The following is a 56829-nucleotide window of genomic DNA, read 5'->3' as shown; positions in this document are numbered from 1 at the left end:
ACTTCGCAGTCGCTGCACGACGCCGTCCTGGCCGCCCTGGCTACGGTCAACGATCCCGAGATCCACAAGCCGATCACCGAGCTCGGCATGGTCGAGTCCGTCGCGATCAGCGAGGACGCCGTCGCGCACGTCCGCGTCCTGCTGACCATCGCGGGCTGCCCCTTGTCGGGGACGATCGACGCGGACGTGCGCAAGGCCCTGGCGTCCGTCGACGGGCTGGCGGGGGCCGAGGTCGAGCTGGGCGTCATGAGCGACGAGCAGCGGACCGAGCTGAAGACCAAGCTGCGGGGCGGCATCGCGCAGCGGGAGATCCCCTTCGCGCGCGAGGACAACCTGACGCAGGTGCTGCTGATCTCGTCCGGCAAGGGTGGTGTCGGCAAGTCGTCCGTGACCGTCAACCTGGCGACGGCGCTGGCCGCGCAGGGACGCTCCGTCGGCATCCTGGACGCCGACATCTACGGCCACTCGATTCCGGCGATGTTGGGCCTCGCGGACGCGTCGCCCACCGGCGTCGCCGACATGATCATGCCGGTGCCCGCGATGGGCCTGAAGGTGATTTCGATGGGCATGCTCAAGTCGTCACGCGATCAGGTGATCGCCTGGCGCGGGCCGATCCTCGACAAGGCGCTGCACCAGTTGCTCTCGGACGTCTACTGGGGCGACCTCGACTTCCTGCTGCTGGACCTGCCGCCCGGCACCGGCGACGTGGCGATGTCGCTCGGCACGAAGCTGCCGAACGCCGAGGTGATCGTCGTGACGACGCCGCAGCAGGCGTCCGCGGAGGTTGCCGAGCGCGCCGGGACGATGGCCTCGATGATGGAGCAGAAGGTGCTCGGCGTCATCGAGAACATGGCCTACCTGGACACCGTCTGCCCGCACTGCGATCAGCCGCACCGGGTCGACGTGTTCGGGACCGGCGGCGGTCGAAACGTCTCGGACGCGCTGACCACGCGGCTCGGCTATGAGGTCCCGCTGCTGGCGGAGATCCCGTTGGAGCCGGCCGTCCGGGCGGCCAGCGACGACGGCGTCCCGCTGGTGGCCCTGGGCGAGGACACGCCCGCGACGAAGGTCTTCAACGACCTGGCTGCGCGGTTGGCGTCCCGGAAGCGTGGCCTGGCCGGGAAGAAGCTGAACCTCAACGTGCGGTGACTTCTTCGGACGCCGCGGGATCACTGCCGGGTCTGGGTCCCTCCTTGGGCGCAAACTCGACGGTGATCACCGGGGTGGTGGAACTCCGGTGGCCATCCGTCGCCGAGTTGGCCTTTCGGCGCGAACTGCTGGCCGACCCGGCGTCTATGTCGTACAACGCCGGGTGGAATCTGGATCACGCCGGCTACGACAACGACACCGGCTGCCTCCCGTTCCCCGAGGACGCCTGGCCCAACTTCCTGTTCGCCTGGTCGAAGACAGGACGCCGCGAGTACTTCCTCGTCTTCGCTGACGATCATCCCGTGGGGCACGCGCACTACTCCGTTGTCGAGGGCGCGGCGCACATCGGAGTCAACATCCTCGGACGCCTGCGTGGTCGCGGCTACGGAACCTCCGCCCTGGCCGCGCTGGTTGACTTGATCTGGTCAAACACCGACGTGCGCGAGATCGTCAATGAGTTTCCGGCCACGCGGGTCGACGCTGACCGTGTTCATGCCCGGCTGGGCTTCGAGCGTGGTGGGGATCGCCTGAAGCTGCGGCGTCCAACGCTGTGACCATGGACGGAGCCGACCTTGGTCCGCTTGGCCGACGTCCGAACGTAGGAAAACTGGGCGAACTTCGGCTCCGTGACCGCGCAGCCGTCGTCCGACCCGCACGAGGCACCGACAGACACCGGATGCCGCCCGCTCGCTAGGGTGGACGCATGAGCAGAACAGCCGTCCGCCGCACGGTGTTGGCCGTGCCGGGATCGTCCGACCGCTTCATCGCCAAGGCCCGCGGCCTGGCCGTCGACGCGATCTTCCTCGACCTCGAGGACGCCGTCGCGCCGGCAGTCAAGGCCGAGTCCCGCGCCCGGATCGTGGCCGCCCTCAACGACCCGGCCGGCTTCTCCGCTCCTACGATCACCGTCCGAGTCAATGACTGGACGACCCCCTGGACCTACGCCGACGTCATCGAGGTCGTCACCGGCGCCGGACGTCACCTCGACGCCCTCGTCCTGCCGAAGTGCGCGTCGGCGTCCCACGTTCAGGCACTCGACCTGCTGCTCACCCAGGTTGAGCACACCGCCGGACTGCCGATCGGACGCATCGGCCTCGAAGTCCAGATCGAGGACGCCGTCGGGCTGCTCCACGTCAACGAGATCGCCGCGGCGTCCCCTCGCCTGGAATCCCTCGTCTTCGGACCCGGCGACTTCATGGCGTCCCTCGGCATGAAGGGGCTCAGTGTCGGCGAGTCCCTGGACGCCTACCCGGGCGACCACTTCCACCACGTCCTGATGAGCATCCTGGTCGCGGCGCGCGCTCACGGCCTCCAGGCCATCGACGGCCCCTTCGTGGCGATCCGCGACGCCGACGGCTTCCGGAGGTCGGCGTCCAGTTCGGCCGCGCTGGGCTACGACGGCAAGTGGGTGCTGCATCCCGACCAGGTTGCCGCGGGGAATGAGATCTACAGCCCTCGCGTTGAGGACGTCGAACGCGCCCTCCGCATCGAGTTGGCCTACGCCAAGGCCACCGCCGAGGCCGGGGGAGCGGTCGGAGCCATCGTCGTCGACGACGAGATGGTCGACGAAGCCGGCGTGAAACTCGCCGCCGCCATCCTGGCGCGCGGACGGGCAGCCGGAATGGAAGGACCCACCAACATGTCGAGGAAGCCCCGATGACCAGCCCACTCGCCAGCAACCCGCTCGGCCTGGCCAACCCCTTGTTCAAGCTGGAGTACCCGCAGTCGATCGGCGTGTACACCAGCTACGGCGACGCCCAGAAGGCGGTCGATTCGCTGGCTGATCAGAACTTTCCGGTCGGCAACCTCGCCATCGTCGGCACCGACCTCAAGCTCATCGAGCGCGTGACCGGACGGAAGACGTGGGGAACCGTCCTGACCCAGGGCGTCTCCAGCGGCCTGTCGACCGCGCTGATGGTGGCGCTGATCATGTGGTTCATCAACCCGGAGCGCTCCGTTGTGTCGATCTTCGCGACGGCCCTTCTGGTCGGCATCGGCATCGGTGTGGCCTTCGCCGCGATCGGCCACCTGGCGAGCAAGGGCCAGCGCGACTTCACCTCGGTGAGCCAGACGATCCCGTCCAAGTTCGAGATCCTGTGCGAGCACAAGGTCGCCGCGGACGCCCGCGCCCTGCTGTCGAAGGGCCCGGACGCCCGCGCCGCGGCCTTCGATCCCAGCCGCTTCCCGGCGCAGCCGGCTCAGCCGTATGGCGCCCCCTACGGCGCGCCTGGCCAGCAGCCGCAGTACCCGGCCGGACCCTACGCCGGCCAGCCCTACGGCGGCAGCCCCTATGGCCAGCCGCAGGTTCCCGGCTACGGGACGCCGCAGGCGCCGGCCCAGCCCGCGGGCGCACCGGTGGTGCCGCCGCCCGCACAGGGTCAGTCGCCGTACGCGTACCCGCCTCAGCAGGCGCCGCAGCCCCAGTCGCCGCGGCAGCCGGTCGCCGACGCTCCGACCTCGGCAGCGCCGACGGCCGGACCTAACTTCGATGCTCCGCCCCAGGGCCCGCAGCACTAGGGAGAGTGCTGATCATGGGGCCGTTGGTGGCAGCCCCGTTGGCTGAGCTTGCGGTGGGCTGAGCTTGCCGTGGGCTGAGCTGGTCGAAGCCCCTGCGGAGGTGTCCAGCCAAGCTCACCAGCCATCCAAGGGTGCCGCCCGTGGCGATCACCCCCCGTGAACGCATGAAGGGCACGACCGGTCGGTCGTGCCCTTCATCGTCGCTGGGTGTCAGTCGTTGACCACGACGGTCTTCATGATCTTGTCGGCGATGGTCTGGCGCTTCGGATCCCAGAGGGGGAAGAGCCAGCCCACGAAACAGATCAGGCTGTCAATGGCGTGGCAGATATGGCGCAGGACCGCCATACCGAAGCCGATCGGACGTCCCGTCTCTTCGCTGATCAAGTGCGTCTTGGCCATCCGCTTCCCGATGCTCTTTCCGGTCGTGCCCTGCAGGTAGCCGGAGTTGTAGACCCAGAAGGCGATTCCGAGCAGGCTGACCAGGTTGTACATCAAGCCGCCGCCCACGACCTGCCCCGACGAGGTGACCTGTGGCGCGAAGGGCGAGCCGATGATACTGACCACCACCATAGGAATGATGAAGTCGAACAACGCGCCGTAGGCCCTGGTCGGCCACTGGGCGAGGCTGCCAGAGCCGGTCTGCGGGCCGACGGGATAGGGGGCCTGGCCGGGAACGGGGTAGCCCGCCGGGGGCATGCCGGGCTGACCGTAGTTGGCCTGGGCGTAGTTGGGCTGCGAGTAGGACGCCGAGCCCGGAGCGCCGTATTCCGGCTGCCCAGCGCTGGGCGATCCGGGCTCAGGGGCCCGATACTGGGGCGTGTTGTAGGGCGGAGGCTGGTTTGAGGCCGGCGGCGGGGTATACCCGGGCTGTGCCGGCTGGGCCGCGTTGGGGTTGTTCGGGTCGAACGGGTTGGTAGACATGAATGCGTCCTCGGATGGTGGAACTAGGGCAAGGTCGATCGTATTGAAGTCGGTCGGCCCTGGCGAGGGGGTCACCTCCCCGTGCCCGAGCGGGCCGGAGGCTCGCGTCGCCGCTCGTGAGCGCCTGAGAGGCTTGGCCGCATTCGGTGCCGCTGGGCTGGCTCTGTCCGCGGCGGGGGTGGCGGGTTACGGCTTGCCGTGCCCATGGCGCGTCCTGACCGGAACGCTCTGTCCCCTGTGCGGCGCGACGCACCTCGGTATGCGCCTGCTGGCCGCGGACGTCCCCGGCGCGTTCGCTGCGAACCCGTTCGTCTTTCTGATCCTGGCCGGGGTCACCGCGGTGACCGCCTGGACGCTCGCCGAACTTGCTGGCGCCTCGCCGCCTCTTCGCACTCCAGCACTCCTGCGCGGCGACCGCCTCTGGGCCGTTCTGGGCATCCTCGGCCTGCTGTTCGCCGTCGCCCGCAACCTGCCGGGGACGCCGCTCTAGGCGCCGCGCAAACGCTGACCGAGCTTGTCGGAGCCGCAAGCAGGGGCTTCGACAAGCTCAGCCAACGCACGACGACGCTGGCCGCGAGCGTCCAACCGAATGGGCCCCGGTCACCTCGCCCTAGGCGTCCAGCATGTCGCCGGCGGCGTACTCGGCGAAGGCGGGCAGATCCAGCTGGCCCGACCCGGAGACGCCGATCAGGATGACCGGGGACGTGCCGTCCTCGGCCGCCTGCTTCGCCTGCCGGACCGCTCCAGCGATCGCGTGCGACGACTCGGACGCCGGGACGATACCCTCGGCTCGCGCGAACAGCGTGCCCGCCTCGAACGCCTCGCGCTGCTTGACGGCGATCGCGCCGATCAGCCCCTCGTGGTAGCAGTGCGAGACCAGCGGCGCCATGCCGTGGTAGCGCAGGCCGCCCGCGTGCACCGGATCCGGAACGAACGCGTTGCCGAGCGTGTACATCTTCAGCAGCGGCGTCATGTTCGAGCTGTCGCCGAAGTCATAGCGGAACTCGCCCTGGGTCAGCGACGGCGCGGCCGCGGGCTCGCAGGCCACGATCTTCACGTTCGCGTGGCCCAGCAGGTTCTGCCGGACGAACGGGAACGAGATGCCGGCCAGGTTCGAGCCGCCGCCGGCGCACGCGAACAGGTAGTCGGGCACGTCCTCGCCGAAGACCGCGAGCTGCTTGAGCGCCTCCTGGCCGATGATCGTCTGGTGCAGGCACACGTGGTTCAACACGGAGCCGAGGGCGTACGAGGCGTCCGGGTCCTGGACGGCCAGCTCGATCGCCTCAGAGATGGCCATGCCCAGCGAGCCCGTCGTGCCGGGGAAGCGCTCGTTGAGGGCGCGTCCGGCAGCGGTCGTCATGGACGGCGACGGCGTCACGGACGCCCCGAAGACCTGCATCAGCAGGCGACGGTACGGCTTGCCCTCGTACGTGTTGCGCACCTGGAAGACGTCGCAGTCGAGGCCGAACACCTGGGTGGCGAACGCGAGCGCGGCGCCCCACTGGCCGGCGCCGGTCTCGGTCGTCAGCCGCTTCTTGCCTGCGACTTTGTTGTAGAAGGCCTGCGGCACGGCCGAGTTGGTCTTGTGCGAGCCGACCGGGCTCTCGCCCTCGTACTTGTAGTAGATGCGCGCGGTCGTGCCGAGCGCCTTCTCCAGCCGGCGGGCGCGGTGCAGCGGCGACGGACGCCAGAGGCGGTAGATCTCCTGGACTTCCGGCGGGATCTCGATCCAGCGCTCCGTCGCCGCCTCCTGCTCGATGAGGCCCATCGGGAAGAGGGCCGTCATGTCGTCCGGCGACAGCGGCTGCTGGGTGCCGGGGTGCAGATGCGGGGCGGGGGGAGTCGGGAGATCGGCGACGATGTTGTACCAGTGCGTCGGGATGTCGGACTCGTCGAGGAACACCTTTGTCTTCAGATCGCTCACGCCACCGAACCTTAGGACACCCACGCCTCGGAACCCACTCAGGTTGCCTAGTGGACGCCGACTCGCGCGTCGGCGTCCGGCTGGGTTCTCAGATCCAGCGGAAGCGGCGGAACAGCAGGTAGGTCACGAGCATGCCCATCAACATGACGCTCAAGACGACGAAGTAGCCGTACTCGGTGTGCAACTCGGGCATGTTGTCGAAGTTCATGCCGTAGACCGCGCCGATCGTGGTCGGGATGGCCAGGATGGCCACCGCCGCGGAGATCTTGCGCATGTCCTGGTTGTCGGCGAAGGACGCCTGTGCGAGCGCCGCCTGCAGGATCGTCGTGAGGATGTCGTCCATGCTGACGATGGCCTCGCGCGTGGACTGGAGGTGCTCGGCCAGTTCGCGGAAGTAGTTCTGCGCCTCGGCGTCCACGAGCGGCTCGAAGCGCCGCGACTGCAGCTGGCCGACCGGCTGCGCCAGCGGCAGGACGCACCGCTTGAACTCGATCAGCTCGCGCTTCAACTGGTACGGCAGGCGGACGGCGCGCTGGCCGTCCTTGGCGAAGACGGCGGACTCGACCTCCTCGACGTCGTTCTCCATCTCCAGAGCCGTCTGGTTGAAGTCGTCGATGATGATGTCGAGCACGCGATAGAGCACCCGCCAGGGGCCCATCGCGACCTCTTCGGGGTCGCTCTCGAAGGACGCGCGCAGCGACTTGATGAGGGCACGTCCCTTCTTGCGGGCCGTGATCACGTACCACGAGCCCATGAACACCATGACCTCGCCCGTCGACACGATCTCGCTCGACTCGTCGACCCGGTCGTGTTCGACGTAGTCAACGGTTGAAATCACCATGAACAGGTCGTCGTCGAACTGCTCGAGCTTGGATCGGCGGTGGCCCTCCAAGACGTCCTCGGTCGCCAGCTCGTGCAGGTCGAAGCGCCGGGTGAGATCGGCCATCGTGGCCTCGTCCGGATCGTGCAGGCCCACCCAGAGGTAGCCCACTCCGCCGCGCGCCTGCTCGATCGCCTCGTCGTAGGACGCGTCCTCGCGCGGGCGTCCGTCGACGTACCAGCGCCAGACCAGCCCTGGTCCGGGGGAGCGAGGCACACTCGTGCGCAGCGGTCGCGCCGGACCGCGGCCGCGCCAGCTCGGCACGCGGCGCACCGGGTCGATCGGGTACGAGGTGATCCAGTCGCCCATGGGGTCAGTCTCGGCCACCGTCGAGCAGGGACGCCATCCACGACTCGATGTCGTCGACGGTTCGCGGCAGCTTGTCGGACAGGATCCGGTAACCGTCGTCGGTGATGACGATGTCGTCCTCGATCCGGACGCCGATGCCGCGCAGGTCGGCGGGCACCAGTTCGTCCGTGGCCTTGAAGTACAGGCCCGGCTCAACCGTGAACACCATGCCCGGCTTGATGGTGCCCTGCCGGTAGTACTCGTTGCGGGCCTGGGCGCAGTCGTGCACGTCGAGGCCGAGATGATGCGACGTCCCGTGGACCATCCAGCGCCGGTGCTGCCCGCCGCGGTGGGGGTCGAGCGACTCCTCGACCGGCACCGGAAGCAGGCCCCACTCGTGCAGCCGCTCGGCGATGACCCGCACCGCCGCGTTGTGGACGTCGATGAAGGTCGCGCCCGGCTTGGCAGCCGCGAAGCCGGCGGCCTGGGCGTCCAGGACGGCCTCGTAGACCTTGCGCTGCGCCGGGGTGAAGCGTCCGGAGATCGGAAGCGTCCGGGTGACGTCCGCGGTGTAGAGGCTGTCGCGTTCGATGCCGGCGTCGAGCAGGATGAGGTCGTCGGGGCTCAGGTCGCCGTCGTTGCGGATCCAGTGCAGGGTGCACGCGTGGTCGCCGGAGGCCGCGATGGTGTCGTAGCCGACGGCGTTGCCGCGGTGCCGCGCGTGCAGGCCGAAGACGCCCTCGACCCAGCGCTCGCCGCGTCCGGCGTCCACGGCGTGGGGCAGATCGCGGACGACCGCCTCGAACGCGACGGCCGTGTCGTCGCAGGCGCGCTGCAGTTCCTCGATCTCGAAGGCGTCCTTCACCAGGCGTAGCTCGGACAGGCAGCGCTCCAGTTCGGCGTCCAGTTCTTCGATCTTGTGGACGCCGCGGGCCGCGCGTGCGGCGTCCACCAGGGTCTGGAGCCGTTCGTCCACGCCGCGGACGATCCGGACGACGGCGGCGTCTGCCGTGACGGCCGAGACCAGCTCGGACGCCGGCGCGCAGGTGAGTCCGGTGAGGGCTGACATCTCGTCCAGCGACTCGCGCTGACCCACCCACATCTCGCCGTAGCGGTGGTCGGCGTAGAACTCGGGGTCGGTGCGCGGCGCACGCGGACGGAAGTACAGGGTGTCGACGTGGCCGTCGGGCGTTGGCTCAATGACGAGCACGGCGTCCGGCTCGCGGTCGGCGCCGAGGCCGGTGAGGTGCGCGAAGGCGCTGTGCGGACGGAAGCCGTAGTCGGTGTCGTTGGAGCGGGTCCGCAGCCCGCCGGCGGGGATGACCAGGCGCTCGCCCGGGAAGGCCGCGGCGACGGCGTCCCGGCGAGGGGCCGTGTGCTCGGCGGCCGGGAGGCGGCCGGGGAGTTCGGCCGGGTAGGGAGCCCAGCCCTGCGGGATGAAGGCCACGAACGCGTCGCTGAACGGCTTGGGCGGCGTGCTGTCTGGCGCCTGCTCAGTGTTCTTCTCGGTCATGGTTCGTCCTTCCCTTAGCCTGAGGGCAACCCTACGACCGCCGCACCACCGCACGGTCGGACGGCGGATGGCGTTCGATTCACTCAGCTGTTCCAGCGCAGGACGGCCCAGGACTCCTTCTCGCGCCCCAGGACCGACACGGACGCCACTTCGACGGGGAAGCTCTGGCCAAAGATGATCGGGAAGTCCAGCCACGCCAGCGCCAGGACGCGGGACGCGTGCCCGTGGCCGAAGCAAATGGCCTTGTCAACGCCGGACGACCGGACGCGGTCGACCACGCGCGTGAGGCGGCGGCGGACCTCGAGCGCGTCCTCGCCGCCGGGGCAGCCGTTGAACCAGATGCGCCACCCGGGGTGGCGTTCGCGGATCTGTGCCGACGTGAGCCCCTCGTAGTCGCCGTAGTTCCATTCGGCGAGGTTGGGCTCGACCTCGAAGTCGCCGAAGCCGGCGAGGCGGGCGGTGTCCTGGGCCCGCTGGCGGGGGCTGCACAGCACGAGGCCGAAGTCGGCCCGGTTGAGACGTCCGGTGAGGGCGCGAGCCTGGTCCTCGCCGTTGGCCGTCAGGTCGAGGTCAGTGGTGGAGGTGTGCTGCCCGGACTTGCTCCAGGCCGTCTCGCCATGCCGGACGAGGTACAGGTCGGTCATGGCCCCATCCTGGCGGGTCAGGGCGCCCGACGCCGTCGGCGCCCCGCGATAAGGTGCGGCTGACGACGGATCCAGCCGGTGTGCGTCGCGAGGGAGAGGATGGCGACCAATGAAGGCAGCACCCGAGGCGCAACAGCGGTTGCTCGACCTGCAGGCCGTCGACACCACCGTCGCGCAGGTGCAGCACCGCCGCCGCCAGCTCCCCGAGCACGCTCAGATCGCCAGGGCCCAGGCCGAGCGCGGCACGATCGGCGAGCGCGTGACGGCGGTCAAGACCCGCATCTACGACCTGGAACAGGAGCAGGCCCGCTCCGAGGGCGATCTGGCGCCGGTGCGCGAGCGGCTCGCCCGCGACCGGAAGCGGGTCGACGACGGCAGCATCACCGATCCCAAGCAGCTGCAGGCGATGCTGGACGAGATCGCGTCCCTGGTCCGGCGCATCGGCGAGCTCGAGGACGTCGAACTCGACGTCATGGAGCGCCTCGAAACCTCCCAGAGCGAGCTCGCCGAGCTCGCCGCCCGCAAGAGCGGCGTCGAAGAAGAGCTCCGTGCGCTGATGGCCTCCCGTGACGCCCAGTTGGCCGTGCTGGACGCCGAGCTCGCCTCGCACGGCGCCGAGCGCGCGCAGCTCGCGTCCGGACTGCCCGCGGACCTCCTGGCCGCCTACGCGAAGACCGCCGAACGGTCCGGGGGTACGGGCGCAGCCCTCCTGGCGAACGGGCGCTGCAGCGGCTGTCAGCTGACGCTGACGGCGTCCGATCTCGCCCGGTTCATGGCGGCGCCAGCGGACGACGTTCTCCGCTGCGAGGAGTGCAACCGCATCCTCGTCCGCGCCGCCGACGCCCACTGATCCTCTCGGCCGACCGAAGGACGCGACCATGCCAGCCCTCCACTTCGCCGCCGCCGAGGACATCCCCGAGGCCCTGACCGAAGGCGTCGCGCGGCTGCGCGAGGCTCTCGGCGTCCCGTCGTCGTTCCCGGACGCGGTGCTGGCCGAGGCTGAGGCCGCGGCGTCCGCTGTGGTTCTCCCGGAAGCCGACCGCACCGACATCGAGTTCGTGACCATCGACCCGGAGGGGTCGAAGGATCTCGACCAGGCGCTGCACATCGAGCGGTCCGGGGACGGGTACGTCGTCCATTACGCGATCGCCGAGGTGGCGGCCTTCGTGCGTCCAGGTGGCGCGATCGACGCCGAGGCGCACGCCCGCGGCGAGACCCTCTACGCCCCTTCGTTGCGGACGCCGTTGCATCCGCCGGTCCTGTCCGAGGGCGCGGCCTCGCTGTTGCCCGGCGTCGTCCGGCCGGCGCTGCTGTGGGAGATCACGTTGGACGCCGCCGGCGCGATGACCTCGAAGAAGGTCTCGCGAGCGCGCGTCCAAAGCCGCGAACAGCTGACCTACGAGGGCGTCCAGGCGGCGCTGGACGGCGGGACGGCGTCCGAGTCGTTGCAGTTGCTGAAGGTGGTGGGACAGCTGCGGCAGGCGCAGGAGGTGGCCCGTGGCGGCGTCAGCCTGTCGGCTCCGGAACAAGTGGTGCTGACCCAGGGCGGCACGTGGGAGCTGGCCTTCCGGACGACCCTGCCGGTCGAGGACTGGAACGCCCAGATCTCCCTGCTGACCGGCATGGCGGCTGCCGAGCTGATGCTGGGGGCGAAGATCGGCATCCTGCGGACGCTCCCGCCGGCCCGGCAGGGCGACATTGACCGGCTGCGCCACGTGGCGAAGGGCCTGCGACTCACGTGGCCGGGTTCCATGCCGTACGCGGAATTCGTTCGGTCGCTGGACCCCGCGGTGCCCGGGCAGGCCGCGATGCTGAACGCCTGCACGCGGCTGTTCCGGGGGGCCGGCTACGCGGCCTTCGACGGGACGGTGCCAGAGCAGCGCTTCCATGCGGCACTGGCGGTGGAGTACGCGCACTGCACGGCCCCGCTGCGGCGCCTCGTCGACCGGTACGCGGGCGAGGTCTGCCTGTCGATCTGTTCGGGTCAGCCCGTGCCCGACTGGGTGCGGACGGCGCTGCCGGGGCTGCCGGCCACCATGGAGTCGGCCGACATCCGTGCCAAGAAGTACGAGCGCGGCATCGTCGACCTCGTCGAGGCGTTGGTGATGCAGGGCCACCTCGGCCAGACCTTCACCGGCGTCGTCATCGAGCTGGACCAGCGCGGCGATGGGGGAGTCGTCCAGGTGGCGTCCCCGGCCGTCGCGGCGCGTGTCAAGGGCAAGGTTGCGTTGGGCCACGAGGTCCAGGTGCGGCTGGAGGCGGTCGATCTCGTGCAAGGCACCGTGCTGTTCAGCGCCCTCTGAGGGGAACGCGCGGGAATCAGATCCCGCTGCGCATGGTTGTAGCGCGCAGAACGGTCCTGGAATTGTCAGCAGCCGTCTCTAGCCTGGCTTGACGGGACGCCCCTGGGGCGTCCAAACCCCAGCAGAAGGGCCGCGCGTGATCCGGTTCAGCGACGTCCGCAAGACGTACCCCGACGGAACCGTTGCGGTCGACGGCCTGACGCTGGAGGCGCCCACGGGCCAGATCACGGTGTTGGTCGGGCCCTCCGGCTGCGGCAAGACGACCTCGCTGCGGATGATCAACAAGATGATCGAGCCGACGTCGGGAAGCATCACCGTCGACGGCCGAGACATCTCCGGCATGAACGCCGACGAACTGCGACGTGGCATGGGCTACGTGATTCAGAGCGGCGGGCTTTTCCCGCACCGCACGGTGCTCGACAACATCGCCACCGTTCCGCTGCTGCTGGGGGTGCCCAAGACGCAGGCGCGGGCGTCCGCGATGGAGCTGCTCGAACGCATGGGGCTCTCGACGTCGCTGGCGAAGCGCTACCCGAACCAGCTCTCGGGTGGCCAACAGCAGCGGGTGGGCGTCGCTCGGGCGCTCGCTGCGGACCCTCCGATCATGCTGATGGACGAGCCGTTCAGCGCGGTCGATCCCCAGGTCCGCGAGCAGTTGCAGGACGAGTTCCTGCGGCTGCAGGGCGAGCTCGGCAAGACGATCGTGTTCGTGACCCACGACATCGACGAGGCGGTGAAGCTGGGCGACCAGGTGGCCGTGTTGCGGGTCGGGGGCACGCTGGCGCAGCTCGCGTCTCCCGAGCGGCTGCTCGCCGATCCTGCCGACGACTTCGTCGCCGACTTCCTGGGCCGCGACCGCGGCTACCGCGGATTGGCGTTCGCCCCCGGCGGCTCGGTGCCGATCGGCACGGAGCCCACGGTCGTCTTGGGTACCAGCTCGGACGCCGCGCGCTCGGTCGCCTCGGGCGCGGCTTGGCTGCTGATCGTCGACGAGGCAGGGGCACCCGTCGGCTGGGTCGAGCCGGCGCGGCTGGGGGCTCGCGTCGAGCGTTCGGACCTGCACCGCGGCGGAACCGTCGCGCGGGCGTCCGGTTCGCTTCGAGCCGCGCTGGACGCCGCCCTGTCGGCGCCCAGCCGCCGAGGCGTCCTGACCGACGATGCCGGGCGCCTCATCGGAACCGTCAGCGCGCACGACGTCCTGGCGGCGATCGAAGGCGCGGGAGGATCGGCGGACGGGACTCCCGCGAGTTCGAACGGCGACGGCGCGCCATGACGTGGTTCCTGGATCACCTCGCGCAGGTGGGCGGTCTGCTGGTGACGCATGCCTACTTGGCTGTGGTCCCGCTCGTCGTGGGCCTGGCCTTGGCCGTGCCGCTGGGGTGGCTGGCGACCCGGTTCCCGCGGCTGTACACGCCGCTCATCACCGCGTCCGGGCTGCTCTACACGATCCCGTCGCTGGCGCTGTTCGTTCTGATGCCGCTCGTGCTGGGGTTGGGAATCCTCAACCCGCTGAACGTCATCGTGGCGCTGACGCTGTACACGGTGGCGCTGTTGGTCCGGACGGTCGCCGACGGACTCTCGTCGGTGCCGGAGCAGGTGCGACAGGCGGCGACCGCGATGGGGATTGGTCCGGTGCGGCGCTTCGTCACGGTCGAACTGCCGTTGGCGGTGCCCGTGATCGCGGCGGGCCTGCGGGTCGCTGCGGTGAGTAACGTGTCGATCGTGTCGGTCGCGGCGCTCATCGGCATCGCCCAGTTGGGCTCGCTCTTCACCGACGGATTCGCGCGCGATTTCCTCGACCCGATCGTGGTCGGCATCGTGGCCTGCATCGTCTTGGCGTTGATTCTCGACCTGGCCATTGTGGCCCTGGCGAGGGCGGTCACGCCGTGGCTGCGCGGGGGGCGAGCGGGATGAACCTGATCCTCGCCTACCTGACCGATCCCGCGCACTGGCAGGGGTCGGGCGGGATTCCCGCCCGCGTGCTGGAGCACCTGATCTACACGCTGGTGACCTTGCTGGTGGCCGCGGCGATCGGCGTCCCGCTCGGCCTGTGGGTCGGCCACACCGGACGCGGTCGCTGGGCGGTGGTCAACCTCGTCAACGGCATGCGGTCGGTCCCGACGTTGGGGCTGCTGTTCGTGGCCGTCCTGGTGCTCGGGCCGCGGATTCGGGGTGACTTGGCGTTTGTCGTGCCGTCGATCCTGGTGCTGGTGGTGCTGGCCGTGCCGCCCATCCTCGCCGGGGCCTATGCGGGCGTGGACGCCGTCGACCCCCTGGCCCGGGACGCCGCGAAGGCGATGGGGATGTCGTCGCGCGAGGTGCTGTTCGGGGTCGAGCTGCCGTGCGCTTTGCCGCTGCTCTTCGGGGGGCTCCGATCGGCGGCCTTGCAAGTGGTGGCGACCGCCACGATTGCCGCGGCGGTCAGCGTGGGCGGGCTCGGGCGCCTGCTCATCGACGGGCAGGCCGTGCGAGACTACGGCCAGATGGCGGCCGGTGCTGTGCTGGTGGCGGCGCTGGCGCTGGCCGTCGACCTCGTGTTCGCGCTCGTCCAGCGCGTGGCCATCTCGCCGGGGCTGGTTCCTGCGAGGCGGCGTCCCATCGACCGTAAGAACCCAACCCCGGCCAACCCGGTCGCCTGAAGGAAGAGAACGAGATGAAGCTGATTCGGATCGCGGCCGCCGGTGTGCTGGCCGCCCTCGCCCTCGCGGGCTGTGCTGGTAACCCGATGGCGTCGTCCGGTGCGGGCGCGTCCGGCGAGTCGATCGTCGTCGGTTCGGCGAACTTCCCCGAAAGCGAGTTGCTCGCCGACATCTACGCGGAGGCGCTCAAGGCGAAGGGCGTGGCCGTCACGACGAAGCTCAACATCGCCTCGCGCGAGACCTACGTGCCGGCGCTGAAGAGCGGTGAGATCAACCTGATTCCGGAGTACACCGGCAACTTCGCCAAGTACCTGAACAAGGACGCCGACGTGGCCGACGAGGCCAAGGCGCTCGCCGCTCTGCGTGCGGCGCTGCCCGACACACTGGTCGCGCTCGAGCCGGCCAAGGCCCAGGACAAGGACGCGGTCGTGGTGACGGCCGCGACGGCGTCCAAGTACTCGCTGACGTCGATCGCCGATCTGGCGCCGGTCGCCGGCCAGCTCGTGCTGGGTGGCCCCCCGGAGTGGCCGACGCGCGCCAACGGCGTCCCCGGCTTAGCGTCGGTGTACGGCGTGACGTTCAAGGAGTTCAAGCCGCTGGACGTCGCCGGACCCCTGTCGGTGCAGGCGCTGAAGAACGACCAGGTGCAGGCGACGAACCTGTTCACCACGGATCCGTCGATCAAGGCCAACGGCTTCGTCGTGCTCGATGATCCGAAGAACCTGTTCGGGGCTCAGAACGTCATCCCGGTGATCACCAAGGCGAAGGCGTCCGACACCGTCAAAGGCGCGCTGAACGCGGTCTCCGCGAAGCTTGACACGGACACGTTGGCCGGGTTGGTGACCAAGGTGGTCGTCGACAAGAAGGACGCCTCCGCGGTCGCGTCCGAGTGGCTGAAGGCCCAGGGTCTCGCGTAGCCGACCTTGAACACGGCCCGTGGAGGGTCAGCCTGCACAGGGCCGAGGCTCGTCCGTTTCGCCGAGGGCTCGTCCGTTTCGCCGAGGTTCGGACGTCGGCAAACGGGACGAAGGTCGGCTCCGTGGTCAGCTGCCCCTGCTTGGACTCGATGCGGAGCCGCCCGCGGCGTCCGGGCTCTAGACTGTCCGGCGGATGAGTCGGCCGGGTGACCGCGGCGCGCGAGCGTCGAGGAAAGTCCGGACTCCACAGGGCAAGGTGGTGGGTAACGCCCACCCGGGGTGACCCGCGGGACAGTGCCACAGAAAACAGACCGCCCCTTCGGGGGTAAGGGTGAAACGGCGGTGTAAGAGACCACCAGCATCCCCGGTGACGGGGGTGGCTCGGTAAACCCCACCTGGAGCAAGACCAAGAAGGGCTTCGGCCCGCGGACGCCGTCCGAGCGCTGCCCGCGCGAGGCGTCCGGGTAGGTCGCACGGCATCACCGGCGCACGCGCCGGCGGACCGAAGGCGGCTGGCAACAGCCGTCGCAGATGGATGGTCACCCGTTCTTCGTGAACGACAGAATCCGGCTTACAGGCCGGCTCATCCCCTTGTCAGGACGCGGTCAGGATCTCCGCGCCGTGTTCGGTGACCACGATCGAGTGCTCCCATTGCGCGCACGGCGAGCCGTCGATGGTGACGACCGTCCAGCCGTCGTCCCAGACGTCGCTGCGGTAGTCGCCCAGGGTCAGCATCGGCTCGATCGTGAAGGTCATGCCGACCTCCATCACCGTGTCGAACGCCGGCTCGTCGTAGTGCGGGATCACCAGCCCCGAGTGGAACACCGAGTGAACGCCGTGCCCCGTGTAATCGCGCACGACTCCGTAGCCGAACCTCTTGGCGTACGACTCGATGACGCGTCCGATGACGTTGATCTCCCGCCCGGGACGCACCGCCTTGATGGCCCGGTTCAACGCCTCGTGCGTCCGGTCCGACAGGTCGCGCCACGCCTGCGGCACGTCGCCGCAGAAGAAGGTGCCGCAGTTGTCGCCGTGGACGCCGTTCTTGTACGCCGTCACGTCGATCTTGACCAGGTCGCCGTCCTCGAGGGGACGCGCGTCCGGGATGCCGTGGCAGATCACCTCGTTGACTGAGGTGCAGATCGCCTTCGGGAAGCCGCGGTAGCCCAGCGCCGACGGGTAGGCGCCGTGGTCGCACATGTACTCGTGCGCGACGGCGTCCAACTCGTCGGTCGTGACGCCCGGCGCGATCGCCTTGGCGGCCTCGAGCATCGCGTTGTGCGCGATGCGTCCGGACACGCGCATGTTCTCGATCGTCTCGGGCGTTTGCACGTGGCTGCCCGTGTAGCGCTCCGGCGCGGGACGATCGACATACGTCGGCCGGACGATCCCCGCCGGGACCGCCCGTCGAGCGCTGATCGCGTAAGGCTTGATTGCTGTCACGGCGGCGATCATAGTTCACTGTGTTGGACGCCTGCGCGCGAGGCGTCCGCCCAAGCCGGAGCCCGAATCACAGGAGACGAACGTGACCGAAGGACCGTGGTACTACTGCCTCAAGCACCACGCCGTAGAGCCCTACGACGGCTGCAAGAGCGAGGACCGACTCGGTCCCTACGAGACCTACGCCGAGGCGAGCGACGCGCTCGAGAAGGTGCGTGAGCGCAACGAGGCCTGGGACGCCCAGGAGGAGGATGTCGACGAGGCGGGCGACAAAGACGCCGACTGGAACCCCTTCAGCTGACCTATCCAGGACCCCGGTCAGGTCGTCACCGCGACGCACCCCAGCGCCAGCAGCAGGCTGGCGAAGCTGCCGATCAAGAAGTACTCGGTGACCTCGTCGATCCGCGGGCCGTTCTCCGACCGTGACGTCGCCGAGAGTTCGGGGAAGCGCACCAGCCCCTTCGCGGCGATCACCAGCGCGGCGGCAGCGAGGTTGCCGCCCGCCCCGAACCCCAGGATCAGCACGCGTTCCATCGGACCCAGCACCCGTCCGCCACGAAGGCGCGGCTGAGTCAGCACCGGAGGAGTGCCGGTCGGCCCCTGGGCAGCCGGTGACACGCCGGACGCCACCAGGACGTCGCGCACGATCGTGTTGCCCGCGGCCAGGTTCAGGATGAACGCGGCCCCGAGCGCGAGCACGTGCCCAGCGCTCTTGGTGCCTGCTGGCAGGAACGGCAGGTGCCGTAGCCAGCCCGAGATCAGGCCGGACGCCTCGGGCGCCACCCCCGACAGCGTCAGCACCATCGCGGTCGGGAAACCGATGAGGCCCAGCCCGATCAAGGCGTCGCGCGACGTGGTCGGGGGCGCGTGGTGCCACCACTCGTAGGCCACCACCAAGGCGGCGCAGACGATCACGACGATGACGCTCGGCCCGTCGAAATCCAGGGCCAACGCCGCCAGGACCAGCTGACAGGCGATCCCGACGCCAGCGGACGCGAGCCAGCGGCGTCCGCCCCAGGACTCGCGAACCAGGCACGCGACACCGATGCCCAGCCACAGGATGGCCAGCCAGGTCATCACACCTCCCACAACGTCGTCATCGCCTGACCCAGCAGGGCCAGTTGATGCGTGGTCACGTGGTGGCTGACGGCCTGGGGTGTGATGCCTAGCCGATCGGCGACGTCGCTGCGGCGTCCACCCGTGATCACCGTGAACAGGATCGTACGAGCCGTGTCCGACAGTTTCGCCAGCGCGCCATCGATCAGCAGCACCGCCGCGCGATCGCCGGGGCCGACCAGGGCGGGCAGCCCGGTCCTCAGCGCCGCGCCCCCCGGCCGCCGCGCGGCTCGTTCGACCTCGTTGATGGCGTCTCGGGCGGCCCACCAGGCGGGGCCGTCCTCGAGGCCCCGCTCCGCATCGAGCACCCGGACGCCTCCGAAGCCGAGCCCGAACCGGACGCCCGCCGTGCCGGTCAGAGCGAGCCTGACCAGATGCGTGGCGCGGAGGGCGTCGCCGAGGCGTCCGTACGCGCCCTGGAACTCGTCGCCGACCGTGACCTTGAGGGGAGTAATCGCCTCGACCGCCTCGTTGGTCGCTTTGAGCGCGGCCGTCAGCGCGGCATGCAGGGCGCCTCGGTCACCCGAGTCGCGAGACGCGATCAGGTCGCCGATGAGGGCCCACTGCGGCGACGGTTCCACGGTCATCGGTCAAGCATATGGCTTGCAGAGGATGAAGATCAAAGAAAAGGTTTGACTAGTCCGCGCCGCAAGAGAATCAGTTGACTCCGAACGCCGCGAGCGGGTGCCGGGCCTGGTAGATCAGGATCGGATCGGCCCCCGGCACCTCGACCGGCGCCGTCAGCCCCCAGCCCTCGTCGCGGATCTCCCGCGTGAACCGAGCCCCGCGTCCGGTCAACTCGGCCACGGTCGTCGTGATGTCATCGCAGACCAGAGCGATCTCGTGCTGCCGCGGCGAGGTGTGCACCACACCCTCGTGTTCGTTACTCGTGGGATGGACGCCCAGCTCGGACGGTCCCGTCGCGTAGATGGGCCACCCGCCACCGACGTTGATCGACGGCCAGCGCAGCACGTCTGTCAGGAACGCGCGCGTGGCGTCCGGCTCATCGGAGTAGATGAGCGTGTGAACCGCGGTGATCATCCGGCCACGCTAGCGGGTCGGCGGCGCGATCTGAACGGGCGCTGCCGGTCACTGTCTGCCCTTGTCCCCTGATCAGACGACATGCGTGGTGGCCGGCATGCACCTTAGGTTCTGCAAGGCGCCGATGAATTTCCTGGCGCGGACCATGAACTCGAAAGGATCACCAGATGGCCATCACTGGGGCCGCACGCTCGAATCTGCACACCGAACTCTTCGAGGGCTCCTCGGTGGTGTTCGACCTGGACGCCCATCTGGTGCACCGCCTGGAGGGCGACACCGCGCGTATCTTCGGCGCCGCGACCGGCGTCGATGTCGACGCGCTCGCCCGGCGGGCACACGGCCTTGGCGGAGTCAGGGGAGAGGCAGCGGACCCCGCGGCGTCCTTGCTCCGCCTCCTGGGCTGACGCGCCTCAGGACGCCGTCGAGCGGATCGCCTCGGCGACCGCCGCGACGGCCAGCATCCGCACGACGTCGGGGTGCGTCGCAACCTCGCCGGTGGCCGCCGCGACGAAGCCGTCCCCGTCGAAGCGTGTGTGCGGCGGCGTGACGGACCGGGCAAGCCCGTCGTGGGCGCCTTGGGCCACGATCCGGCAGGCCACCTTGTCGAGCCGCGCGTTGGTGACGACCACGCCGATGGTGGTGTTAGTCCGGTCGAAGTCGAACGCCGCGGAGAGGGCCGCGACGGCGTCCAGCGCATCGGCGCCGACGGCGTCCACGATGTCGCCGAAGGCGTTGACGGCCACGATGGCGGCGACGATGACGTCGCCGAGGCGACGTTCGCCGTAGCCCAGGCCGCCGCCTCGGCGTCCCTCACGGCGCCAGTTGGACGCCGACGCGCCCGTTCCGGCGCCGACGCGGCCCACCGCGAACTCGGACGCCGCCGCAGCCATCGCTGCGTAGCCCGCGTCCGCGTCCGGGCGGGCGTCCGACGACCCGGAGGCGAGATCGAACAGCCCCAGCGTCGGCACGATCGGGACGGGTCCCGCGGGCGTCCCGACGCCCCGGCCGCGCTCGGCCAGGTAGCGGACGACTCCGTCCGCGGCGGCGAGCCCGAACACCGACCCACCGGTCAACAGCACGGCGTCCACCGTCGTCACCGACTTGTCCGGCTCCAAGGGCAGCAACTCGCGACAGGCCGGCGCACCGCCCCGGACCTCGTACGAAGCGATCGAGCCAGCCGGCAGCTCGACGACGGTGCAGCCGGTCGCGCCCACGGCGTCCGTGGAGTGCCCGACGCGCACGCCGGGAACGGGCATCAGCATGCCCGGAACTGTAACTCGCGCGTAACACGGGCACGGGCAGACTGCTGCCATGGACAAGCAGACCGAATTCGTCCTCCGCACGATGGAAGAGCGGGACATCCGCTTCGTCCGACTCTGGTTCACCGACGTGCTCGGGTTCCTCAAGTCCGTGGCGATCGCCCCGGCCGAGCTGGAGGGCGCGTTCAGCGAGGGCATCGGCTTCGACGGCTCGGCGATCCAGGGCTTCGCGCGCGTCTACGAGGCCGACATGGTCGCCCATCCCGATCCGACGACGTTCGAGCTGCTGCCGTGGCGCGGCCCGACCCAGGGCACCGCCCGCATGTTCTGCGACATCCGCCTGCCGGACGGCTCGCCGTCGTTCTCCGACCCGCGGTACGTGCTGAAGCGGGCCATGAAGAAGGCCGCCGACATGGGCTTCACCTTTTACACGCACCCCGAGATCGAGTTCTACCTGTTCAACCAGCCCCTCGTGCCGGGCGAGGTGCCGACGCCCGTCGACAACTCGGGGTACTTCGACCACACCACGGCCAGCGCGGGCACCGACTTCCGCCGCAAGGCGATCACGATGCTCGAGCAGATGGGCATCTCGGTGGAGTTCAGCCACCACGAGGGTGGTCCGGGGCAGCAGGAGATCGATCTTCGCTACGCCGACGCCCTCACGATGGCCGACAACATCATGACCTTCCGGGTCGTCATCAAGGAGGTGGCGGTCATGCACGACCTGTTCGCCTCGTTCATGCCCAAGCCGCTCCAGGACGCCCCCGGCTCCGGCATGCACACCCACGTGTCCCTGTTCGAGGGCGACGACAACGCCTTCTACGACGCGTCCGCCGAGTTCGGGCTCTCCAAGACCGGACGCCACTTCATCGCCGGACTGCTGCACCACGCGGCCGAGATCAGCGCCGTGCTCAACCCGTCGGTCAACAGCTACAAGCGGCTGGCGTCCGGGGGAGAGGCGCCGTCCTACATCTGCTGGGGCCAGAACAACCGCTCGGCCATGGTGCGCGTTCCGATGTGGAAGCCCAACAAGCCCTCCTCGGCGCGCATCGAGCTGCGCTCGTTGGACACGTCCGCCAACCCGTACCTGGCGTTCGCGCTGATTCTGAACGCGGGGCTGTCGGGCATCGAGAACGCGATGGAGCTGCCGGATCCGGCCGAGGACGACGTCTGGTCGCTCACCGACCGCCAGCGCCAGGCCATGGGCATCAAGCCGCTGCCGTACAACCTCGAGTCCGCCGTCCGCGCCATGGAGAATTCTGAGCTGGCGGCCCAGACCCTGGGCGACCACGTGTTCGACTTCTTCCTGCGTAACAAGCGCGCCGAGTACGAGCAGTACATGCGCCAGGTCACGCCGTACGAGCTGAGGACGCTCCTGCCGACCCTGTGAGGCATCTCACCTGCAGGACGCCGCAGGGCCGGTCCGTCCGGGCTGCCATCGTGTGCCCACTGTGATGTATTTCGCCGAGTACACCCCCGATGACCACGGACGCCCCCTGCCCGGCGTCCAGGTTCGCCCCGCCGTGATGGAGGACCTGCCGGCCTGCGCGGTCCTGCTCGCGTCCAGGGACGGCGGGACGGCGTCCAGCTGGCTCAGTCGGCTCCGGATCTGGCTGGTGGCGGGGCAGTTGCTGTTCGTGGCGGTTCATCAGGGCAAAGTCGTGGGCTACGCCCGCCTGGCCTGGCAGACGCCGGGCGCCATCGGTGGACGCAACGTCCCCGACGGCTACTACCTGAGCGGCATCATCGTCGCGCCCGAGTTCCGGCGCCGCGGCATCGGACGGGCGCTGACCAAGGCCCGCTGTGCCTGGGCGCGGGACCGCGGCCGCCGCACCTACTTCGTCGTCAACGCCACGAACCACGCCTCCATGGACTTGCACCGCGAGATCGGGTTCCGCGAGCTGACCCGCGACTTCGACTTTCCCGGCGTCACGTTCACCGGCGGCGAGGGCGTCCTGTTCGGTGCGGACGCCTCAGGCGAGTGGCAGAACATCACCCAACTGGGCGTGGTTGCCGCTCGCTGAGACGCGGTGCTGCGCGACGGCGTCCGCCCACGTCAAGGAGCCGGCGGCGAGCGCCAGCCAGGTGAGCGCGTCGCACTCGACGACGTTCGGCGGCGTTCCGCGGCGGTGGACGGACGCGACGCCGGGGCGTCCGATCTGGACGGCCCCCCATGGCGGGACCCGCACCTCGACGAGGCGTCCGGGGTGGAGGGCGGCTAGGCGCGCCAGCGAGGTCCGGACCGCCGCGGCCTGCTGAGCTCTCTCGTCCGTCATGGCGGCATTCTGCCGCACGCGACCTACCTCGTCGGGGTGGCCGCGGGCGTTGGGGCGGCCGAACTGGCGGCGGTGGCCGTGGTCGAGCGGGCCGAGCCGGCGCGCTGGTTCGAGTTTGCCGGCACCGCGGCCGAGCGGTCCGCGAGGATCACCGTGTCGCCGGCGTTCACGCCCGACAGGATCTGGACGAGCCCCTGACCGGTCGCGCCCGTGGTCACGGTGACGGTGCGGGCCGCGGCGGAGCCGTCCGTGCCGGGGACCTGGACGGTGCCGGTGCCGGTGCCGGTCGGGGTGACGGCCGAGCCGGGCAGCACGGTCACGCCGTCCACCGAGCCAAGGGCGACGGAGACGGCCGCAATCCCGCCGCCGAAGAGCAGGTTCTGCGGGTCATCGACCGTGACGACTGCGCCGTAGGTGGGGCTGCCGGACGCGGATCCGGCGGTGGCGAGCAGGTTGACCTGGGTGACGGAGCCCACCAGGCTCGCGGTCGAACCCGGCACGCTGACGGTCGCTTTCAGCCCGGTGTTGATGAGCGGACGGACGCTCAACGGCACCGTGGTGCTGACGGTCGCCGCCCCCTCGCCGATGACGGTCACAGACTTCGTGCCGGCGGCCTGCCCGTTCACGAGCGAGATCGCGGCGACGCGGCCGGCGATGGGCGACGTCAGCGACGCGGACTCGACCGCTGCCTGCGCGGTCGCGAGGTTCTGCTGCGCCTGCAGCAGGGCGACCTTGTCGTTGGCCACCTTGACCTCGCTCGACTGGGCGCCGACGCCGGCCGCCGCCCCGGTCGCCTTCGTCGAGGACGAAGACGAGGACGCCGCCGCCGCGGTGCCGCTCGCGGCCGACGTGGTGGGACGCGTCGTCGAACCGGCCCCCGCGGGCGCACTGGCCGAGCCGGCAGTTGACGGCGACGACGCCCCGCCGGGCTGGGGCGCGGACGCCTCCGCCGCGGCGACGACCTTCTCGAGCAACGCCCGGCAGCCGGTGACCTGCGCCGCGGTGGGCCCGGACGGAGGCGTCGCCAAGGTGGTCGCCAACGGGGACGAGCTGGGCGTCGTCGACGGGCTGGGCGTCGCGGTTGCGCTCGGCGAGGGGGTGTCGGTCGGGGTTGCCGACGGGCTCGGCGAGGCCGTGTCGCTCGGGGTGGCCGATGGGGTCGGCGAGGCCGAGAGCGAGGGCGACGGGCTGGCGATCGGGGATGGCGTAGGGCTGGGCGGCGGAACGGGTCCAGGCCCGGGGGACACTCCGGCCGCGAACGTCGCAGTGCAGTCGGTGCTGGCCAGCGCGGCGACGAGGCCCGCGACGAGCTTCTGCTTGGCGAGCGTCGCGGCAGCCGCTGCGGCCTTGTCGGTCGCCGACGCGGCGTTGGCCGCGGCCAGCTTGGCGGAGAGGGTCTGCAGCTGGGCCTGGAGTCCGGCCAGCGCGGACGCCGTGCCCGAAGCAGCGGACGCCGCCGCGGACGTCGTGGTGCCCGACGCAGCCGCCTGGTCGGTGTCGAGCTGGGCCTGCGCCTGCTGGACGCCTGCCCTCGCGATCACGGCCGACAGCTCCAGCTGGGTGGGGTCGATCGTGGCCACGACGTCGCCGGCGGCGACGGCGTCCCCGATCTTGACCTTGATCTCGGAGACGACCCCCGACGAGCCGAACGTCAGGACGGCTTGGTTGGAGCGCGCGACCGTCCCGGTGCCGGACCAGGTCTGGGTGATGGACCCCGTCGTGGCCTTGGTCAGGCTGTAGTCGGCGGCCGGCTTGGGCAGCCCGCCGCCGAAGGCGAAGGCCGCACCGGCGCCGGCCAGCGCGAGGATCACGACGCCTGCCACCACGGCCCGGATCGCCGTCGCGTTGGAGTTCTTCATCACTCACTCACTCCTCAAAGCGTCGATGGGGGCCAGCCGCGCCGCGCGGGACGCCGGGTAGACGCCGGCCAGCACGCCGATCGCCAAGGAGACGGCCAGGGCAAGCGCGGTCGCCGGCCAGGAGATCTCGACGGGGATCTGCAGCACCGGCGTGAGGGCGAGCGCACCCAGCATGCCGAGCCCGACGCCGAGCAGCCCGCCGAGCAGGCCCAGGATCGCGGCCTCGACGAGGAACTGGCGCCGGATCACAGCGGGGGTCGCCCCCAGCGCCTTGCGCAGCCCGATCTCGCGCACCCGCTCCGAGACCGACACCAGCATGATGTTCATGACGCCGATCGCCCCCACCAGCAGCGAGATACCGGCGATGCCGCCCAGCAACGCGGTCAAGACGTTGGTGAGGGTCGTGGCCACCCCTACCAGCGACGCGTTCGTGCTCACGGTGAAGTCCTGATTGGCGGAGGTCACGCGATGCGCGTTCAGCAGGGCGTTCTGCACCTCCGAGTAGGCGGCCGACAAGGTCTTCGCACTGGACGCCTGCACGTAGACGGCGGTCAACGAGCCGGCTGTCGCGGACGGGGCCAGGCGTCCCTGATAGGTGGTGAGCGGCACGACGACCTGGTTGTCCTGGTCGATGAAGCTGCTGGTGCCCGTCGCCGCCAGGACGCCGATGACGGCGAAGTCCTCGGTGCCGATCCGGATGGTGCTGCCGATGGGGCTGGACGTCGAGAACAGCTGGGTCGCGACGGTCGAGCCGATCACGGCCACCGGGGCGTTGGTGTTCAGATCGGCGGCGCTGAAGAACCGTCCGGTCTCCAGCTTCTGCGCGCGAACGGACGCCCACTCGGGCGTCGTCCCCACCACGGTCGAGGTCCAGTTCGTGCTGAGGTGGACGAGCGTGGCAGACGTTGACGACACCGGGGCGACCGCGGACGCGTCCGGCACGATGCTCTTCTGGTTGAGCATCTCGACGTCTGCCAGGGTGAGCGTCGTCGCCGCGGTCCCGCCCCCGCGGATGCCCGACGAGGAGCTTTGGAAGCTGGGCGACACCACAATCAGGTTGGAGCCCAACGAGTTGATCTGGCCGGTGATGGCCGTCTGCGCGCCCTGGCCTAGCCCCACGGTCAGCATGACGGCCGTGATGCCGATCAGGATGCCGAGGACGGTCAACAGCGAACGCAGGCGGCGAGCGTTCAGCGCTCGCAGGGCGGTCCGGATCGTCTCGGAGAGCGGCATCAGAACCCACCCTCGCTGAGGCGTCCGTCCATGATCTTCGTGACGCGCGCCGCACGGGCGGCGACGTCATGCTCGTGCGTGATCAGGACGATCGTCCGGCCTTGGCCGTGCAGCTCGTCGAGCAGGTTCAAGACGTCCTTGGTCGAGACGGAGTCGAGGTTGCCGGTCGGCTCGTCGGCGAGCAGCAGGGCGGGGTTGGTGACCAGCGCCCGGGCGACCGAGACCCGCTGCTGTTGACCGCCGGACAGCTCACCCGGACGGTGCTTCACGCGGTCGGCGAGCCCGACCCGGTCGAGCGCCTCAAGAGCCCGCTGATGCCGCTCAGCCGGCCGGACCCCGGCGTACATGAGCGGCAGTTCGACATTCCGCAGCGCCGTCTCGGACGCCAGCAGGTTGAACTGTTGGAAGACGAAGCCGATCTCGGCGTTGCGGACGTGCGCCAGCTGCTTCTCGTTCATCGCGCTCACGTCGGTGCCGTTGAGCAGGTAGCGGCCCGAGGTGGGCACGTCCAGGCAGCCCAGGATGTGCATGAGGGTCGACTTGCCCGAGCCCGACGGCCCCATGATGGCGACGTAGTCGCCGCCGCCCACGGTGAGGTTCACCTCGCTCAAGGCGTCCACCTTGATCTCGCCCGCCTCGTACGTCTTGCAGACGTCCGTCATGGAGATCAACGGCGCGGACGCCGTCGCCGCGGCGTCCGTCGTGGTCAAGACGCTGGTCATCCGCCGCCCCCCGCCGGCGCCCCCGCCGGCGGTGCGCCGCCATTGTTCGGACGCTGGCCCTGGCCCTGGCCGCCCATGCCGGGGAAGTTGACACCGGAGCTGCCGCCGCCCGAAGGCCGCTGTCCCGCGGCGACTCGCACCGTGACCTGGACCAGATCGCCCTCCGCCACGCCGGAGGCCACCTGGGTCCGGTCGCCGTACACCTTGCCCAGCTGCACCTCGGTGGTGATCGGGGACCCGTTGACCATCTTCTGCACCGTCGGCGTCCCGCCCGTGTTGCTGATGGCCGCCGTCGGCACGCTCAACACGTCCGGATCGGTGCCGGTGGTGACGACGGCCGTCACGCCCACGCCGTCGTAGAGGCCGGCCGGATTGCCGTCCAGCAGGATCGTCACCGGGAAAGTGGTCGAGCCGCTCGATGTGGTCGCCACGATGCCGACGGTGTTGACCTTGCCGGTCGTCGTGACGGTCGTCCCGGTGACGGTGGCCGCCACCGGCTGCCCCGGCTTGAGGGAGGCGACGTCAGCCGGACCCACCGTGCCGTTCACCAGCCAGCTCGTGGGGGAGATGACCACGATCTGGGCGCTGGCGGCCGCCGAGCCCGACGAGCCCAACACCCCAGCCGCCGAGGCACCCCCGGACGACCCCGAGCCGACCTGCGAGCCGACGGTCAGGTTGACCGACGCCACCGTTCCGGCGATGGGCGTCGTCAGTCTGGCCTGACTCAACGAGGTCTTGGCGCTGGAGAGCTTGGCCACCGCGGAGTCGATCTGGGCCTGCGCGTTGGAGAGCTGCGCGCGGGTCACCCCGGAGGTCGACGCCACGGTGGAGTACGAGGTCCTGGCCGCCGTCACGTTCGCCTGGGCGAGCGTGACCGCGTTCCTCAGTTGGGTGTCGTCGATGGTCGCCAGCACCTGGCCGGCGCTCACCGTGCTGCCGACCACGGCCGACACCGAGGTCACCGTTCCCGCGGACGCGAAGGACAGGTTCGCCTGGTTCTGCGGAGCTAGCGTGCCGGTCAGGTTTACCGTGACCTGTTCGGTGGTCTTGGTGACGGGCAGGGTGAAGGTCCTGGTCGTGGCCACGGGTGTCTGCGGGCGCAGCAGCATGAACACCGCCCCCGCCAGCGCCAGCACGATCACCATCGCGCCAGCCACCCAGAGCCACTTGCGTCGCGGCCTCGTCGGCTTCTGCACCCGGCTGGGGGTTGTTGCCTGGTCCGCCATGAGTTGCCTCCGCACTGGCCCCACCATCGGGACGTTCGCCAGACAACTCTCCTTTCCTGTGAGGACCCTGTGAAGCCCCTGTAGGCGTCCTAGGTGCTCGGCCGGATCCGTCCGCCGTCCGGGACGGGGCCCGCCTGACGCCGTTGGTCCGTGCCATGGAGGTCCTAGGATCGCGCGCATGAGTCGCATCGCCACCCTGACCGGCAGCCTGGCTCGGGCCGGCTTCGGCGATCCGGCCGCGGCGGCCGCGTTCCTCCAGTCCTGGGAGCCGGTGCTCGGCGGGGACGCCGCCAGGGTCGAGCGCCTGGTGAAGGCCATGTCCGGCTCGGCCGACCCCGACCTGGCGCTCGCCGGGTTCGATCGCCTGGCCAGCTCGTTGCCGGACGCCTTCGCCGCGCTGGCGGACGACGAGACGTGGGGCGTCCGGACGGCTCGGGTGCTCGGGGCGTCCGCCGCCTTCGGACGCCACCTCAGCGCCCACCCGGGCGACGTCGAGGTCCTGCGCGACGACGTGTCCGAGCGCGACGAGGCGGCCCTCCGGGCCGAGCTCTTGGACGCCGTCGGCGCCGATCCCAGCGTCGTCGAGGCGGTGGCGTCCGGCACCCCGGACGACCTTCGACTGGCGTACCGCAGGGCGCTGCTGCGCACCGCCGCCCGGGACCTGACCGCGCCAGAGCCCGCGGACGCCGTCGAGGGCGTCGCGCGCGAGCTGTCGGCGCTGGCGGATGCCGTGGTCGAGGCGGGGCTGGCGCTGGCGCGGGCCGAGGTCCCCGGGTGGGAGACGGTCCGGCTGGCCGTCATCGCGCTCGGAAAGTGCGGCGCCCGCGAGCTCAACTACGTCTCAGACGTCGATGTCCTCTACATCGCCGAGCCGGCGCTGGGCGTGGCCGGCGAGCCCGTGGTGTCGGCATCCGAGGCCGTGGCGCTGGCGTCCAAGATCGTGGCCAGCCTGTCCCGGACGACCTCGGCCCACTCGGCCGCGGGCACCATCTGGCCCCTGGACGCGGCGCTGCGTCCCGAGGGCAAGGCGGGACCACTCGTCCGGACGCTGGCTTCGATGCGGGCCTACTACGAGCGCTGGGCCAAGGACTGGGAGTTCCAGGCGATGCTGAAGGCGCGTCCGATGGCGGGCGACCTCCACCTCGCGCAGGACTTCGTCGACATCGTGTGGCCCCTGGTGTGGCAGGTGGGCGGCCACGACGACTTCGTTCCGGCGGTGCAGGCGATGCGCAAGCGGGTGATCTCGCTGATCCCGGCCAAGGAGGCCGACGCCGAGATCAAGCTTGGTGCGGGCGGCCTGCGCGACACCGAGTTCAGCGTCCAGCTGCTGCAGCTGGTGCACGGCCGCTCGGACGCGCGGCTGCGGCTGCGGGGCACGTTCGAGGGGCTGGCCGCGCTGGTCCAGCACGGGTACGTCGGGCGCGAGGACGGAGCCCGCCTGGACGCCGCCTACCGGTTCCAGCGGGTGCTGGAGCATCGGGTCCAGCTCTCCCAGCTGCGCCGCACGCATCTGTTCCCGGCCGATGCCGAGACCCGACGCACCCTGGCCCGGAGCCTGCGGTTGCCTGACGGCGACGCCGTGGCGGATGCCTACCAGGCGTCCAAGCGGCGGGTGCTGAGCCTGCATCAACGGCTCTTCTACTCGCCGCTGCTCGAGGCGGTGGCGCGCATCCCGTCGGGTGCCGTCCGGCTCACGTCCGAGGCCGCCGAGGCGCGGCTGTTGGCGCTGGGCTACCGGGATCCCAAGGCGGCGCTGCGTCACATCGAGTCGCTGACGCAGGGGGTCACGCGGCAGGCCGAGATTCAACGGCAGCTGCTGCCGGCCATGTTGGGCTGGTTCGCCGAGGGTCCGAACCCGGACCACGGCCTGCTGGCGTTCCGCCAGGTGTCGGAGGCGCTCGGAAAGACGTCGTGGTACCTGCGGGCGCTGCGCGACGAGGGCGCGATGGCCGAGAACCTGGCCAAGGTGCTGGCGTCCAGTCGCTACGCGGTCGACCTGCTGCTGCGCGCGCCCCAATCGGTTCAGCTGCTGAGCGAGCCCGATCTGATCCGGGCCCGGACCACCGACGAAATCCTCGGCGAGATGCGGGCCTCGGCGCGCCGCCACGACGATCAAGCCAAGGCGATCGGCGCGATCCGGGCCGTCCGGCGCGAAGAGTTGCTGCGTCTGGCGATGGGCGACCTGCTGGGCGAGATCGACGTCGAGGCTCTCGGTGCCGGGCTGGCCGACGTCATGTCGGCCACGATCGATGCGGCGCTGGAGGTGGCGTCCCGCGGGGTCGACCACCTGCCCGGTCTGGCGGTCATCGCCATGGGCCGCTGGGGCGGACGCGAGCTGTCCTACAGCTCAGACGCCGACGCGATGGTCGTCATCGACGACGGCGACGATCCGGACGCCGCACGCGCGGCGTTGTCGGTGGTCACGACGCTGCGGCGCCTGCTCGCGCAGCCCGGCCCCGACCCGGCGCTGGAAATCGACCTGGACCTGCGTCCCGAGGGTAAGGGCGGCACCATGGCCCGGACCCTCGCGTCGTACGCCAAGTACTACGCGACGTGGGCGTCCACCTGGGAGTCGCAAGCCCTGCTGCGTGCCGACCATGGCGCCGGCGATCGGGGGCTGTCGTCGCGGTTCTTGGACGCCGTCGCTGCCGTCCGCTACCCGATCGGCGGGTTGGAAGCGAAGAAGGTCACCGAGATCCGCAAGCTCAAGGCGCGGATGGAGGCCGAGCGCATGCCGCGCGGCGCGGACCCGAAGCGGCACGTGAAGCTGGGGCCGGGCGGGCTGAGCGACGTCGAGTGGGTCGTTCAGCTGCTGCAGCTTCGTCATGCGGACGCCGAGGCGGCGCTCCGGACCCCGACCACGCTCGCTGCGCTGGCCGCCGAGGAGGCGTCCGGGCTGATCGGTGCAGACGACGCGTCCCGGCTGGGGGAGGCCTGGCGGTGGGCGTCCAGGATCAGGAACGCGACGATGCTGCTGCGCGGGAAGGCGTCCGACACGATCCCGACCGACATGCGCGAGTTGGCGCCGGTCTCGGAGCTGCTGGGCTACCCCAAGGGGGCGGCGTCCGAGTTCATCGAGGACTGGCTGCAGCGCGCCAGGGCGGCCCGTCGCGTGATGGACCGCCTCTTCTGGGAGGCTTAGGCGCTGAATGGGAGTCGGTTGGTAGCCCGATCCCAGGAAGGCGACGATCGATGCTGGCGGACGACTCCTCCTGCCCAAGGTGCTACGCGACGCGCTCGGCTTGACCCCTGGCTCGACCGTCGACGTCTCTCGCTACGGGGGAGGCGTCCAGATCACTCCCGGCGGCCGAACCGCACGACTCGTTCGAGACGCCGACGGTCGCCTCGTGGCCAGGTCAAAGACCCAGGTCACCGATGACGTCGTGTTCGCGCTCATCGACAGCGGGCTGCCTCTCTTGACCCGGGACGCCCGCGCCCGAGCGACCTACGAGGCTGTGGGCGCCAGCGTCGAGGTCATCCCCGACTAGTTCATGCCACCCGGGAGTATTCGCCCTTGACCACGAAGAACGACCCGCGGATGGTGCCCGCGAGCTTGGACTTCTGCCGCGCCCACGTGAACGCCGACAGCTCGGCGGGCGGCTCCATGCCTTCGCTCAGCTTGAAGCCCACGGCGCGCTTCCCGGCGTCCGCGAGGGTGTAGAGGACGTTCACGGCCAACCCGTCGGAGTAGAACACGTGCGTCCAGCGGATGCCGTCGACCAGGGCCTCGGCGTTGCGAACTTGGCGAAGCTACCCCGCGTCCGGCTCGACGGCAACCGTCGCCTGGCCTGCCTCCTGACTAGACTCGACGGCGATGACCACCGACCAGCTTCCGACCACCCGTCAGCGCCTCACCGGCTGGGGACGGACCGCACCGTCGGCGTCCCAGGTCTTGAGCACATCGGACGCCGACCAGCTCGTCCGTGCGGTGCAGGACGCCGCCCAGCGCCGCACGCGCGGTGGGCGTGGCGTCCTGGCCCGCGGTCTGGGACGCTCCTACGGTGACGTCGCCCAAAACGGCGGCGGCCTCGTCGTCGACATGACGGCTTTGAACACGATCCATTCGATCGATCCGCTGTCGGCTGAGGTCGTGCTGGACGCCGGCGTCGACCTCGACACGCTGATGCGGATGGCCCTGCCCTACGGCCTGTGGGTGCCGGTCCTGCCGGGCACGCGCCAGGTCACCATCGGCGGCGCGATCGGCTGCGACGTCCACGGCAAGAACCACCACTCGGCGGGCAGCTTCGGCGACCACGTGGCGTCCATGGATCTGCTCGTCGCGGACGGCCGCGTCCTCACGATCCGGCCGGAGGGCAGCCCCGACGACCCCGACGGACGCCTCTTCTGGGCCACGGTCGGCGGGCTCGGCCTGACGGGCATCATCCTGCGCGTCACGCTGACGATGACCCGCACCGAGACCGCTTACTTCCTGGCCGACGGCGTCCGGACGCGCACCCTGGACGAGACGATCGCCGCCCACTCGGACGGCTCCGAGGCGCGTTACGACTACAGCTCGGCCTGGTTCGACGCCATCTCCGCGCCCCCGAAGCTGGGTCGCGCGGCCATTTCGCGCGGCAACCTCGCCACGCTGGACGAGCTGCGCGAGTACGCCCCCAAGCTCGCGTCCGACCCGCTCGGCTTCTCGGGCAAGACCTTCTTGACGCTGCCCGACGTCTTCCCGAACGGCCTGGCCAACAAGCTCACGTTCGGCGCGCTGGGCTCGCTTTGGTACGCGAAGTCGGGCACCTACACCAACAAGATCCAGAGCCTGACCGGCTTCTACCACCCGCTCGACATGTTCGGCGAGTGGAACCGCGCCTACGGCTCGGACGGCTTCCTGCAGTACCAGTTCGTCGTCCCGCCCGAGGCGGTCGAGGAGTTCAAGCTGATCTTGGGCGACATCTCGGCGTCCGGTCACCACTCGTTCCTCAACGTCTTCAAGCTGTTCGGCGACGGCACCCGCGCGCCCCTGTCCTATCCGATGGCGGGCTGGAACGTCTGCGTCGACTTCCCGATCCGGCCCGGCCTGAGCGACTTGTTGACCAAGCTGGACGCCCGCGTCTTGGAATTCGGCGGACGCCTGTACGCCGCCAAGGACTCCCGCGTGGACGCCGCCACCTTCCACGCCATGTACCCGCGGATCGACGAGTGGATCGCCACCCGCCGCTCCATCGACCCGGACGGGGTCTTCGCTTCCGACCTGGCCCGCCGACTCGACCTCATCTAGGAGCCAACCATGATCAACGCCGTCGGCGACCCGCAACGGATTCTGCTGCTCGGGGGCACCTCCGAGATCGGGCTGGCGATCGTCGCCGAGTACCTCTCGCACGCGCCGGCCGAGGTCGTCCTGGCTTGTCAACCTGGCGATCCAGAGACCGCCAACGCCGTCAACCGCGTCAAGGCGGACGGCGCCCGCGGCGTTCGGACCCTCGACTTCGACGCGACCGACACCGCCTCGCACGGCGCCGTGCTCGACGCCGCCTGGGCCGACGGCGACGTGGACCTCGCCATCGTCGCCTTCGGGCTGCTGGGCGATCAGGAGGAGCTCTGGCAGGACCAGGCCAAAGCCGTCCTCGCGGCGGACGTGAACTTCACCGGGGCCGTGAGCGTCGGCGTGCTGTTGGGCCAGAAGATGAAGGCTCAGGGCCACGGCCAGATCGTGGCCATGAGCTCGGCTGCTGGCATGAAGGTGCGCCGCTCGAACTTCGTCTACGGCGCCACGAAGGCGGGCCTCGACGGCTTCTACACCAACCTCGGCCAGGCGCTGGAGGCTGACGGGGTCGGCGTCATCGTCGTGCGGCCCGGCCAGGTCCGGACGCGGATGTCGGCGGGCGTCAAGGAAGCCCCGCTCACCGTCAACCCGTCCGACGTCGCCAAGCTGGTCTACGACGGCGTTCGCAAGCGCAAGGCCATCGTCTGGGCGCCGCCCGCGTTCGAACTCGTGATGCTGGTCCTCCGCCACATCCCGAAGCCGATCTTCAAGCGCCTGCCGATCTGATGCGCCTGCGCCAGGCTGTTCGGGCGCTGATCCTCGACCCGGACGACCGCGTCCTGCTCGTTCACTTCGACCTGCGTCCGCGCGGCGAAGAGGAGTTCTGGGCCTGCCCGGGCGGCGGGCTGGAGCCCGGCGAGGACGCCTACGCCGCGCTGCGCCGCGAACTGGCCGAAGAGGTCGGCCTCGCCGATCCCGACATCGGACCGGCCCTCTGGAGCAAGGTCGACGTGTGGAGCTTCGGAGACTGGGACGGCCAAGTGGACACGTGTCATCTCGTTCGGACGCCGGCCTTCGAGCCCCATCCGGACCTCAGCCGCGACGAGTTGGCGGCGGAGTTCGTGACTGGCATGCGCTGGTGGACGCCCACCGAGCTCGCGGCGTCCGACGTGATGACCTCCCCGCGCAGCCTGCACGACCAGCTCCGGCGGCTGCTGACGGACGGCGTCCCGACGGGTCCGGTCGAGCTCCACGGGCATTAGGGCGCGTCTCGGCGTCCGGTCGTCCTCTGAGTCGGCCGACACGCGCTGCAAGACTTGGCGTCGCGTCCAACGGCGGGCGCCGCAGCACGGCGAGGAGCCCCCCATGTCCAACGTGAAATTCTTCGGTGGCGAGCAGTATCCGGTCGAAATGCACAAGGTGCGGATCATCCAGAAGCTGAATCTGTTGCCGGTGGAGGAGCGGCTGGTGGCGGCCCAGGAAGCCGGGCACAACACGTTCCTGCTCGAGAACAAGGACGTCTTCCTCGACATGCTGACCGACTCGGGCGTCAACGCCATGAGCCAGGACCAGCAGGCCGCGATGTTCCGCGCCGACGACGCGTACGCCGGCTCGGCCACGTTCACCCGGCTGCGTGACAAAGTGGTCGAGATCTTCGGGATGCCGCACTTCCTGCCCGTCCACCAGGGCCGCGCCGCCGAGCACTTGCTGTCGACCGTGCTCGTGAAGCCGGGCACGTATGTGCCGATGAACTACCACTTCACCACCTCGAAGGCGCACGTCGTCGCCAACGGGGGAGAGGTGCTGGAGTTGATCAAGCCCGAGGGCCTGCAGGTCACGAGCGAGCACCCGTTCAAGGGCGACATGGACGTGGCTGCCCTGCGCGCGCTGATCTCCGACAAGGGCGCGGACGCCATCGCGTTCGTCCGCATGGAGGCGGGCACGAACCTCATCGGCGGCCAGCCTGTCTCGCTGGCGAACATGACCGAGGTGTCGGCGGTCTGCCGCGACCACGGCATCCCGTTCGTCATGGACGCCTCCCTGATCGCCGACAACCTCTACTTCTGCAAGACGCGCGAGGCGTCCTGCGCCGACCTCGACGTGCGCGAGATCATGCGCGCGATGTGCGACCTGTACGACGTCATCTACTTCTCAGCGCGCAAGGTCGGTTTCGGACGCGGCGGCGGCATCTGCGTCCGCGACGATCGCCTGTTCCACAAGCTGCGCGAGCTGATCCCCTTGTTCGAGGGCTTCCTGACCTACGGCGGCATGAGCGTCCGCGAGATCGAGGCGATCACCGTCGGCCTCGACGAAACCATGGACCTGGACATGATCAACCAGGGTCCGATCTTCATCGACTACATGGTCCGCGAGCTGGAGCGCCGAGGCGTCCCGGTGATCACCCCGCCCGGCGGGCTGGGCGCGCACATCGATGCGATGCGCTTCCTCGACCACCTCGACCAGCATGACTACCCGGCCGCGGCGCTGGCGTCCGCGCTGTACATCGCGTCCGGCGTCCGGGGCATGGAACGCGGCACGATGTCGGAGCAGCGCAACGCGGACGGGTCCGAGCCGCTCGCCCACATGGAACTCGTCCGGCTGGCGCTGCCGCGTCGCGTCTTCACGCTCAGCCAGCTCAACTACGCCATCGACCGCCTCGATTGGCTCTACCAGAACCGCCGCCTGATCGGAGGCATGGAGTTCACCGAGGAGCCCGAGATCCTGCGGTTCTTCTTCGGACGCCTTGCACCGAAGGGCTCGGACTGGCCGGCCGCGCTCGTGGCCCAGTTCCGCGAGGACTTCGGCGACTCGCTCTGACCTTCGTGGGTGCGCAGGTGTGGGCCTGCTGATCCAAGGCGAGGGTTCGTAAGGTCGATCCCGTTCAACCCTGGAACTAGGGTGGGGCCATGATCCCTCCCGTCGTTGATGCTGCCTGGTTGGTCGAGGTCCCGGACGCCGTGGTGGCGGATGTCCGCCACTACCTGGACGGACGCGACGCGCGGGCGGACTACCTCACCGGCCACCTGCCGGGCGCCGTGTTCGTCGAGATGGACCGCTGGCTCGCCGCACCCGCGACCCCCGAGTCCGGACGCCACCCGCTGCCGACGCCCGAGGTGTTCGCCGAGGGCATGCGCGCCTGCGGCATCGCGGACGACTCAGTGGTCGTCGCCTACGACGACGCGGGCGGCGCCTTTGCCGGTCGCCTCGTCTGGATGCTTCGCATGCTCGGGCAGGACGCCGCGCTGCTCGACGGCGGGCTCACGTCGTGGGCAGGCCCCCTGGACGAGGGCAACCTTCAGCCCACGCCGGGCGACTTCACCCCGCGCCCCTGGCCCCCAACCGACCTCGCCACCATCGAGGACGCCTGCACCGCCGAACTGGTCCTGGACGCCCGGGCCCCGGCCCGCTACCGCGGCGAGTCCGAGCCCCTCGATCCCCGCGCCGGCCACATTCCGGGCGCCCTTAACGCCTTCTTCGGCCAGAACTTGACGCCCGAGCAGGCCTTCCGCTCCCCTGATGAACTCCGAGAACGGTTCGCCGAGCTGGGCGTGACGGACGCCTCCCAGGTCGTCGCCTACTGCGGCTCCGGGGTCACCGCCTGCCACAACCTGATCGCCATGGAGCACGCCGGCCTCGGCCGCGGACGCCTCTATGTCGGTTCGTGGTCACAGTACGCCGCCACCGAACGTCCCGCCGCCACCGGACCCGAGCCCGGCTCTCGTCCGGTGATCGACCCGCACGGTGTCGCGCACTGAGGTGAGTGGCGACGCCCCCGACCAAACCGCGGCGACGGCGTCCGACACGCGCCTGACACCCGAGGCGCGCTGGCTGTTCATCGGCCTGGCCGTGCTGGCCTTGGCGACGATCCTGCCGGAGGTGCGGAGCGCCAACGACGCCAGCCGGATGGCCGCGGTCTCGGCGCTGGTCGACCACCACTCGCTGATCATCGACCAGACCCCGTTCGTCACGGGCGAGGACAAGAGCTGGGTCAACGGCCACTTCTACTCCGACAAGCCCATCACGCCGTCCCTGATCGCGGCCCTCGTCTATTGGCCCATCAGCGCCCTGGGCATCAAGCTCGACTTCGGGGTCAACGCCGCCTACTACCTGGTCGTGCTGCTGGTTTCGAAGGCTGCCTGGTGGGGCGGTGCAGTTGCGTTCTACAAGGGCCTTCGCTTCATCGCGGTCTCCGAGACGGCCCGCCTCGCCACCACCATCGCCCTCGCCATCGGCTCGCTCTACCTCACCTTCAGTGCCGTCTTCAGCAACCACGGACTGGCCGCCTCCGCCGTCGCAGCCGGCTGGTTCGCCTACCTGCGCGCCGTCCACACCGACGCCGTTCGTTCGTCCCTGGTGTGGTCCGGGGCGTTTTTGGGGCTGGCCGCCGCCGCCGACTTCCCGGTGCTGGTGTACGCAGCGGGCGTCGGCGTCCTGATTCTTCTTGACGGACGCCTCCGCCGCGGCCTGCTCGGCTACGGGCTCGCCGTCCTCGCCGCCCTGGCGCCGGGCGAGGCGGTCAACGTCGCCATCTCGGGCAGCCTCGTGCCGTTGACGCTGGTGGCCGACTACTACCTCTGGCCCGGATCGCCGTGGCGCCGTGAAGACCTGACGGGCGCGTCCCGGTTCAGCGGGGGAGCGCTGGTCTCGTACACCGTCGGCTGCCTGATCGGCGCCCGCGGCTTCCTGGTCTACAACCCGCTCGTCCTGCCTGCCGTCGTCCTCGCGTCCGGACGCCTCGCAGGCCTGCGCGCGCAGCGTCCGCTCGCCCGCGAGGCGGCGATGGTGCTGGCCTGCACGGCGGTGCTGTGGGGCTACTACATCGCCTCGTCGACGAACTTCAGCGGGTACAGCTACAGCATCCGCTGGTTCGTGCCGTCCCTGCCCCTCCTGCTCTTCTTCCTGGCCTTCGGCTGGTCGACCCGGGGCGTTCAGGCGGCGGACGCCTCGGCGTCCTTCGGCTGGCGGCCGGCGTGGCCGTGGTGGCCGAGCCTGTTCTGGGTGCTCTTCTCGGTGGCCGCCGTCATCGCGCTGGTCGGCTGCCTGAACCCCTGGTCGAACATGGGCGTCAGCCAGTTCCCGTTCACCGCCAACCTCATCGAGCACTGGCCGGCGCTGGGCAAGCTGCTACCGCGTTAACGTCCTCAGCCGCCGGGCCGCTTCGGCCAGCGTGTCGTCCGACTTGCAGTACGCGAACCGGACCAGCGTCGCGAGATCATCCCGGCCCGGGGCGCAGAACGCGGTCACGGGGATCGCCACCACCCCGCAGCGCTCCGGCAGACCGCGGCAGAAGGCGTCCCCGTCGACCGCGCCGAGCGGTGCGGCGTCCGCGATGACGAAGTAGCCCGCGTCCGGCAACGCCACCTCGAAACCGACCTCCGACAAGGCCGAACACAGCAGGTCCCGACGGTCGCGCAGCTCGTCGGCCCCGCGTGTGTAGACGGCGTCGGGCAGACGCAGGCCGGTGGCGATCGCCGGCTGGAAGGGCGCGCCGTTCACGTAGGTCAGCCATTGCTTCATGCCGATCACGGCGTCGATCAGCTCGGCCGGACCCGTGATCCAGCCGCACTTCCAGCCCGTGACCGAGAACGTCTTGCCCCCCGAGCCCAGCGTGAGCGTCCGTTCGGGGGCGAACCACGCCATCGGGTGGTGCGGGACCCCGAACATGAGGTGCTCGTACACCTCGTCCGAGACGACGATCGCGTTGTGCGCGCGCGCCAGCTCGGCGATCAGCTCCAACGTCGAATCCCGGGAGATCGTGCCGGTCGGGTTGTGCGGGGTGTTCACCACGATCATCCGGGTGCGCTCGGAGCAGGCCGCGCGCAGGTCGGCCGGATCAAGGACGAACGTCGCCGCGTCGGTCAGGGTCGCCGGACGCCAGCGCAGCGGCACGTTCACCTGGACGCCGCCCGCGCGGGCGATGTCGGCGCCGTAGGCGTCGTAGTAGGGCTCGAAGCAGACCACCTCGTCGCCCGGCCGGACCAGCGCCAGGAAGATGGCGGCGAGGCCCTCGGTGGCCCCCGCGGTGACGAGCACGTCGGTCTTCGGGTCGAGCGCGATGCCGTAGAAGCGATCATGATGCTCGGCGATCGCGTCCAGCAGTTCCGGGACGCCGCGCCCCGGCGGGTACTGGTTGCGGCCAGCCCGGATGGCGGCGACGGCGGCGTCCAGCACCTCCTGCGGTCCGGCGTAGTCGGGGAAGCCCTGGCCGAGGTTGACGGCACCGGTCGCGAGCGACAGTGCGCTCATCTCGGCAAAGATCGTCGGACGCCCCCGCCCGTCGGCGTCCAGCAGCGCCGCCCCGCGGGCGGCGTCCTGCCAGGGGCCGCTGACGTCAGGGACGGGGCTCGAAACGCTGCTCACCAGCCGAACGCTAGCGGACCCCACCGGGACGCATCGCGGCTCGTCGAACGGAATGTGGTCGGTTGGGCCGTGGGGCCTTGATGCGTGGCTAGCATGCCAAGCACCATGAACCGACGCGACATCACCCCTTCCGCCCAACGCCGGACGCATCGTCTCGGCGCCACCCTTCTCGCGGGCGCTGCGGCGCTGGCCCTGACCGCGTGCGGTGGAGCTCCTGCGCAGAGTCCGACGTCAGCGCTCTCGACGGCGCCGACCACCTCGTCTACCCCGAGCGTCGCTACGCCTACCCCGTCCGCGACGCCCACCATGACGAAGCCCGGTCTCACCGGCAGCCAGGTGTTCGCGGTGAAGATCGACCACACGCGGCCGTCGCATCCGCGCGTGGGCACGTCCTCGGCCGATGTCGTGTACGTCGAGCCCGTCGAGGCGGGCCTGACCCGACTGCTGGCCGTCTTCTCCTCGACGCTGCCCGAAAAGGTCGGCCCCGTCCGCAGCACCCGCGAGTCCGACGTCGACCTGCTGGCCAACTACGGCACCAAGGTGGCGTTCGCCTTCTCCGGCGCCTCCGACTACACGATGGCCCGCATCAACAAGGGCACCCAGGTCAACCTCTCCTTCGACGCCGACCGCACCGGCTACACGCGCGAGGCGGGGCGTCCGAAGCCCTACGACGTGATCGGAACGACCAGCGTCCTGCTGCAGCGGGCCGGGGGGAGCGTCCCGCCCGGCGACGTCGGCTTCTACTACGGGACCGCCCCGACCGGCGGCGCCTCGGGCACGGCCGTCAGGACCTCGTGGACCAGCTCGACGATCTCGTTCTCCTACGCGTCGTCCGCGGGCAAGTACCTGATCACGTCGGACGGGCGCCAAGAGGTCGACGTCCTCACCGGAGGCAAGCCGGTCGAGGCGGCCAACGTGATCGTCCAGTACGTCGTCACCAAGCCGTCCGGCAACCGCGACATCAACGGCGTGGTCACCCCGCTGGTCGAGGTCACCGGCACCGGCAAGGCCATCCTGCTGCGCGAGGGCAAGTCCTGGCAGGGCACCTGGACGCGTCCCGACGCGGCGTCCCCGACGGCGTTCAAGACCGCGGACGGCCAGGACATGCAGCTCGCCAAGGGGTCGACGTGGGTGCTGCTCGTTCCCCAGGGACAGGGCGTGACGGTCTCCTGACCTGCTTGCCGAAGGCGGTCCTGGGAAACCGGGGCCGCCTTCGGCGTCCCAACGACTCTCTTTCTGACGCCGTAGCCGCGAGCCGCCCTCGTGGGACGTCCACCAGGCGCACCCGTCAGTTAACGAGCACTGGCCCCGGCAGAAGCCGGGGCCAGTGCTTCGACGATCAGATGTCGTAGTAGAGCTCGAACTCGTGCGGGTGCGGACGGAGCCGAACCGCGTTGATGTCCTCGCGCTTCATCTCGATCCAGGTCTCGATGAGATCCGAGGTGAACACGTCGCCCGCCAGCAGGTAGTCGTGGTCCGCCTCGAGCGCGGCCAGGACGGCCTCGAGCGAGCCGGGCACCTGGGCAACCTCGGCGTGCTCGTCCGGGGGCAACTCGTACAGGTCCTTGTCGATCGGGGCCGGAGGCTCGATCTTGTTCTGGATGCCGTCGAGTCCGGCCAGCAGCATCGCCGAGAAGGCGAGGTACGGGTTGGCGGACGGGTCCGGGCAGCGGAACTCGATGCGCTTGGTCTTTGGGTTCGGGCCGGTGATCGGGATGCGGATGCAGGCCGAGCGGTTGCGGCTCGAGTAGACCAGGTTGACCGGCGCCTCGAAGCCCGGCACCAGGCGGTGGTAGCTGTTCAGCGTCGGGTTGGTGAACGCGAGCAGCGACGGGGCGTGATGCAGCAGGCCGCCGATGTACCAGCGGGCCAGATCCGACAGGCCCGCGTAGCCGGCCTCGTCGGCGAACAGCGGCTTGCCGTCCTTCCAGATGGACTGGTGCACGTGCATGCCCGAGCCGTTGTCACCGAAGATCGGCTTCGGCATGAAGGTGGCGGTCTTGCCCGCCTCCCAGGCCGTGTTCTTGACGATGTACTTGTACTTCATGATGTTGTCGGCCGCCTCCATGAGGGTGCCGTAGCGGGTCGCGATCTCGGACTGTCCGGCCGTGCCGACCTCGTGGTGGGCGCGCTCGATGACGAGGCCCGCGTCCTGCAGGTGCTTGACCATCTGGTCGCGCAGGTCGCCGAAGTGGTCGACCGGCGCCACCGGGAAGTAGCCGCCCTTGTACTTGACCTTGTACCCGCGGTTGGCATCCCCGCCGCGCTCGGCCTCGAGGCCGGTGTTCCAGGCGCCCGCCTCCGAGTCGATGTGGTAATACCCGGCGTTGGCCTTGGTCTCGAAGCGGATCGCGTCGAAGACGTAGAACTCGGCCTCGGGGCCCATGAACGCGGTGTCGCCGATACCGGTCGACTTCAGGTACGCCTCCGCCTTGCGGGCGATGTTGCGCGGGTCCCGGCTGTAGGCCTCCTTCGTCAGCGGGTCGTGGACGAAGAAGTTGAGATTGAGCGTCTTGGACTTGCGGAAGGCGTCCAGGAAGGCGCTGGTCGGATCCGGCAGCAGCGTCATGTCCGACTCGTGGATCTTCTGGAAGCCGCGGATCGAGCTGCCGTCGAAGCTGAGGCCGTCCTCGAAGATCTCGGGCGTCAGGAACGCGGCCGGGATCGTGAAGTGCTGCATCACACCGGGCAGATCGCAGAAGCGGCAGTCGATGGTCTCGATGCCCTCTTCCTTGACATAGGCCAACAGGTCGTCGGCGCCTTTGAACATCATTCCTCCGCAAAGTTGGGTTTCTCGAACGCCGCAGACGCTAGCGCCGCCACGTCACCGCGCAGTTGCGCGCTTGTTTCAGCCACGTTACGAGGCGGCCGGTTCGGAATCGTCCGGCGTCCGTTCTAGCCTGTGCAACATGCTGGCTTCGCTGCCCCTGCTGTTGATCGTCTTCGGGACGCCGGTGGCGGTGCTTGCCCTGCTCCCGGCCGACTGGCTGTTCCGGAAGGCGACGAAGGGCCACGACAAGGACCTGTCCTCCCTCTACATGGTCGCCCACGAGTCCGGCGAGGTGGCCCCGAGGCTCGCGTCCGCCGCGCGCGCCGGCGGGGCGTCGATCGTCATCGTGGGGGTCGGCTGTCTGGCCGCCGTGCTCGGGTGGGCGTTGGCGGACCTGGACCGTGCCCCGGCCGCTGCCGGCCCCCTGGTGGCTGCGGCCGCGCTGCTTCCGCTGCTGGTCGGCCTCCGGGGTCCAGGCTCGACCTCGGGACTAGGCGAGCAGCCCGCCTTCGAGAGGCGCGCGCTCATGGTGCTGATCGGCGTGGCATCCCTGCTGGTGGTGCTGACGGCGGCAGCGGGCCTCGTGTCGGTCGCGGACCCGCCGAGCACGCGGCTCTCGGCTTACCCCCAGGCCTCGCTGACCCAGTGGTCCTACAGCTACGACGGCTTCCCGAAGGACTTCGAGTGGACGCCCAACGGTGTCACGACGCCCTGGCCTGGCTGGTACTACGGACTGCCCCTTCTCGGCGCGGTCGTCGCGATGGTCTTGGTGGCGGTCGCCGTCGAGACCGGACGCCGACGTCGGTTCGCCCACTCGGGATCCAGTCCGGCCATGGACGCCGCGAGTCGCCTCATCTTTCTGCTGGCGACCAGCATCGCGGGCATCGGGCTGTGTGCGGCCCTGACCTTCGTGCTGACGATGGGCGGCGACGTCCTGTCGTCCATTTCGCTGTTCGCCAAACCGCAGCTGGCGATGCCGGGGATGATCAAGCCCTATGGCCACACCATGCCCGAGTTCGCGTTCGGGCAGGTCGGCCTGTACTCCTGGGTCGTCCTCGTCCCAGTGTGCCTCGTCCTGTTCTGGATGTCCGTGTTCGCCCTGCGCGGCTTGGCCAAGGGCCGGGACGCCGCGAGGCGCGCTGCGGCGTCCGGTCGGTCGTGAACGCGCACACGAGGGTGCCGTCCGTGGACGCGACGCAGCAGGACGAACCGGGGGTGGCGCTAGGGCTACCCCGCTCGGGACCTGGGGCGCTGGCGTCCTGGGGTTCACGGTTGGCGGCGCTCATCATCGACTGGTCGGCCGCGATGCTGGTCGCGATGGGGATCTTCGGACCGGGAGTGATGACGGGCTCTGGCTGGCGGGTGTGGATGCCCATGGCCGCCTTCTTCGTTCAGAAGGCCGTTCTCACGTGGCTGTTGGGCGCGAGCTTCGGGCAGCGGTTGATGCGGGTGCAGGTGGCGCGTCTCGATGGCGCGCGGCTCACACTGGCGACCAGCGTGCTGCGCGCGGCCCTGGTGTGTCTGGTCGTGCCGGCCGTCGTCGTTGGGCCTCATCGACGCGCTCTAGATGACCTGTTGCTGAACACCGTGGTGCTCACGACAAGGTAATTGTTAAACGCAGCCGTCGCCAAGCGGCGCTGCCTGGCCCCATTGCCGTGCCAACCGATTCGTGCATGATGGTGCGCAACGCAGTACAGGCAACACCGACGATGTCGTCCTAGGACGCGTCAAGGTCTCGGACCCAGGTCGAGTCTGCACGTGTTGCCCTGTCGGAAGTGCCATCATCGGCCGTAGTCTCTAAGTTCCGGTGGATCCGTACCGGAGGGAATCCGCGCCGATCGAGTAGTGGAGGAACATTGAATCGCAAGCTTCTAGCAGCCGCGACGGCAGTCGTCGCTGGCGCGCTCGCCCTTGGGGGGTGCACCCCAACTCCCACGACCAGCGGCACGACCGCCGCACCGGCCGTCAAGACCGGTGGTGAGGTCAACGTCGCCTGGAACCAGGCCTTCGAGTCGTACAACAACGCCACGCAGGATCAGAACGCCACGGCGAACGCCAACATCACGTACATGGCGAACGACTCCATCGGGTACTACGACAAGGACCTCAAGGTCATCCAGAACCCGAGCTTCGGCAAGTACGAGAAGCTCTCGGACAACCCGCTCAAGGTGAAGGTCACCCTGGCCGACACCGCCACCTGGTCCGACGGAACGCCCGTCACCGCGGCGGACATGATCCTGCAGTGGGTCGCCCTGTCCGGAAACCGCAACACGTACGAGCCCACGCTCGACGACAACGGTCTCGCCCCGGCCAACGCCGGCACGCAGGTCTACTTCAACGCTGCCAGCATCGGCTACAAGCTGATCACCGACATGCCTGAGGTCGGCGACAACGGCAAGTCCGCCACGTTCACGTACAGCAAGCCGTACGTCGACTGGGAGATCAGCGCGATGACGCCCGTGGGCGTGCCCGCGCACATCACGGCGAAGAAGGCACTGAGCCTCACCGACAACACCGCAGCGGCCCAGGCCGTCATCGACGCGGTCAAGAACAAGGACGCCGAGAAGCTGGGCAAGATCGCCAACTTCTGGAACACCGGCTACAAGTTCATGAACATGCCCACCGACAAGGACATCGTCGTCGGCAGCGGCCCGTTCACGATCACGGACGCCAAGGAGAAGCAGTACATCACCTTGTCGAAGAACCCGAACTACAAGGGCTCGCACAAGGCGAACCTCGACAAGATCACGGTTCGCTTCATCGCTGACGCTCAGGCTTCGGTTCAGGCCCTGCAGAACGGCGAGGTCCTCGTGACCCAGCCGCAGGCCACCGCCGACATCCTCAAGCAGGTCACCGCCCTCAAGGACGTCACCGTGCAGACCGCCGCTGGCGGCACGTATGAGCACGTCGACATGGCGCAGAACAACGGCGGCCCGTTCGATCCCAAGGCCTACGGCGGCGACGCCAACAAGGCGAAGCTCGTTCGCCAGGCCTTCCTGACCTCGATCCCGCGTCAGAAGATCATCGACAACCTGATCAAGCCGCTCAACCCGAACGCCACGATCCGCAACTCCTTCACCACCGTTCCGTCCTCGCCCGCGTACGCGGCGATCGCCGGTGCCAACGGTATGGAGGCTGCCTACGGCGGCGGCGACTCGGCCAAGGCCAAGACCATCCTGGCGAGCGCCGGGCTGGCCACCCCGCCCACGGTCCGCTTCCTCTACGCCTCGACCAACACGCGTCGTCAGCAGGAGTTCCAGCTGATCAAGGAGGCCGCTGAGGCTGCTGGCTTCAAGGTCGAGGACAAGTCCGCCGAGAAGTGGGGCTCGCTGCTCCCCGACACCACGAAGTACGACGCCGCCCTCTTCGGCTGGCAGTCCACCTCGCTGGCTGTTGGCGAGTCCGATGCCAACTACCGCACCAAGGGCCAGAACAACTACTACGGCTACAGCAACCCGGCCGTGGACAAGCTGTTCGACGAGCTCCTCGGCACGACGGAGTCTGCGAAGCAGACCGAGATTCTCGGTAAGATCGAGAAGCTGCTCGTGGACGACGCCTTCGGCACGACGATCTTCCAGTTCCCGGAGATCACCACGTCGTCCAACAAGCTGAAGAACGTCTCGGCCACCCCGTTGTCGCCGAACTTCTTCTGGAATGCCTGGGAGTGGCAGCTCGCCTGAGCCTGACGGCTCGGTCGCAGTTGACCATTGACTGAGGCGGGGGGCGCCGGAGATCCTCTCTCTGGTGCCCCCCGTTTCGCGTAACAACACCCTCAGCTCATTCCAGAAGGGGCTTAACCTCGATGCTCAAGTTTCTTGCGCGGCGCCTAGGGCTGGCGCTCGGCATCTTGTTCGTGTTGTCCATCCTCATGTACCTGCTGTTGGACGTGGCACTGGACCCGCTCGATGACCTGCGCACCAATCCCTCCCCCAACCGCCCCGTCATGATCGCCAACCGTGTCGCCATGCTCGAGTTGGATCAGCCCGTCTGGGTTCGCTATCTGCACTGGCTCGGACGCTTCGTCCAGGGCAACTTCGGCATGGCCTGGCGAAGCGGGCAGCCCGTCAACGCAATCTTGTCGACCGCCATCCCCACGTCCATCCAGCTCGTCTTCGCATCAACGGTGATCGCGATCTTGCTCGGTGTGACGATTGGTGTCGTCTCTGCACTGCGGCAGTACACGGCGTTCGACTACGCCATCACCTTCGTTTCCTTCTTGATGTACTCGCTGCCCATCTTCTGGGTGGCCGTGCTCCTCAAGCAGTTCCTGGCCATCGGCCTGAACGACTACATCAACGAGCCCACCATCAACTGGATGATCGTCGGCGGTGTGGCGTTGGTCTCTGGTCTCTTCTGGGTCGGCGCCATCGGCGGCGAACCTCGCAAAAAGCTGATGGTGTTCGTCTGCGCGTTCGCCGCGACGTTCGGCGTCCTGGCCTACGCCCTGCTCTCGGGGTGGGTCCAGCACCCCTCCATCGGCATCATCGGTGTCTCGCTCATGGCTCTCGCCACGGCGTTCGTGGTGAGCGTCCTGTTCGCCGGCCTGAACAACCGCCGGGCGCTGGGCGCGGCCTTGACGGCCGCGGTGGTCGGTATCGGCGCCTGGTACGGCTGCCAGTGGCTGTTCTTCTACGTCGAGATGTCGATGCTGTGGATGCTGGGCCTCCTGGTGCTGGCGATCGCCGTGGGCGCCCTCATCGGCTGGCTGTGGGGCGGCCCTGACCGCGCGGTCTCGATGCGTGGTGCGGTGATCGTCTCCATCGTGGTCTCGGTCCTTGTCTTCATCGATCGGGTGTTCCAGGGCTGGCAGCAGTACAGCCAGATGGGCACCATCCGCGGTCGTCCGATCGCGACGATCGGCGCCGAGACCCCCGGGCTCGGCGGTGACTTCTGGATCACCCAGCTGGACCGGTTCACGCACCTGCTGCTGCCGACGATCGCGTTGGTCTTGATCTCCTTCGCGACCTACACCCGCTACCAGCGCGGCGCGATGCTCGAAGTGATGAACCAGGACTACATCCGGACGGCCCGGTCGAAGGGCCTCCCGGAGCGTCTGGTCATCGTGCGCCACGCGTTGCGCAACGCGCTGATGCCCCTGGCGTCCATCGTTCCCGTGGACTTCATCGCCATGATCGGCGGCGCGGTCATCACCGAGACGATCTTCAGTTGGGCAGGCATGGGACGCATGTTCGTCACGAGCCTCGCCCAAAGTGAGGTTGACCCGATCATGGTCTACGTGATGATCACCGGCGGCCTCGCCATGGTGGCCAACCTCATCGCCGACTTCCTGTACGCCGTGATCGACCCCCGGATTCGAGTGGACGCATGACCAACTACGACGACAGCCCCGTGCGGGGCGGCGCCGCCCAGGGCCCCCAGGCAGAGCAGGCGGCAACCGCGTCCGACCCCAATATCGCCTCCGACCTCGCCCCCGTCGACGCCGCTTTGACGGCCGACGGAGCGACGGGTCGCGGCGAGGGCGTCGGCCAGGCCAAGGAGACCGAGGGTCTCTCGCAGGGCCAGATCGTCCGGGCCCGCTTCCTGAGGCACCGCGGAGCCTTGTTCGGTCTGATCACCTTGTCAGCCATCACGTTGATGTCGGTCCTGACCATGGGCCTGGGGCCGATTCGGGGCCTCTGGAAGTACCAGGACCACACCCGAAGCGGCGACATGGTCAACGGCGGCGAGCCGTCGCTGCGGCTCCCGTTCGCGGGTGGCGGGTTCGCGATTGGCGACCACCCGTTCGGCCAGGACAGCATCGGCTCCGACTACTTCGCCCTCGTCATGAGCGGCGTCCAGACGTCGCTGTTCGTCATGCTCGTGCTCGGCCTCACGGCGATGATCATCGGCGTGACGATCGGCTCGATCTCCGGCTACTACCGCGGCAAGATCGACATGGTCCTGATGCGGTTCACCGACCTGATCATCACCCTGCCGGTGCTCATCCTGGGCGCCGTCCTCGGACGCCTCCTGGACGTCATCCCCATCAAGCTGGACGCCACGGCCGCCCAGCGCGAGGCGCTCAAGGCGAACATGCCCCTGCTGCTCGCGGTCGTGTTGGGCATGATCTTGTGGACGGGCCTGGCCCGCCTCACGCGAAGCGAGTTCTTGTCGCTGCGCGAGCGCGAGTTCGTCGACTCGGCCCGGGTGGCGGGGGCCAGTGACTGGCGCATCATCACCAAGCACATGCTGCCGAACGCGATGGGCGTCATCATCGTGAACGTCACGCTGCTGATGTCGGTCGCGGTGACCCTCGAAGCGGCGCTGTCGTTCCTCAACTTCGGCATCAAGCCGCCGAACGTGTCGCTGGGCCTGCTGATCGCCGACAACCAGGGTGCGTTCGCGACGCGTCCGTGGCTGTTCTGGTGGCCCGGTCTGTTCATCATCCTGATCGCGCTGAGCGTCAACTTCATCGGCGACGGACTGCGGGACGCCTTCGATCCTCGGACGCGCAAGATCCCGTCGGATCGGGCGATGAAGAAGGCAGCACGTGAACTTGCGGCAGCCAATCCCGCCGCGGCGATTCAGGAGGCGAAGTGAGCACCACCACCCCCGCACCGAAGCGCGCGGCGGCTCCGGCACCCAAGGTCGCCCTCGACAGCTTCCAGCGTCTCTCCCGAAGCACCGGCGCCGAGGTCAAGCAAGGCGACGTCATCTTGGAGGTGCGCGATCTCACGGTGAACTTCTGGGTCAACGACTCCTGGTTCACCGCGGCCGAGGGCCTCGACTATGACCTCAAGGCCGGCGAGGTCCTGGCCATCGTGGGTGAGTCCGGCTCGGGCAAGACCCAGTCGTCGATGAGCCTGATCGGCCTGCTGCCCAAGAACGGACGCACCACCGGCTCGGCCAAGCTCAAGGGCACCGAGCTCGTGGGGATGCCGCAGAGCGAGCTGCGGGAGATCCGCGGCAACGAGATCTCGGTCATCTTCCAGGAGCCGATGACGGCGCTGAACCCCGTCTACACGGTGGGCTTCCAGATCGTCGAGACGCTGCGCACGCACTTCCTGATGAACCCCTCGGACGCCAAGGTCCGGGCCATCGAGTTGATGCGTCTGGTCGAGATCCCCGATCCGGAGGACAGCTTCAACAAGTTCCCGCACCAGCTCTCGGGCGGTCAGCGGCAGCGCATCATGATCGCCCAGGCGCTGGCCTGCGATCCGAAGCTGCTCATCGCGGACGAGCCGACCACGGCCCTGGACGTCACGGTTCAGGCCGAGATCCTGAAGCTGATGCGCGAACTCCGGACGCGCGTCAACGCCGGCATCATCCTGATCACGCACTCCATGGGCGTGGTGGCCGACATGGCCGACCGGATCATCGTCATGAAGGACGGCAGGGTCGTCGAGCACGGAACCGCAGCTGACGTCTTCTACCGCCCGCAGCATCCGTACACCAAGGCGCTGCTGGCCGCTGTGCCGCACCTGGGCGAGACCCGGATCGAGGACGGACGAAGCGACGCCCTGGTCGTCAAGGATCGCGAGTTCCTGGCGCTGGAGCCGGCCGACGATCCGTCGGTCGTCCCGGCCCTGCTGCTCGAAAACGTCGACATCACGTATCCGAAGCAGGGACGTCGGCCGGCGTTCCGTGCCGCCGAGGGCATCAACCTCCGCCTCAACCCGGGCGAGGTGATGGGCCTGGTGGGGGAGTCCGGTTCGGGCAAGACCACCATCGGACGCGCAGCGGTCGCGCTCCTGCCGGTGTCGGCGGGCAAGATCACGGTCTGCGGCATCGACATCACGGGTGCGAACAACCAGGAGCTGAAGCCCTTCCGGAGGACCGTCGGCATGGTCTTCCAGGACCCGGGCAGCTCGCTCAACCCCCGCCTGCCGATCGGAGAGTCCATCGGCGAGCCGATCCTCCTTCACGAGGGGCTGAAGGGCGAGGCGCTGAGCAAGCGCGTCGAGGATCTTCTGGACTCCGTGGAGCTGCCCCGGTCGTACCGCAACCGGTACCCGCACGAGCTGTCGGGTGGTCAGAAGCAGCGCATCGGCGTCGCCCGAGCGTTGGCCCTGAACCCGAAGCTCTTGGTGGCCGACGAGCCGACGTCCGCCCTGGACGTGTCGGTCCAGGCGCGGGTGCTGAAGCTCTTTTCCAACCTGCAGGAGCAGTACGGCTTCGCCTGTCTCTTCATCAGCCACGACCTGGCCGTTGTTGAAATGGTGTCGTCCAAGATCGCGGTCATGACTCACGGAAAGTTGGTCGAGGTGGGGGCGACGAGCGACATCGTCACGTACCCGCAGCACCCCTACACCCAGCGGCTTCTGTCGGCCGTCCCGGTGCCTGATCCTGACAACCAGAGGCGGCGACGCGAGCTCCGCGACGCCATCATCGAGCGCGAGCACATCGTCAGCTGAGAGCCGTGTGGACGCCGTGGGCGACGTTGCCGAAACGTCGCCCACGGCGTCTTCGCCGTCAGTTGCGCTTGACGTTGAGCCGGCTAGGGCGGAGAATTTCACGCTTGTTTCAGAGTCGTTCGAACAATGATGCGGCAAAGGTCTTCGCAGGGGTGTATCCGCGCCTCTATAGTGAGCCCGCCGAGGCCGTGTGTGCTTCTAGGGACCAGAGGGGAGCGGCCGTGACGACTGGTCTGGGCTATTCCGCGGGAACAGACGATCCCATGGCCCCCGCTGCGCCGACCGACTCCGTTCGCGCGATCCAGGGACTTTCGCCCGGACGCCTCGCGCTCCGTCGCCTGCTCAAGGACCGGGTCACGATGGTGGCCTTCTTCGTGGCGATCTTCTTCGTGGTGCTGGCGCTCGCCGCGCCACTGCTGGAGGCGGCCAAGCTGATCGACCCCCAGACGCCGCACCCTGAACTGCTGGGCGGCTGGGGCTCCATGCCGATCGGGCCGTTCGGCGGAGTGTCGCCACAGCACTGGATGGGCGTCGTGCCCGCGACCGGCTGGGATGTGTTCTCGCGCGTCATCGCCGGACTCACCGTCTCGCTCGTGGTCGCGACGCTGGCCGTCATGATCTCGGTCGTGGTTGGCACCGTCTTGGGCATCGTCTCCGGCGCCGCCGGCGGTCGTGTCGACGCGCTGCTGTCCCGGGTGATCGACTTCGTCCTCAGCTTCCCGCAGACGCTGATGCTCATCGCGCTGTCCACCATCGTGATCGACATCATCCAGGCGGCCACCGGTGCACCCCGGACGCCGGCGTCCATGGCCTTCATGATCTGCGTGATGGGCTTCTTCGGGTGGCCCTACTTCGCCCGCATCATCCGCGGCCAGGTGCTGTCGCTGAAGCAGCGTGAGTTCATCGAGGCGGCGCAGTCGCTGGGCGCGCGTCGGGGCCGCATCTACTTCAAGGAGCTGCTGCCCCACCTGTGGGCGCCGATCCTCGTGTACACCACCATGGTGCTTCCGCAGAACATCGCCACGGAGGCGGCGCTCGGCTTCCTGGGTGTTGGCATCCAGTCGCCCACCCCGTCGTTCGGCTCCATCCTGAACGACTCGGTGCACTACGCGCGGGCCGACCCGGCGTACTTCATGTTCCCGGGGCTCACGCTGTTCATCGTGGTCCTCTCGTTCAACCTTGTCGGCGACGGTCTGCGCGATGCGCTGGATCCGAAGGCCGACCGGCAGTAATCCACGACCTATCCACCACCCAACCAACCGCAAGAAGGAGAGCCCCACATGAAGAACACCAAGCTCGTCGCCGTCGTGGCGACAGGTCTTGGCCTAGCCCTCACAGTCAGCGCGTGCGGCTCGGCGACGAGCCCGGGCGCGTCCGGGACGCCTGCGGCGTCCAGTGGGGCAGCTGCCGGGACGCCCGTCAAGGGCGGCACGCTGCGCCTGCTGAGCGGCACCCAGACCGAGCACTGGGATCCCCAGCGCACCTACGTCGGCGCTCAGATCGAGCTCGGCAACCGTCTCTTCGCCCGCACCTTGACCACGTGGGGCACCGTCAAGTCCGACACCGAGCAGGCCAAGCTCGTGGCGGACGCCGCGACCGACACCGGCAAGGCGTCCGACGGCGGCAAGACCTGGGCCTTCACCCTCAAGGACGGCCTCAAGTGGGAGGACGGCAAGGCCGTCACCTGCGACGACTTTAAGTACGGCATCTCGCGCACCTACGCGGTCGACGTCATCACCGGCGGCCCGAACTACGCGATCGGCTTCATCGACATCCCGACCAACGCGGACGGCTCGTCGCAGTACGCCGGCCCCTACAAGAAGACCGGCCAGGACCTGTACGACAAGGCCGTCACGTGCTCAGGCAACACCATCACCTTCAAGCTCAAGCAGCCCGTGGGTGACTTCAACAACACCGTGACGATGACCGCCTTCGGCGCCTTCCGCGCCGACAAGGACCTGGGCGACAAGTCCAACTACCAGATCTTCTCCAACGGCCCCTACAAGCTGCAGGGCACGTGGGAGCAGAACAAGGGCGGCACCTTCGTTCGCAACGATCAGTGGGATCCCAAGACGGACGACATCCGCAAGGCCTACCCGGACCAGATCACCATCGACGAGTCGCTGACCGCTGAGACCCTCTACGAGCGCCTCATCGCCAACAAGGGCGATGACCAGAACGCGATCGCGTTCCCGGACAACGCTCCGTCGACGGCTCTGGCCAACATCCAGGGCGGCGCTGCCGGCCGCTACGTGGCCGTCCCCTCGCCGTACACCCGCTACCTGGTGCCGAACTACAAGTCCAAGGTGTTCAGCAACGAGATGGCTCGCAAGGCTCTCGCCCTCGCGACCGATCGCGCTGCCTACGTCACCGCCGCCGGCGGCAAGGAGCTGGCTCAGCCCACCAACTCGATGATCAACCCGGCACTCCCGGCCTTCCCGAACACCCCGCTTCCCGCGGGCGAGAAGGGCGATCCGGCCGCGGCCAAGGCGCTGTTGCAGCAGGCTGGCATGACCTTGCCCGTCAAGATCACCGTCACCTACCGCAAGAACGACACGCTCGACAAGGCGTTCGCGGGCCTCAAGCTCGGGTGGGACGCCGCGGGCTTCGACACCCAGTTGGTCGGCATCCCGGCCAAGCAGTACTACGGCACGCTGCAGTCGCCCGACTCCGCGTCCAAGTACGACGCGTACTGGGCTGGCTGGGGTGCTGACTACCCGTCGGCGTCCACCGTCATTGCGCCGTTGTTCGACTCGCGCGTGAACATCACTGCGGGCGGACCCGGCCAGGACTACGGCTACTTCGACAACAAGGAGTTCAACGCCGCCATCGACGCGACGAACGCGATCGCCGACGGCACCGTGCGTGAGAAGGCCTGGGGCGATCTCGACGTCCAGTTGACGACGAAGCACTACGCGGCGATCCCCCTGATCGTCGACAAGTTCGTCTTTGCCAAGGGCAGCAATGTCCAGGACGCCTACGTCAACCTGACCTTCACCGGTTACTACGACGTGGCGACCGCCTGGGTCAAGAAGTGATCTGAGGTGGGTGGGGTGCGCTGACGGCGCCGCCCCACCCACCACCACCCGTAGCGGCGGGCCGACATCTTTGGTGATCGACCCAAGGAGAAGCGTGTTCTACTACATCCTCAGGCGGCTCGGCCAGATGGTCGTCATGCTCCTGCTCATTTCGGCCACGACGTTCGCCATCTTCTTTGCGGTGCCGATCGACCCGGCCAGGTACACCTGCGGTAAGAACTGCACTCCGACCATCCTGGAGGGGAACCGGAAGTCCCTGGGCTACGACCAGCCCGTCCCCGTCCAGTACGCCAAATTCGTCCAGGGGCTCGCAACAGGCCGCGACTTCCCTGATAACGCGGAGCTCCGCGCCGCGCATCCGGAGCAGGTCGTGCACTGCCCAGCGCCGTGCCTCGGCTACTCGCCGCTGCAGAGCCGCACCATCAACGAAATGGTCAGCGAGGCCTGGCCCGTCTCGATCTCGATCGCCCTCGGCGCCTTCGTGCTCTGGATGCTGGTCGGGGTGAGCGGCGGCATCATCGCCGCGCTCAACCGAGGTAAATGGCCGGACCGCCTGGTCGTCGGCCTGGGCCTCATCGGCTACTCGCTGCCCACGTTCTTCATCGGCCTGATCTTGTTGACGTTCGTCGCGATCCAATGGGGGGTCGTGCCGGTGCCGAGTTTCAAGCCGTTCCTCCCGAACCCGTTCGACTGGGCGATCAACCTGATCCTGCCCTGGATCACCCTGGCCTGCATCTTCGCCGCCAGCTACATGCGCCTCACCCGCGCCTACATGATCGAGACGATGAGCGAGGACTTCATCCGGACCGCTCGCGCCAAGGGCGCCGGCAAGTGGCGGGTCATCCTCCGCCACGGCCTGCGCGCCTCGCTGACCCCGATCGTGACCGCTGCCGGCCTGGATCTGGGCGGCCTGCTGGGCGGCGCGATCATCACCGAAAGCGTCTTCTCCATGCACGGCCTGGGCTTCCTGGCGGTCAACTCGGTCACGACCATGGACCTGCCGACCATCGTCGCGATGGTGCTCATCGTCGCCACGTTCGTCGTCATGGCCAACTTGGTCGTCGACATCCTGTACGGCTTCATCGACCCGCGAGTGAAGGTGGGCGCATGAGCCCGGCGACGGCGTCCAAAGCCTTTCTCGAAGTCGACAATCTGTCGGTCCACTTCCCGACCGACGACGGGCTCGTGCGTGCGGTCGACGGCGTGAGCTTCACGCTCCAGAAGGGGCGGACGCTCGGGATCGTGGGGGAATCCGGCTCCGGCAAGTCCGTGACCTCGCTGGCCATCATGGGCCTGCACCGCGGCACCCGGGCGAAGCTGACCGGTCACATCCGGCTCGACGGCCAGGACCTGACCGAGCTCACCGACGAGGAACTGCGCCAGTTGCGCGGCAACAAGATGGCGATGATCTTCCAGGATCCGCTGTCGGCGATGCACCCGTATTACACGATCGGCCAGCAGCTGGTTGAGGCGATCCAGGTGCACTCGTCGGAGTCCAAGAAGGCGGCCCGCACCAGCGTCGTCGAGATGCTCGGACGCGTCGGCATCCCGAACCCCAACAAGCGGGTCGACCAGTACCCCCATGAGTTCTCCGGCGGCATGCGCCAGCGCGCGATGATCGCGATGGCCCTGATCAACAACCCCGAACTCCTGATCGCGGACGAGCCCACCACGGCCCTGGACGTGACCGTGCAAGCGCAGATCCTCGACCTCATGCGGGGCCTGCAGCGCGAGTTCGGCTCGGCGATCATCATGATCACCCACGACCTGGGCGTCGTCGCCGAGATCGCCGATCAGGTGCTCGTCATGTACGGCGGAAAGTGCGTCGAATACGGCACGGTGGACGACTCGTTCCATTGGCCGGACCACCCCTACACCTGGGGCCTGCTCACCTCGATGCCGCGCCTGGATCGGGTGAAGCAAGAGCGCCTCGTCCCGGTCGTCGGCAACCCGCCGTCCCTGATCAACGTCCCGCCCGGCTGCGCGTTCCACCCCCGGTGCGCCTTCCGTGCGCTGGCGTCCCAGCCGTGTGACAGCGTGGTTCCGGAGCTCGCGGAGTCGTACTTCGGCCACCTGTCGCGCTGCCACATCCCGGTGGCGCAGCGGGCCGAAACGTTCGCGTCCGACATCGCCCCGAAGCTGTAGGAGTCGACGTGAGCCTGCTGACGGTCACTGACCTCAAGAAGTTCTTCCCGACCCACACCCAGAAGCTGGTGAAGGTCCCGGGCGACCCGATCAGGGCCGTCGACGGGCTCTCTTTCTCGCTGGACGCCGGCGAGACGCTCGGCCTCGTGGGCGAGTCCGGCTGCGGCAAGTCCACGGCCGGCCGGACGATCCTGCGCCTGCTGGAGCCGACCGCCGGACGGATCGAGTTCAACGGACGCGATGTCACCAAGTCCAAGGGTGAGGAGCTGCGCAGGCTGCGCCGCGAGGCGCAGATGGTGTTCCAGGATCCCTACGGGTCGCTGAACCCGCGGCACCCCGTCGGCTCCATCATCGCCGCGCCGTTCGACATCCAAGGCGTCAAGCCCGAGGGCGGCGTCAAGGCCGCTGTGCAGGGGCTGATGGAGCGCGTCGGACTCAACCCCGAGCACTACAACCGCTACCCGCACGAGTTCTCGGGCGGCCAGCGGCAGCGCATCGGCGTCGCGCGGGCGATCGCCCTCAAGCCGAAGCTGATCGTCTGCGACGAGCCCGTCTCCGCCCTGGACGTGTCGATCCAGGCCCAGGTCATCAACCTGCTCGAGGACATCCAGGCCGAGCAAAACCTCGCCTACGTCTTCATCGCCCACGACTTGTCTGTCGTGCGCCATATTTCGGACCGCGTCATGGTGATGTACCTCGGCAAGGTCATGGAGGTCGCCGACCGCCACACCCTGTACGAGAGCCCGATGCACCCGTATACGCAGGCGCTGCTGTCAGCGGTGCCGGTACCCGAGCCGCGCCGCGGCCGGGAGCGCATCCTGCTCAAGGGCGACCTACCGAGCCCGCAGAACCCGCCGTCCGGTTGCGTCTTCCGCACCCGCTGCTTCAAGGCGACCGAGCGCTGCGCGTCCGAGGTGCCCGTCGCCACCGAGCTGGCGCCCGGTCACATCGTCGCCTGCCACTACCCCGAGGTGCGCACGGTTCTCTAGGAGCCTGCTGAACAAGGCGTCTATCTGACGGCGGGTTGGTCGTGGGTGGCGGGTGGGTCGCCGTCGCGGCTGTCGAGCGGCGAGGGTGAGTCAG

51 protein-coding genes, 1 other RNA gene and 3 pseudogenes (1 of these 55 only partly in view) are annotated in these 56829 nt (G+C 69.1%); 37 read left to right on the top strand and 18 right to left on the bottom strand.

The genetic code is table 11. From position 1 onward, the window contains the following. From FN821_RS11225 to FN821_RS11210, 4 genes and pseudogenes are all read left to right on the top strand, one after another. Positions 1–1149 carry the 3' portion of an Mrp/NBP35 family ATP-binding protein gene (locus FN821_RS11225; RefSeq protein ID WP_131172694.1) on the top strand. It extends 6 nt beyond the left edge of the window, so the window shows 1149 of its 1155 coding nt (coding positions 7–1155); the start codon falls outside the window, past its left edge; the stop codon is at positions 1147–1149. After that, positions 1146–1703 (top strand): GNAT family N-acetyltransferase, encoded by a 558-nt coding sequence (locus FN821_RS11220; RefSeq protein WP_131172693.1) that lies wholly within the window; start codon positions 1146–1148, stop codon positions 1701–1703. The genes FN821_RS11225 and FN821_RS11220 overlap by 4 nt, the downstream gene beginning before the upstream one ends. 149 nt (positions 1704–1852) lie before the next feature. Continuing rightward, on the top strand, positions 1853–2809 hold the full coding sequence (locus FN821_RS11215; RefSeq protein WP_131172692.1) for an HpcH/HpaI aldolase/citrate lyase family protein: 957 nt from the start codon (positions 1853–1855) through the stop codon (positions 2807–2809). Beyond that, positions 2806–3321 (top strand): annotated as a pseudogene (locus tag FN821_RS11210) (YflT domain-containing protein); the annotation flags it as partial. The gene FN821_RS11215 and the pseudogene FN821_RS11210, both read left to right, overlap by 4 nt. A gap of 555 nt (positions 3322–3876) precedes the next feature. On the opposite strand, the gene FN821_RS11205 reads toward FN821_RS11210, so the two are convergent. Next, positions 3877–4587, bottom strand: a complete 711-nt coding sequence (locus tag FN821_RS11205; protein WP_131172691.1) for an RDD family protein — start codon at positions 4585–4587, stop codon at positions 3877–3879. On the opposite strand from FN821_RS11205, the gene FN821_RS14915 reads away from it, so the two are divergent. Then, entirely contained in the window at positions 4586–5077 is a 492-nt protein-coding gene (locus FN821_RS14915; RefSeq protein WP_131172690.1) for a DUF2752 domain-containing protein, read from the top strand. The two genes, FN821_RS11205 and FN821_RS14915, sit on opposite strands and share 2 nt — an antisense overlap. A 120-nt stretch (positions 5078–5197) precedes the next feature. Here FN821_RS14915 and FN821_RS11195 read toward each other — a convergent pair whose 3' ends face one another. The 4 genes from FN821_RS11195 to FN821_RS11180 all read right to left on the bottom strand — a co-directional run bounded on the left by FN821_RS11195 (position 5198) and on the right by FN821_RS11180 (position 9836). Further along, positions 5198–6511 carry a TrpB-like pyridoxal phosphate-dependent enzyme gene (locus FN821_RS11195; RefSeq protein ID WP_131172689.1) on the bottom strand — a complete coding sequence of 438 codons (1314 nt, stop codon included), beginning with the start codon at positions 6509–6511 and terminating at the stop codon, positions 5198–5200. Positions 6512–6599: 88 nt separating this feature from the next. After that, positions 6600–7700, bottom strand: coding sequence for a magnesium and cobalt transport protein CorA (locus FN821_RS11190; protein ID WP_131172688.1), 1101 nt, complete (start codon positions 7698–7700; stop codon positions 6600–6602). A gap of 4 nt (positions 7701–7704) precedes the next feature. Further along, entirely contained in the window at positions 7705–9192 is a 1488-nt protein-coding gene (locus FN821_RS11185) for an aminopeptidase P family protein (protein ID WP_131172687.1), read from the bottom strand. A gap of 83 nt (positions 9193–9275) precedes the next feature. Next, on the bottom strand, positions 9276–9836 hold the full coding sequence (locus FN821_RS11180; RefSeq protein ID WP_131172686.1) for a histidine phosphatase family protein: 561 nt from the start codon (positions 9834–9836) through the stop codon (positions 9276–9278). A gap of 109 nt (positions 9837–9945) precedes the next feature. Here FN821_RS11180 and FN821_RS11175 point away from each other — a divergent pair, with 109 nt between their 5' ends. The 7 genes from FN821_RS11175 (at position 9946) to rnpB (ending at position 16285) form a co-directional block, all read left to right on the top strand. Continuing rightward, positions 9946–10686 carry a zinc ribbon domain-containing protein gene (locus tag FN821_RS11175; RefSeq protein WP_131172685.1) on the top strand — a complete coding sequence of 247 codons (741 nt, stop codon included), beginning with the start codon at positions 9946–9948 and terminating at the stop codon, positions 10684–10686. A gap of 28 nt (positions 10687–10714) precedes the next feature. Then, complete coding sequence (locus FN821_RS11170; protein WP_131172684.1) at positions 10715–12139, top strand: RNB domain-containing ribonuclease; 1425 nt, start codon at positions 10715–10717, stop codon at positions 12137–12139. A 136-nt stretch (positions 12140–12275) separates the two neighbouring features. Beyond that, the gene (locus FN821_RS11165) at positions 12276–13412 is read left to right on the top strand and encodes an ABC transporter ATP-binding protein (RefSeq protein WP_131172683.1); all 1137 of its coding nucleotides are present in this window, start codon (positions 12276–12278) and stop codon (positions 13410–13412) included. Beyond that, the gene (locus tag FN821_RS11160; RefSeq protein ID WP_131172682.1) at positions 13409–14053 is read left to right on the top strand and encodes an ABC transporter permease; all 645 of its coding nucleotides are present in this window, start codon (positions 13409–13411) and stop codon (positions 14051–14053) included. Before FN821_RS11165 ends, FN821_RS11160 begins: the two co-directional genes overlap by 4 nt. Further along, positions 14050–14778 carry an ABC transporter permease gene (locus tag FN821_RS11155; protein ID WP_180319765.1) on the top strand — a complete coding sequence of 243 codons (729 nt, stop codon included), beginning with the start codon at positions 14050–14052 and terminating at the stop codon, positions 14776–14778. The genes FN821_RS11160 and FN821_RS11155 overlap by 4 nt, the downstream gene beginning before the upstream one ends. Before the next feature lie 14 nt (positions 14779–14792). Then, a complete protein-coding gene (locus FN821_RS11150) occupies positions 14793–15695 on the top strand; it encodes an ABC transporter substrate-binding protein (RefSeq protein WP_131172681.1) in 903 nt (300 codons plus the stop codon). Positions 15696–15889: 194 nt separating this feature from the next. Then, an RNA gene (gene rnpB, locus FN821_RS11145) (RNase P RNA component class A) lies at positions 15890–16285 on the top strand. Positions 16286–16289: 4 nt separating this feature from the next. Here rnpB and map read toward each other — a convergent pair. Next, positions 16290–17138, bottom strand: a complete 849-nt coding sequence (gene map, locus FN821_RS11140) for a type I methionyl aminopeptidase (RefSeq protein WP_131172680.1) — start codon at positions 17136–17138, stop codon at positions 16290–16292. An 82-nt stretch (positions 17139–17220) separates the two neighbouring features. On the opposite strand from map, the gene FN821_RS11135 reads away from it, so the two are divergent. Beyond that, a complete protein-coding gene (locus tag FN821_RS11135) occupies positions 17221–17436 on the top strand; it encodes a hypothetical protein (RefSeq protein ID WP_131172679.1) in 216 nt (71 codons plus the stop codon). A 17-nt stretch (positions 17437–17453) separates the two neighbouring features. Here the strand turns inward: FN821_RS11135 and FN821_RS11130 are convergent, their stop codons facing one another. From FN821_RS11130 to FN821_RS11120, 3 genes are all read right to left on the bottom strand, one after another. After that, positions 17454–18212 carry a hypothetical protein gene (locus tag FN821_RS11130; protein WP_131172678.1) on the bottom strand — a complete coding sequence of 253 codons (759 nt, stop codon included), beginning with the start codon at positions 18210–18212 and terminating at the stop codon, positions 17454–17456. After that, positions 18212–18838, bottom strand: a complete 627-nt coding sequence (locus FN821_RS11125) for a SatD family protein (RefSeq protein ID WP_131172677.1) — start codon at positions 18836–18838, stop codon at positions 18212–18214. Before FN821_RS11125 ends, FN821_RS11130 begins: the two co-directional genes overlap by 1 nt. A 70-nt stretch (positions 18839–18908) precedes the next feature. After that, entirely contained in the window at positions 18909–19292 is a 384-nt protein-coding gene (locus FN821_RS11120) for a VOC family protein (RefSeq protein ID WP_131172676.1), read from the bottom strand. Between the two features lie 167 nt (positions 19293–19459). On the opposite strand from FN821_RS11120, the gene FN821_RS11115 reads away from it, so the two are divergent. Next, positions 19460–19696: a hypothetical protein gene (locus FN821_RS11115; RefSeq protein ID WP_131172675.1), complete on the top strand. Its 237-nt coding sequence runs from the start codon at positions 19460–19462 to the stop codon at positions 19694–19696. Between the two features lie 6 nt (positions 19697–19702). Here the strand turns inward: FN821_RS11115 and FN821_RS11110 are convergent, their stop codons facing one another. Continuing rightward, positions 19703–20554, bottom strand: a complete 852-nt coding sequence (locus FN821_RS11110; RefSeq protein ID WP_131172674.1) for a P1 family peptidase — start codon at positions 20552–20554, stop codon at positions 19703–19705. Between the two features lie 49 nt (positions 20555–20603). Here FN821_RS11110 and glnA (FN821_RS11105) point away from each other — a divergent pair, with 49 nt between their 5' ends. Together glnA (FN821_RS11105) and FN821_RS11100 are read left to right on the top strand one after the other, a co-directional pair. Then, positions 20604–21941 carry a type I glutamate--ammonia ligase gene (gene glnA / locus FN821_RS11105; protein WP_131172673.1) on the top strand — a complete coding sequence of 446 codons (1338 nt, stop codon included), beginning with the start codon at positions 20604–20606 and terminating at the stop codon, positions 21939–21941. A gap of 64 nt (positions 21942–22005) precedes the next feature. Next, a complete protein-coding gene (locus FN821_RS11100; RefSeq protein ID WP_165489347.1) occupies positions 22006–22575 on the top strand; it encodes a GNAT family N-acetyltransferase in 570 nt (189 codons plus the stop codon). Here FN821_RS11100 and FN821_RS11095 read toward each other — a convergent pair. Genes FN821_RS11095 through FN821_RS11075 form a run of 5 tightly spaced genes read right to left on the bottom strand, consistent with a single transcriptional unit; the run spans position 22525 to position 27867 of the window. Next, positions 22525–22827 (bottom strand): sterol carrier family protein, encoded by a 303-nt coding sequence (locus FN821_RS11095; protein WP_165489346.1) that lies wholly within the window; start codon positions 22825–22827, stop codon positions 22525–22527. The two genes, FN821_RS11100 and FN821_RS11095, sit on opposite strands and share 51 nt — an antisense overlap. A 23-nt stretch (positions 22828–22850) precedes the next feature. Then, positions 22851–24686: an efflux RND transporter periplasmic adaptor subunit gene (locus FN821_RS11090; protein WP_131172671.1), complete on the bottom strand. Its 1836-nt coding sequence runs from the start codon at positions 24684–24686 to the stop codon at positions 22851–22853. A 3-nt stretch (positions 24687–24689) separates the two neighbouring features. Further along, complete coding sequence (locus FN821_RS11085; protein ID WP_131172670.1) at positions 24690–25919, bottom strand: ABC transporter permease; 1230 nt, start codon at positions 25917–25919, stop codon at positions 24690–24692. Continuing rightward, positions 25919–26641: an ABC transporter ATP-binding protein gene (locus FN821_RS11080; RefSeq protein ID WP_131172669.1), complete on the bottom strand. Its 723-nt coding sequence runs from the start codon at positions 26639–26641 to the stop codon at positions 25919–25921. The genes FN821_RS11085 and FN821_RS11080 overlap by 1 nt, the downstream gene beginning before the upstream one ends. Next, a complete protein-coding gene (locus FN821_RS11075) occupies positions 26638–27867 on the bottom strand; it encodes an efflux RND transporter periplasmic adaptor subunit (protein ID WP_185956578.1) in 1230 nt (409 codons plus the stop codon). The genes FN821_RS11080 and FN821_RS11075 overlap by 4 nt, the downstream gene beginning before the upstream one ends. 178 nt (positions 27868–28045) lie before the next feature. Between FN821_RS11075 and FN821_RS11070 the strand changes: the two genes are divergently transcribed. The 3 genes and pseudogenes from FN821_RS11070 to FN821_RS14755 all read left to right on the top strand — a co-directional run bounded on the left by FN821_RS11070 (position 28046) and on the right by FN821_RS14755 (position 31355). Beyond that, complete coding sequence (locus tag FN821_RS11070; RefSeq protein ID WP_131172667.1) at positions 28046–31009, top strand: bifunctional [glutamine synthetase] adenylyltransferase/[glutamine synthetase]-adenylyl-L-tyrosine phosphorylase; 2964 nt, start codon at positions 28046–28048, stop codon at positions 31007–31009. 46 nt (positions 31010–31055) lie between these two features. Then, positions 31056–31163: pseudogene (locus tag FN821_RS14910) on the top strand (AbrB/MazE/SpoVT family DNA-binding domain-containing protein); the annotation flags it as partial. 51 nt (positions 31164–31214) lie between these two features. Continuing rightward, a complete protein-coding gene (locus FN821_RS14755) occupies positions 31215–31355 on the top strand; it encodes a PIN domain-containing protein (protein WP_241660233.1) in 141 nt (46 codons plus the stop codon). Position 31356: 1 nt separating this feature from the next. Here the strand turns inward: FN821_RS14755 and FN821_RS11060 are convergent. Continuing rightward, a pseudogene (locus tag FN821_RS11060) lies at positions 31357–31587 on the bottom strand (phage tail protein); the annotation flags it as partial. 94 nt (positions 31588–31681) lie between these two features. On the opposite strand from FN821_RS11060, the gene dprE1 reads away from it, so the two are divergent. From dprE1 to FN821_RS11030, 6 genes are all read left to right on the top strand, one after another. Then, complete coding sequence (gene dprE1 / locus FN821_RS11055; RefSeq protein WP_131172665.1) at positions 31682–33094, top strand: decaprenylphosphoryl-beta-D-ribose oxidase; 1413 nt, start codon at positions 31682–31684, stop codon at positions 33092–33094. Between the two features lie 9 nt (positions 33095–33103). After that, on the top strand, positions 33104–33865 hold the full coding sequence (gene dprE2 / locus FN821_RS11050; RefSeq protein ID WP_131172664.1) for a decaprenylphospho-beta-D-erythro-pentofuranosid-2-ulose 2-reductase: 762 nt from the start codon (positions 33104–33106) through the stop codon (positions 33863–33865). Then, positions 33865–34341, top strand: a complete 477-nt coding sequence (locus FN821_RS11045) for an NUDIX hydrolase (protein ID WP_131172663.1) — start codon at positions 33865–33867, stop codon at positions 34339–34341. Before dprE2 ends, FN821_RS11045 begins: the two co-directional genes overlap by 1 nt. Before the next feature lie 103 nt (positions 34342–34444). Next, positions 34445–35896 carry a tryptophanase gene (locus tag FN821_RS11040; RefSeq protein ID WP_131172662.1) on the top strand — a complete coding sequence of 484 codons (1452 nt, stop codon included), beginning with the start codon at positions 34445–34447 and terminating at the stop codon, positions 35894–35896. Between the two features lie 89 nt (positions 35897–35985). Continuing rightward, positions 35986–36834 carry a sulfurtransferase gene (locus FN821_RS11035; protein ID WP_131172661.1) on the top strand — a complete coding sequence of 283 codons (849 nt, stop codon included), beginning with the start codon at positions 35986–35988 and terminating at the stop codon, positions 36832–36834. Between the two features lies 1 nt (position 36835). Further along, positions 36836–38215, top strand: a complete 1380-nt coding sequence (locus FN821_RS11030) for a hypothetical protein (protein WP_131172660.1) — start codon at positions 36836–36838, stop codon at positions 38213–38215. On the opposite strand, the gene FN821_RS11025 is transcribed toward FN821_RS11030, so the two are convergent. Continuing rightward, complete coding sequence (locus FN821_RS11025) at positions 38204–39439, bottom strand: aminotransferase class I/II-fold pyridoxal phosphate-dependent enzyme (RefSeq protein ID WP_241660229.1); 1236 nt, start codon at positions 39437–39439, stop codon at positions 38204–38206. The two genes, FN821_RS11030 and FN821_RS11025, sit on opposite strands and share 12 nt — an antisense overlap. Before the next feature lie 306 nt (positions 39440–39745). Here FN821_RS11025 and FN821_RS11020 point away from each other — a divergent pair, with 306 nt between their 5' ends. Beyond that, a complete protein-coding gene (locus FN821_RS11020) occupies positions 39746–40612 on the top strand; it encodes a DUF3048 domain-containing protein (RefSeq protein ID WP_165489344.1) in 867 nt (288 codons plus the stop codon). Positions 40613–40778: 166 nt separating this feature from the next. On the opposite strand, the gene glnA (FN821_RS11015) is transcribed toward FN821_RS11020, so the two are convergent. Further along, positions 40779–42209, bottom strand: coding sequence for a type I glutamate--ammonia ligase (gene glnA, locus FN821_RS11015; protein WP_131172657.1), 1431 nt, complete (start codon positions 42207–42209; stop codon positions 40779–40781). A 139-nt stretch (positions 42210–42348) separates the two neighbouring features. On the opposite strand from glnA (FN821_RS11015), the gene FN821_RS11010 reads away from it, so the two are divergent. From FN821_RS11010 to FN821_RS10960, 11 genes are all read left to right on the top strand, one after another. Further along, positions 42349–43371 carry a hypothetical protein gene (locus FN821_RS11010; protein WP_131172656.1) on the top strand — a complete coding sequence of 341 codons (1023 nt, stop codon included), beginning with the start codon at positions 42349–42351 and terminating at the stop codon, positions 43369–43371. Positions 43372–43394: 23 nt separating this feature from the next. Continuing rightward, entirely contained in the window at positions 43395–43817 is a 423-nt protein-coding gene (locus tag FN821_RS11005) for an RDD family protein (protein ID WP_241660228.1), read from the top strand. A gap of 248 nt (positions 43818–44065) precedes the next feature. Beyond that, the gene (locus FN821_RS11000; RefSeq protein ID WP_131172655.1) at positions 44066–45889 is read left to right on the top strand and encodes an ABC transporter family substrate-binding protein; all 1824 of its coding nucleotides are present in this window, start codon (positions 44066–44068) and stop codon (positions 45887–45889) included. A 122-nt stretch (positions 45890–46011) separates the two neighbouring features. Further along, positions 46012–47538 carry an ABC transporter permease gene (locus tag FN821_RS10995; RefSeq protein ID WP_131172654.1) on the top strand — a complete coding sequence of 509 codons (1527 nt, stop codon included), beginning with the start codon at positions 46012–46014 and terminating at the stop codon, positions 47536–47538. Continuing rightward, positions 47535–48749: an ABC transporter permease gene (locus FN821_RS10990; protein ID WP_131172653.1), complete on the top strand. Its 1215-nt coding sequence runs from the start codon at positions 47535–47537 to the stop codon at positions 48747–48749. The genes FN821_RS10995 and FN821_RS10990 overlap by 4 nt, the downstream gene beginning before the upstream one ends. Continuing rightward, positions 48746–50563 carry an ABC transporter ATP-binding protein gene (locus FN821_RS10985; RefSeq protein ID WP_131172652.1) on the top strand — a complete coding sequence of 606 codons (1818 nt, stop codon included), beginning with the start codon at positions 48746–48748 and terminating at the stop codon, positions 50561–50563. Before FN821_RS10990 ends, FN821_RS10985 begins: the two co-directional genes overlap by 4 nt. Before the next feature lie 221 nt (positions 50564–50784). Next, on the top strand, positions 50785–51795 hold the full coding sequence (locus FN821_RS10980) for an ABC transporter permease (protein WP_206662097.1): 1011 nt from the start codon (positions 50785–50787) through the stop codon (positions 51793–51795). A 48-nt stretch (positions 51796–51843) separates the two neighbouring features. Beyond that, positions 51844–53601, top strand: coding sequence for an ABC transporter substrate-binding protein (locus tag FN821_RS10975; protein ID WP_131172651.1), 1758 nt, complete (start codon positions 51844–51846; stop codon positions 53599–53601). 94 nt (positions 53602–53695) lie between these two features. Further along, positions 53696–54712: an ABC transporter permease gene (locus FN821_RS10970; protein WP_131172650.1), complete on the top strand. Its 1017-nt coding sequence runs from the start codon at positions 53696–53698 to the stop codon at positions 54710–54712. After that, positions 54709–55746, top strand: coding sequence for an ABC transporter ATP-binding protein (locus FN821_RS10965; protein WP_131172649.1), 1038 nt, complete (start codon positions 54709–54711; stop codon positions 55744–55746). Before FN821_RS10970 ends, FN821_RS10965 begins: the two co-directional genes overlap by 4 nt. Before the next feature lie 8 nt (positions 55747–55754). Continuing rightward, positions 55755–56735 carry an ABC transporter ATP-binding protein gene (locus FN821_RS10960; protein ID WP_131172648.1) on the top strand — a complete coding sequence of 327 codons (981 nt, stop codon included), beginning with the start codon at positions 55755–55757 and terminating at the stop codon, positions 56733–56735. Positions 56736–56829: the final 94 nt, after the last annotated feature.

The organism is Propioniciclava tarda, assembly GCF_900182665.1.
GTDB classification, from domain to species: Bacteria; Actinomycetota; Actinomycetes; order Propionibacteriales; family Propionibacteriaceae; genus Propioniciclava; species Propioniciclava tarda.
Note: the sequence above shows the minus strand (reverse complement) of the source record. Positions and strands in the feature narration are given on the sequence as shown.

Bases quoted from the DNA above. Each gene is read 5' to 3' on its own strand.
- FN821_RS10965 (WP_131172649.1), top strand. From the start codon at position 54,709: ATGAGCCCGGCGACGGCGTCCAAAGCCTTTCTCGAAGTCGACAATCTG.
- FN821_RS10990 (WP_131172653.1), top strand. From the start codon at position 47,535: ATGACCAACTACGACGACAGCCCCGTGCGGGGCGGCGCCGCCCAGGGC.
- glnA (WP_131172673.1), top strand. From the start codon at position 20,604: ATGGACAAGCAGACCGAATTCGTCCTCCGCACGATGGAAGAGCGGGAC.
- FN821_RS11095 (WP_165489346.1), bottom strand. From the start codon at position 22,827: ATGACGGACGAGAGAGCTCAGCAGGCCGCGGCGGTCCGGACCTCGCTG.
- FN821_RS11205 (WP_131172691.1), bottom strand. From the start codon at position 4,587: ATGTCTACCAACCCGTTCGACCCGAACAACCCCAACGCGGCCCAGCCG.
- FN821_RS11150 (WP_131172681.1), top strand. From the start codon at position 14,793: ATGAAGCTGATTCGGATCGCGGCCGCCGGTGTGCTGGCCGCCCTCGCC.
- FN821_RS11125 (WP_131172677.1), bottom strand. From the start codon at position 18,838: ATGACCGTGGAACCGTCGCCGCAGTGGGCCCTCATCGGCGACCTGATC.
- FN821_RS11185 (WP_131172687.1), bottom strand. From the start codon at position 9,192: ATGACCGAGAAGAACACTGAGCAGGCGCCAGACAGCACGCCGCCCAAG.
- FN821_RS11170 (WP_131172684.1), top strand. From the start codon at position 10,715: ATGCCAGCCCTCCACTTCGCCGCCGCCGAGGACATCCCCGAGGCCCTG.
- FN821_RS11175 (WP_131172685.1), top strand. From the start codon at position 9,946: ATGAAGGCAGCACCCGAGGCGCAACAGCGGTTGCTCGACCTGCAGGCC.
- FN821_RS11100 (WP_165489347.1), top strand. From the start codon at position 22,006: ATGTATTTCGCCGAGTACACCCCCGATGACCACGGACGCCCCCTGCCC.
- FN821_RS11160 (WP_131172682.1), top strand. From the start codon at position 13,409: ATGACGTGGTTCCTGGATCACCTCGCGCAGGTGGGCGGTCTGCTGGTG.
- FN821_RS11020 (WP_165489344.1), top strand. From the start codon at position 39,746: ATGACGAAGCCCGGTCTCACCGGCAGCCAGGTGTTCGCGGTGAAGATC.
- FN821_RS11045 (WP_131172663.1), top strand. From the start codon at position 33,865: ATGCGCCTGCGCCAGGCTGTTCGGGCGCTGATCCTCGACCCGGACGAC.
- FN821_RS11155 (WP_180319765.1), top strand. From the start codon at position 14,050: ATGAACCTGATCCTCGCCTACCTGACCGATCCCGCGCACTGGCAGGGG.
- FN821_RS11110 (WP_131172674.1), bottom strand. From the start codon at position 20,554: ATGCTGATGCCCGTTCCCGGCGTGCGCGTCGGGCACTCCACGGACGCC.
- dprE2 (WP_131172664.1), top strand. From the start codon at position 33,104: ATGATCAACGCCGTCGGCGACCCGCAACGGATTCTGCTGCTCGGGGGC.
- FN821_RS11190 (WP_131172688.1), bottom strand. From the start codon at position 7,700: ATGGGCGACTGGATCACCTCGTACCCGATCGACCCGGTGCGCCGCGTG.
- FN821_RS11180 (WP_131172686.1), bottom strand. From the start codon at position 9,836: ATGACCGACCTGTACCTCGTCCGGCATGGCGAGACGGCCTGGAGCAAG.
- FN821_RS11090 (WP_131172671.1), bottom strand. From the start codon at position 24,686: ATGAAGAACTCCAACGCGACGGCGATCCGGGCCGTGGTGGCAGGCGTC.
- dprE1 (WP_131172665.1), top strand. From the start codon at position 31,682: ATGACCACCGACCAGCTTCCGACCACCCGTCAGCGCCTCACCGGCTGG.
- FN821_RS14915 (WP_131172690.1), top strand. From the start codon at position 4,586: ATGAATGCGTCCTCGGATGGTGGAACTAGGGCAAGGTCGATCGTATTG.
- glnA (WP_131172657.1), bottom strand. From the start codon at position 42,209: ATGTTCAAAGGCGCCGACGACCTGTTGGCCTATGTCAAGGAAGAGGGC.
- FN821_RS11085 (WP_131172670.1), bottom strand. From the start codon at position 25,919: ATGCCGCTCTCCGAGACGATCCGGACCGCCCTGCGAGCGCTGAACGCT.
- FN821_RS11215 (WP_131172692.1), top strand. From the start codon at position 1,853: ATGAGCAGAACAGCCGTCCGCCGCACGGTGTTGGCCGTGCCGGGATCG.
- FN821_RS11035 (WP_131172661.1), top strand. From the start codon at position 35,986: ATGATCCCTCCCGTCGTTGATGCTGCCTGGTTGGTCGAGGTCCCGGAC.
- FN821_RS10975 (WP_131172651.1), top strand. From the start codon at position 51,844: ATGAAGAACACCAAGCTCGTCGCCGTCGTGGCGACAGGTCTTGGCCTA.
- FN821_RS11075 (WP_185956578.1), bottom strand. From the start codon at position 27,867: ATGGCGGACCAGGCAACAACCCCCAGCCGGGTGCAGAAGCCGACGAGG.
- FN821_RS11120 (WP_131172676.1), bottom strand. From the start codon at position 19,292: ATGATCACCGCGGTTCACACGCTCATCTACTCCGATGAGCCGGACGCC.
- FN821_RS11040 (WP_131172662.1), top strand. From the start codon at position 34,445: ATGTCCAACGTGAAATTCTTCGGTGGCGAGCAGTATCCGGTCGAAATG.
- FN821_RS11010 (WP_131172656.1), top strand. From the start codon at position 42,349: ATGCTGGCTTCGCTGCCCCTGCTGTTGATCGTCTTCGGGACGCCGGTG.
- FN821_RS10995 (WP_131172654.1), top strand. From the start codon at position 46,012: ATGCTCAAGTTTCTTGCGCGGCGCCTAGGGCTGGCGCTCGGCATCTTG.
- FN821_RS11080 (WP_131172669.1), bottom strand. From the start codon at position 26,641: ATGACCAGCGTCTTGACCACGACGGACGCCGCGGCGACGGCGTCCGCG.
- FN821_RS11115 (WP_131172675.1), top strand. From the start codon at position 19,460: ATGGCCATCACTGGGGCCGCACGCTCGAATCTGCACACCGAACTCTTC.
- FN821_RS11130 (WP_131172678.1), bottom strand. From the start codon at position 18,212: ATGACCTGGCTGGCCATCCTGTGGCTGGGCATCGGTGTCGCGTGCCTG.
- FN821_RS11070 (WP_131172667.1), top strand. From the start codon at position 28,046: ATGAGTCGCATCGCCACCCTGACCGGCAGCCTGGCTCGGGCCGGCTTC.